Origin of the sequence: Mesorhizobium sp. M0664 (assembly GCF_040320565.1) — a bacterium.
Taxonomy (GTDB): Bacteria; Pseudomonadota; Alphaproteobacteria; order Rhizobiales; family Rhizobiaceae; genus Mesorhizobium.
On record NZ_JAMYPW010000043.1, the window covers coordinates 1 to 57,286 of the forward strand.

Annotated in this window: 34 protein-coding genes, 13 pseudogenes and 1 riboswitch; of the genes and pseudogenes, 30 read left to right on the forward strand and 17 right to left on the reverse strand. The window is 59.7% G+C overall.

All coding sequences use genetic code 11. The features are described from left to right. Positions 1-68: 68 nt before the first annotated feature. Positions 69-197, reverse strand: a pseudogene (locus tag NKI39_RS27025) (IS5/IS1182 family transposase); the annotation flags it as partial. Positions 198-706: 509 nt separating this feature from the next. Between NKI39_RS27025 and tyrS the strand changes: the two are divergent. From tyrS to NKI39_RS27040, 3 genes and pseudogenes are all read left to right on the forward strand, one after another. Next, complete coding sequence (gene tyrS / locus NKI39_RS27030; protein WP_352746511.1) at positions 707-1,966, forward strand: tyrosine--tRNA ligase; 1,260 nt, start codon at positions 707-709, stop codon at positions 1,964-1,966. 230 nt (positions 1,967-2,196) lie between these two features. Further along, a pseudogene (locus tag NKI39_RS27035) lies at positions 2,197-3,511 on the forward strand (MFS transporter); the annotation flags it as partial. A gap of 211 nt (positions 3,512-3,722) precedes the next feature. Then, on the forward strand, positions 3,723-4,556 hold the full coding sequence (locus NKI39_RS27040; protein ID WP_352515945.1) for a helix-turn-helix transcriptional regulator: 834 nt from the start codon (positions 3,723-3,725) through the stop codon (positions 4,554-4,556). A 316-nt stretch (positions 4,557-4,872) separates the two neighbouring features. Here the strand turns inward: NKI39_RS27040 and NKI39_RS27045 are convergent, their stop codons facing one another. Continuing rightward, a complete protein-coding gene (locus NKI39_RS27045; RefSeq protein ID WP_352835671.1) occupies positions 4,873-5,256 on the reverse strand; it encodes a hypothetical protein in 384 nt (127 codons plus the stop codon). 417 nt (positions 5,257-5,673) lie between these two features. Beyond that, a riboswitch (cobalamin riboswitch) is annotated at positions 5,674-5,874 on the forward strand. 94 nt (positions 5,875-5,968) lie between these two features. On the opposite strand from NKI39_RS27045, the gene metE reads away from it, so the two are divergent. Continuing rightward, on the forward strand, positions 5,969-8,311 hold the full coding sequence (metE, locus tag NKI39_RS27050; protein ID WP_352835742.1) for a 5-methyltetrahydropteroyltriglutamate--homocysteine S-methyltransferase: 2,343 nt from the start codon (positions 5,969-5,971) through the stop codon (positions 8,309-8,311). A 98-nt stretch (positions 8,312-8,409) separates the two neighbouring features. Here the strand turns inward: metE and NKI39_RS27055 are convergent, their stop codons facing one another. Genes NKI39_RS27055 through NKI39_RS27065 form a run of 3 tightly spaced genes read right to left on the reverse strand, consistent with a single transcriptional unit; the run spans position 8,410 to position 10,826 of the window. After that, positions 8,410-8,604: an FMN-binding negative transcriptional regulator gene (locus tag NKI39_RS27055; protein WP_352835674.1), complete on the reverse strand. Its 195-nt coding sequence runs from the start codon at positions 8,602-8,604 to the stop codon at positions 8,410-8,412. Between the two features lie 34 nt (positions 8,605-8,638). Then, entirely contained in the window at positions 8,639-9,541 is a 903-nt protein-coding gene (locus tag NKI39_RS27060) for a dihydrodipicolinate synthase family protein (protein WP_352835677.1), read from the reverse strand. Between the two features lie 52 nt (positions 9,542-9,593). Next, positions 9,594-10,826 (reverse strand): trans-sulfuration enzyme family protein, encoded by a 1,233-nt coding sequence (locus NKI39_RS27065; protein WP_352615368.1) that lies wholly within the window; start codon positions 10,824-10,826, stop codon positions 9,594-9,596. A gap of 83 nt (positions 10,827-10,909) precedes the next feature. Here NKI39_RS27065 and pdxR point away from each other — a divergent pair, with 83 nt between their 5' ends. Together pdxR and NKI39_RS27075 are read left to right on the forward strand one after the other, a co-directional pair. Further along, positions 10,910-12,406: a MocR-like pyridoxine biosynthesis transcription factor PdxR gene (gene pdxR / locus NKI39_RS27070; RefSeq protein ID WP_352835680.1), complete on the forward strand. Its 1,497-nt coding sequence runs from the start codon at positions 10,910-10,912 to the stop codon at positions 12,404-12,406. A gap of 459 nt (positions 12,407-12,865) precedes the next feature. Next, positions 12,866-13,573: a B3/B4 domain-containing protein gene (locus tag NKI39_RS27075; RefSeq protein ID WP_352615370.1), complete on the forward strand. Its 708-nt coding sequence runs from the start codon at positions 12,866-12,868 to the stop codon at positions 13,571-13,573. Positions 13,574-14,617: 1,044 nt separating this feature from the next. Here NKI39_RS27075 and NKI39_RS27080 read toward each other — a convergent pair. Both NKI39_RS27080 and NKI39_RS27085 read right to left on the reverse strand, forming a co-directional pair. Next, positions 14,618-15,673, reverse strand: coding sequence for a cytochrome-c peroxidase (locus NKI39_RS27080; protein ID WP_352835682.1), 1,056 nt, complete (start codon positions 15,671-15,673; stop codon positions 14,618-14,620). 792 nt (positions 15,674-16,465) lie between these two features. After that, complete coding sequence (locus NKI39_RS27085; RefSeq protein WP_352835685.1) at positions 16,466-16,714, reverse strand: DUF982 domain-containing protein; 249 nt, start codon at positions 16,712-16,714, stop codon at positions 16,466-16,468. Positions 16,715-17,326: 612 nt separating this feature from the next. Between NKI39_RS27085 and NKI39_RS27090 the strand changes: the two genes are divergently transcribed. Beyond that, complete coding sequence (locus tag NKI39_RS27090) at positions 17,327-17,797, forward strand: Ros/MucR family transcriptional regulator (RefSeq protein ID WP_352835687.1); 471 nt, start codon at positions 17,327-17,329, stop codon at positions 17,795-17,797. Positions 17,798-18,024: 227 nt separating this feature from the next. Here the strand turns inward: NKI39_RS27090 and NKI39_RS27095 are convergent, their stop codons facing one another. Further along, a complete protein-coding gene (locus NKI39_RS27095; RefSeq protein ID WP_023679670.1) occupies positions 18,025-18,237 on the reverse strand; it encodes a cold-shock protein in 213 nt (70 codons plus the stop codon). Positions 18,238-18,585: 348 nt separating this feature from the next. Between NKI39_RS27095 and NKI39_RS27100 the strand changes: the two genes are divergently transcribed. The 3 genes from NKI39_RS27100 (at position 18,586) to NKI39_RS27110 (ending at position 23,181) form a co-directional block, all read left to right on the forward strand. Next, positions 18,586-18,840, forward strand: coding sequence for a hypothetical protein (locus NKI39_RS27100; RefSeq protein WP_352835688.1), 255 nt, complete (start codon positions 18,586-18,588; stop codon positions 18,838-18,840). A gap of 954 nt (positions 18,841-19,794) precedes the next feature. Beyond that, entirely contained in the window at positions 19,795-21,216 is a 1,422-nt protein-coding gene (locus NKI39_RS27105; RefSeq protein ID WP_352835690.1) for a M16 family metallopeptidase, read from the forward strand. Between the two features lie 507 nt (positions 21,217-21,723). After that, positions 21,724-23,181 (forward strand): NAD-dependent succinate-semialdehyde dehydrogenase, encoded by a 1,458-nt coding sequence (locus tag NKI39_RS27110; RefSeq protein WP_502898618.1) that lies wholly within the window; start codon positions 21,724-21,726, stop codon positions 23,179-23,181. A gap of 831 nt (positions 23,182-24,012) precedes the next feature. On the opposite strand, the gene NKI39_RS27115 is transcribed toward NKI39_RS27110, so the two are convergent. From NKI39_RS27115 to NKI39_RS27130, 4 genes are all read right to left on the reverse strand, one after another. Continuing rightward, positions 24,013-26,016, reverse strand: a complete 2,004-nt coding sequence (locus tag NKI39_RS27115) for a class I tRNA ligase family protein (protein WP_352835696.1) — start codon at positions 26,014-26,016, stop codon at positions 24,013-24,015. A 332-nt stretch (positions 26,017-26,348) separates the two neighbouring features. Next, entirely contained in the window at positions 26,349-27,128 is a 780-nt protein-coding gene (locus NKI39_RS27120) for a phytanoyl-CoA dioxygenase family protein (RefSeq protein WP_352835698.1), read from the reverse strand. 506 nt (positions 27,129-27,634) lie between these two features. Further along, positions 27,635-28,897, reverse strand: coding sequence for a lysine N(6)-hydroxylase/L-ornithine N(5)-oxygenase family protein (locus tag NKI39_RS27125; RefSeq protein ID WP_352835701.1), 1,263 nt, complete (start codon positions 28,895-28,897; stop codon positions 27,635-27,637). Between the two features lie 67 nt (positions 28,898-28,964). Beyond that, a complete protein-coding gene (locus NKI39_RS27130) occupies positions 28,965-29,333 on the reverse strand; it encodes an iron-sulfur cluster assembly accessory protein (protein WP_352835704.1) in 369 nt (122 codons plus the stop codon). Positions 29,334-30,482: 1,149 nt separating this feature from the next. On the opposite strand from NKI39_RS27130, the pseudogene NKI39_RS27135 reads away from it, so the two are divergent. After that, positions 30,483-31,328, forward strand: a pseudogene (locus tag NKI39_RS27135) (prolyl oligopeptidase family protein); the annotation flags it as partial. Positions 31,329-31,749: 421 nt separating this feature from the next. Then, complete coding sequence (locus NKI39_RS27140; protein WP_352835745.1) at positions 31,750-32,445, forward strand: OmpW/AlkL family protein; 696 nt, start codon at positions 31,750-31,752, stop codon at positions 32,443-32,445. Positions 32,446-33,114: 669 nt separating this feature from the next. Here NKI39_RS27140 and NKI39_RS27145 read toward each other — a convergent pair. From NKI39_RS27145 to NKI39_RS27155, 3 genes and pseudogenes are all read right to left on the reverse strand, one after another. Continuing rightward, a pseudogene (locus NKI39_RS27145) lies at positions 33,115-33,279 on the reverse strand (integrase); the annotation flags it as partial. A gap of 241 nt (positions 33,280-33,520) precedes the next feature. After that, positions 33,521-33,772 (reverse strand): annotated as a pseudogene (locus NKI39_RS27150) (transposase); the annotation flags it as partial. A gap of 634 nt (positions 33,773-34,406) precedes the next feature. Then, a complete protein-coding gene (locus NKI39_RS27155) occupies positions 34,407-35,819 on the reverse strand; it encodes a helix-turn-helix domain-containing protein (RefSeq protein ID WP_352835709.1) in 1,413 nt (470 codons plus the stop codon). A 12-nt stretch (positions 35,820-35,831) separates the two neighbouring features. Between NKI39_RS27155 and NKI39_RS27160 the strand changes: the two genes are divergently transcribed. The 8 genes and pseudogenes from NKI39_RS27160 to NKI39_RS27195 form a co-directional block, all read left to right on the forward strand. Then, a complete protein-coding gene (locus NKI39_RS27160) occupies positions 35,832-36,035 on the forward strand; it encodes a hypothetical protein (RefSeq protein ID WP_352835712.1) in 204 nt (67 codons plus the stop codon). Beyond that, positions 36,035-37,567 carry an acyl-CoA carboxylase subunit beta gene (locus NKI39_RS27165; RefSeq protein WP_352835715.1) on the forward strand — a complete coding sequence of 511 codons (1,533 nt, stop codon included), beginning with the start codon at positions 36,035-36,037 and terminating at the stop codon, positions 37,565-37,567. The genes NKI39_RS27160 and NKI39_RS27165 overlap by 1 nt, the downstream gene beginning before the upstream one ends. Positions 37,568-37,578: 11 nt before the next feature. Then, positions 37,579-39,582 carry an acetyl-CoA carboxylase biotin carboxylase subunit gene (locus tag NKI39_RS27170; RefSeq protein ID WP_352835718.1) on the forward strand — a complete coding sequence of 668 codons (2,004 nt, stop codon included), beginning with the start codon at positions 37,579-37,581 and terminating at the stop codon, positions 39,580-39,582. Beyond that, a complete protein-coding gene (scpA, locus tag NKI39_RS27175; protein ID WP_352835721.1) occupies positions 39,582-41,717 on the forward strand; it encodes a methylmalonyl-CoA mutase in 2,136 nt (711 codons plus the stop codon). Before NKI39_RS27170 ends, scpA begins: the two co-directional genes overlap by 1 nt. A gap of 161 nt (positions 41,718-41,878) precedes the next feature. Continuing rightward, positions 41,879-42,363 (forward strand): annotated as a pseudogene (locus NKI39_RS27180) (radical SAM protein); the annotation flags it as partial. 89 nt (positions 42,364-42,452) lie between these two features. Further along, a pseudogene (locus NKI39_RS27185) lies at positions 42,453-43,162 on the forward strand (aminotransferase class I/II-fold pyridoxal phosphate-dependent enzyme); the annotation flags it as partial. A gap of 11 nt (positions 43,163-43,173) precedes the next feature. Next, positions 43,174-43,809 carry a dethiobiotin synthase gene (gene bioD, locus NKI39_RS27190; RefSeq protein ID WP_031194973.1) on the forward strand — a complete coding sequence of 212 codons (636 nt, stop codon included), beginning with the start codon at positions 43,174-43,176 and terminating at the stop codon, positions 43,807-43,809. Then, positions 43,809-44,487: pseudogene (locus NKI39_RS27195) on the forward strand (aminotransferase class III-fold pyridoxal phosphate-dependent enzyme); the annotation flags it as partial. The gene bioD and the pseudogene NKI39_RS27195, both read left to right, overlap by 1 nt. Positions 44,488-44,527: 40 nt before the next feature. Here the strand turns inward: NKI39_RS27195 and NKI39_RS27200 are convergent. Continuing rightward, positions 44,528-45,902 (reverse strand): annotated as a pseudogene (locus NKI39_RS27200) (IS30 family transposase). A gap of 78 nt (positions 45,903-45,980) precedes the next feature. Between NKI39_RS27200 and NKI39_RS27205 the strand changes: the two are divergent. Next, positions 45,981-46,225: pseudogene (locus NKI39_RS27205) on the forward strand (integrase core domain-containing protein); the annotation flags it as partial. A gap of 903 nt (positions 46,226-47,128) precedes the next feature. Further along, positions 47,129-48,235: a mandelate racemase/muconate lactonizing enzyme family protein gene (locus NKI39_RS27210; RefSeq protein ID WP_352835724.1), complete on the forward strand. Its 1,107-nt coding sequence runs from the start codon at positions 47,129-47,131 to the stop codon at positions 48,233-48,235. 480 nt (positions 48,236-48,715) lie between these two features. On the opposite strand, the gene NKI39_RS27215 is transcribed toward NKI39_RS27210, so the two are convergent. Beyond that, complete coding sequence (locus NKI39_RS27215; protein WP_352835727.1) at positions 48,716-49,078, reverse strand: transposase; 363 nt, start codon at positions 49,076-49,078, stop codon at positions 48,716-48,718. Between the two features lie 335 nt (positions 49,079-49,413). On the opposite strand from NKI39_RS27215, the gene NKI39_RS27220 reads away from it, so the two are divergent. The 8 genes and pseudogenes from NKI39_RS27220 to NKI39_RS27255 all read left to right on the forward strand — a co-directional run. Beyond that, a complete protein-coding gene (locus NKI39_RS27220; RefSeq protein WP_352835730.1) occupies positions 49,414-50,733 on the forward strand; it encodes an NAD(P)-dependent oxidoreductase in 1,320 nt (439 codons plus the stop codon). Then, positions 50,730-51,437 carry a class I SAM-dependent DNA methyltransferase gene (locus NKI39_RS27225; protein ID WP_352835733.1) on the forward strand — a complete coding sequence of 236 codons (708 nt, stop codon included), beginning with the start codon at positions 50,730-50,732 and terminating at the stop codon, positions 51,435-51,437. The genes NKI39_RS27220 and NKI39_RS27225 overlap by 4 nt, the downstream gene beginning before the upstream one ends. After that, complete coding sequence (locus NKI39_RS27230; protein ID WP_352835736.1) at positions 51,434-52,363, forward strand: isopenicillin N synthase family dioxygenase; 930 nt, start codon at positions 51,434-51,436, stop codon at positions 52,361-52,363. Before NKI39_RS27225 ends, NKI39_RS27230 begins: the two co-directional genes overlap by 4 nt. 615 nt (positions 52,364-52,978) lie before the next feature. Further along, positions 52,979-54,082 carry an alcohol dehydrogenase family protein gene (locus NKI39_RS27235; protein WP_502898617.1) on the forward strand — a complete coding sequence of 368 codons (1,104 nt, stop codon included), beginning with the start codon at positions 52,979-52,981 and terminating at the stop codon, positions 54,080-54,082. Next, positions 54,083-54,458, forward strand: a pseudogene (locus tag NKI39_RS27240) (5-methyltetrahydropteroyltriglutamate--homocysteine S-methyltransferase); the annotation flags it as partial. A 40-nt stretch (positions 54,459-54,498) separates the two neighbouring features. After that, positions 54,499-55,266 carry a class I SAM-dependent methyltransferase gene (locus NKI39_RS27245; protein WP_352835739.1) on the forward strand — a complete coding sequence of 256 codons (768 nt, stop codon included), beginning with the start codon at positions 54,499-54,501 and terminating at the stop codon, positions 55,264-55,266. A gap of 147 nt (positions 55,267-55,413) precedes the next feature. Further along, positions 55,414-56,473, forward strand: a pseudogene (locus tag NKI39_RS27250) (IS110 family RNA-guided transposase); the annotation flags it as partial. Positions 56,474-56,759: 286 nt separating this feature from the next. Further along, positions 56,760-57,196 (forward strand): annotated as a pseudogene (locus tag NKI39_RS27255) (IS66 family transposase); the annotation flags it as partial. Between the last annotated feature and the right edge of the window lie 90 nt (positions 57,197-57,286).

A 57,286-nucleotide genomic window follows, 5' to 3' on the forward strand; every position in this document is an offset into this window, starting at 1 on the left:
ACCACGTTTTATCATCAGCTCGAAGCGCAGCACCTTGATGGCATCTCCGCCAAAAGATGAGGCTCAAGCCGAATACCCCATCTGTCGATGACACCGGCGCTCGGGCTCGCCTCGCGACCAAGCGCCAGGCGTGCCGCAGCCACCAAGTGGAAGTTGATGGTCTTCCACAGCCCGTTGTCCCGCCAGGCATAGAAATAGCCGATGCAGGCCTTCTTCCCTGTCTTGAACCAGCAACTGATCGCGTGCAGTCATCCGGATAAGCCGCACCGCCGGAGGCCAAGCTGACTTGGTGACACACGAACGCATTATTGTCTTCCGGTCTGGCGGCAACAGTATCAGCAGGACGGCAAAGCTGACCGGCTGCAGCGAAGCGCAGGTGAAGCGCGCTGGGCTCGACATCAGAAGGAAAGCGGGAAGCAGGAAATGCTGTCGCAAAAGTTGAGTTCTGCGAGGTGCAAAAGTCAGTTGCAAATCGTCGCGACAGAGGCTCGGCAGCTCCCCGAAGTAGCCATTTCAGATTGCTTGCAGGTGCGGATAAAGTCCTTTATGCATCGGCACATGATCAAGTCGGCGCTCATCGCTGCAATCTATTATGCGACGCTTCCATAAGGAGCGGCGCGTTTCGATCATGCCTTGAAACAAGCCGCCGTCAGGCGGCTTTGTTCATTGAGAGGACCCCCTGGCGGCAATACCAGGAGGATTCCCTATGGCACTTCCCGATTTATCAACCGGTCATTCCAAACCATATTCGGCGGCTTTGAAGACGCTCATTGAGCGCGGCTATGTAAATCAAGGGACCGACCTGCCGGGTGTCGATGCCGCCTTTGAAGCAGGCATCGTACCCGCTTACGCTGGTTTCGATGCGACGGCTGACAGTCTTCATGTCGGCCATCTTCTTCTGATCATGGCGCTTCGTCATCTTCAGCAGACTGGCCATAAACCCATCGTTCTCATTGGGGGTGGGACCACCCGCATCGGCGATCCCAGCTTCCGTTCGGACGCGCGGCCGATGCTGACGGACGAGCGGATCGCCGCCAACATTGAAGGGATCAGAAAGGTCTTTGGCCGTCTCCTTGTCTTCGGAGACGGCCCGACGGATGCCGTGATGGTGAACAATGCCGACTGGCTGGACAGCATTCGTTGGATCGACATGCTGAGAGACGTCGGCAGGCATTTCTCCGTCAATCGGATGCTCTCTTTCGACAGTGTGAAGTCGCGGCTGGAAAAGCAGGAGAATCTGAGCTTCTTAGAATTCAACTACATGATCCTCCAAGCGTTCGACTTCCTTGAGCTAACCCGCCGGACCGGTTGCCGTTTGCAGATGGGTGGAGCCGACCAGTGGGGGAACATCATCAATGGCATCGACTTGATACGGCGGACGGATGGAAAGGAAGTCTTCGGAGTGACTACGCCGCTTCTGAAGACTCCTTCAGGTGTCAAGATGGGTAAGACGGCTGCCGGAGCTGTGTGGCTCAACGAAGATCGCCTTTCGCCATACGATTACTGGCAATTCTGGCGTAACACGGAAGACGCTGATGTCGTTCGGTTTCTGAAGCTTTTCACCGATCTGCCGATGAACGAGATCGAGCGATTTGGACAGGCTGAAGGAACCGAGCTAAACGCCGTCAAAGAACGTCTCGCCAACGAAGCTACGGCCCTGGCACATGGAACTAACGCCGCCAAACAGGCGGAGGCCACGGCTAGCCAAGCATTTGGGCAGGGCGAAGCCGCAGAGGGGCTACCGACGCTTCATCTAAATGACGCCGAGGGGTTGGCCGGAGTAGCCCTTGTGGATTTGCTGGTACGCGCCGGATTGACCTCCTCCAAAGGGGAAGCGCGAAGGGCGATCTCGGGACGAGGTGTGCGGATCAACGGCAACGTTGTCGAGGTTGATACAATGATATCTTCCCAAGACCTCCCGATCCGGCTTTCGCTCGGCCGGAAGCGCCACACTGTTGTAAAGTAGGGTTTCAGCAAATGCTGTCGCAGAAATTCTGCCCGCTTAGCGGATATTGCAGACATTCGCGTCGAGTTCCCTGAGGAATGTCGAGAGACACTCCTCAGGGGGTAGTTAAGGCCGCCAAGTTTTCTGAGTTAGCAGGCGCGCCATTGTGGCAGCTTGGCTTGTATGGCGAGGCCATGGTTGAGTGAGGCGAACCAAATCCAGCCCGGCGGTCGATCCCGAAGCTTCCCACAATGGCGAAGAGAACATCTTCACTGGTTCCTTTTCAGCACAAGACCTTCCGTTCGCTATGGTCGGCTGCACTCATTTCGAGCCTTGGCACCCTAGTGGAAGGTGCGGCGGCAGCTTGGCTGATGACGAGCATCGCCACCTCCCATGGAATGGTGGCGCTCGTCCAGTCATCGACCACCCTCCCCTACATGATCTTCTCGCTCGCGGCGGGAGCGCTCGCGGACAAGTTTGACCGTCGCCGGATCATGTTGACTGCGCAACTGCTGATGGTCTGCGTATCCGCCTTCCTGGCGTTCCTGACCTATGCGGGGAATGACACCCTGGACCCTTCTGGGTCTCACCTTCCTAATCGGCTGTGGTTGGGCATTGCACGATCCCTCTTGGCAAGCCTCCATGGGAGATATCCTGCCTCGCGAACACCTGCCAAGCGGGGTTGCGCTCAACGGCATGAGCTACAATCTCATGCGCAGCATCGGGCCGGCGATTGGCGGCATAATCGTGGCCACAGCCGGTGCGGGCTTCGCGTTCCTCTTCAACGTCCTTTGCTACTTCGCTCTGATCGCTGCGCTGTTGCGATGGAAAGCCGAACGGGCACGACAAGCGCTGCCGCGGGAGGCTTTCGGCAGTGCGATGGCGGCGGGCTTCCGTTACGTGCTCTTGTCGCCGAACCTTCTCAAGGTGATGTGCCGGAGTTCATTTTCGGCCTCACCGCCGTTGTCATTTTGGCTCTCCTGCCGTTGGTCGCTCGCGAACAGATCAAAGGGACCGCAGTCACCTACGGCGTGATGCTCGGCTTCTTCGGCCTGGGAGCGATTTGCGGCGCGCTCCTCATCGGGCGGGTCCGAGAAGTTCTCTCCAACGAATGGGTCATTCGCGGTGCGTTCTTTGTATTGGCGATCAGCTGCTTCTTTCGGGCATGGAGCGAGCACGTTGGGCTGAGCTGTCTCAACCTCATGCCAGCCGGTGCGGCTTGGATTCAATCATTCTCGCTGTTTAACGTCCGTGCAGCTTTCGGCGCCGCGGTGGGTGGTTGGACGCGCCCTCTCTCTATCAGACGGCCACATACGGCGGCATGGCGGCGGGAAGCTGGCTTTGGGGCGAACTGGCGGATGTCCAAGGTGTTTCGGGAGCCTTGCTCGTCCGCCAGCTGGTTCTTGTCATTGGGGGACTGATGGGCATCCTTCTGCGTCAGCCGGATTTTGAAACGCTCAATCTGGATCCTACCAACAAGTTCAGCGAACCGACGCTGCAACTTGACCTGCGGCCACGAGCGGTCCGATCATGGTGATGGTCGACTATCGTGTCGATCAGAGAGATCCAGACTCGCCCACAATAATTATCTGAATTCAGCAGTAATTTTTGATCGCCCGTTCGTGCTGTGTACCAGCCCTGTGTCTTGCGCAAGTGGTCACGAACGGCTGCGGGAGCCTCGAAGACGCCCTAAAAACACATGCTGCGATTTTTGAACACGCTTGACGTGTTAGATTAATTCATCCACAATGCGTGTGTTGAACACGCGAGGTGAGTTATGAACATGAAAGAGCTTAGGGTTCGACTGGGCATGACTCAAAAAGATTTGGCAGAGCAGATGGCAACGACGCAACAGACTGTGGCCCGTTGGGAAACAGGCAAAACGCAGTTGAACGTCGAGCAGATCAAGGACCTTTGTCTCACGTTGAAATGCACGGTCGAGGAGCTGCTGGGCTGGAAGATTGATGTCGAGGAGTGGCGCACGAGCCCGTTTGCAATTGCCGATGCCGAAACGCGATACGGCACGCTCAGAATCAAGACGACTGTTGGCAGCCGCCAATATCCTATCGATGAAAAGGCGCGTGAATCGATTTTACGTCAATTGAAGGAACTTCATAATCTTCGTAGAAATAACACAAGCAGGCCATGGCTGTATTGTTGGAGCCTTGACAACAAAATACTCTTGATAAATCCGCAATATGTCCGCACCATTGAGCTTATCGGTGACGATGTAGAGGAGATGCCAGAGTATTATCATCCAGAAATCTATCGGGCTTTGGATGACTGGGATAAGGGTGAGGTTTCAGGAAAGCTGAAGAAAGAATGCGATGCCATCATCGCAGAGATGGGTGATCAGGAAGCCGTGCGCATGGCCTCCTATGTTCGCGTCACATATGACGACGGAGAAGATGAGTGGAACTTCTTGGATGAAGAAACCGCTACGACTTTCTTCGGATTGGAAGCTGCGACCTTTGACGTTCCCCAGTGTAGTTTCGCCGAAGTGGAGGAAGAAGGTTACTACCGAGCGCGATACGCCAACCTTGATCGCGTCGCGGTGATGGAGGTTCCAAGCGACCGTTATCACAGATTGACCGCGCCCGAGGAAGCTTAGAACCATCCACGAAGGGCGCATGTTACATCTCGACCTTGCGTGGTGCGTTTTCAGTACGAGATGACGTTAAGCGTAGGTAGTGGCAGGTAAGAGTGCTCGACCAGAAGCTCAACTGCCTCCTCAATATCGCTGCCGATGTGCCGCAGGACACGTCCACGGGAGCGTGGATAGGCGTGAAGTTCCTGCACTCCACGGTCCGCTCTCCCATCGCCGGTATATGCCCGACGCCATCTTGTGGACGAGCTTGGCCGCCTGCACCCGGTTGTATTCCGGCTTGCGGTCCGCCTGGGGGTCCGCCGCGATGGCTATCTCCATGTCAATCGGCGCCGAACTTTGACTGCCCGCTGCTTTTGATGATTTGGCGAGGTCCCGCGCAATCACTCTTGGTCTTCTCCTTGAGGCCCTGTGTCGCGAACTTGTGGTCCAGCAGGGCAAACAGGTCCAAGTCCCCCTCCGCCCGTGGCGCTGGCTTGCCCTCACCGCCCTCGGCTTCCAATTGGGGAACCGCTTCTGCGCGCTGCACCGTGGCGATTGTCCGCCCAAGACGCATCACAAGATCGAACGCCAAACCGTGCCCGTGCACGACGATTTGCCGCTCAGGCCCATTTGGACAGGACTTGAGCTGGCCCGGTGGTTTGAGCCGGGTTACCTTGAGCCGGTGGGCTGCGAACACGCAGTTCGAGACATTGGCCTCGATCACTTCGTAACAGGCCGCTGCGCCGGGCCTCGGGTGCTCCCCCCGAAATCGTTGTGTCGTATCACCGAGGGCATCACGGCCAACAGTTTCCACATGGGCAACAGCCTCGCCATTGAGCCGGATGTGGTCGCGAGCAGATCACCAACGAAGCGGTCGGAAGCTCGGAGCCGAAGTTCGACGCCGAGGTGGCGTTCGCATGATGCGGGAAGCAGCACCACGGCGCTTGCCGGTAGTTTGCCGCCGGCAGCCGACGAACTCCTATCCTCCTGGACCGCTGTGCGTTATTGCTTTGATTTACCGGCCGCTCAAGGCTTCCATAGTTTCGCTTTCAAGGCGACCTTTGGCAACATGCCAACGGAAATTTAACATAACGACATAAACATTTCTTTATGCGACGTTGACAAAGAAGCGAACTGCGGTAATTGTCTCCCGTGTCGTGGTTCTCCGTACGGCGCTGCCGCAGCGGAGCTAAGAGGGAAGCCGGTGCGATGCCGGCGCTGCCCCCGCAACTGTTAGCGGCGAGCCAACCCCACTCATGTCACTGAGGCGAATAGCCTTGGGAAGACGGGTAGAGGCTATGACCCCGCGAGCCAGGAGACCTGCCACGGCGAATTACGTCCACGGGCGGGGTGTCTCGATGGCCGCTGCAGCCTGGCGTTCGTGCCGGCCTGCTAGCGCCTTCCTTGTCACCGACGCCCCAACCATCGGGGTATGCATGACTGTCTCTCAGCAAATTCCTGTAGCAACGCTCGGCGTGCCCCGCTTCGGTCGTCGGCGAGAACTGAAATTCGCGCTTGAAAGCTACTGGTCCGGAAAATCGTCCGCTGCCGACCTTCTCACGACGGCGAAGGCGCTCCGTGCCGCTAGCTGGGAGGAGCAACGCGATCGCGGCGTGTCGAAAATCCCGTCGAACGACTTCTCGCTTTACGACCATGTGCTCGACACCGCAGCCATGGTCGGCGCCCTTCCGTCCCGTTACGGCTGGAATGGCGGCGAGGTCCCACTCGACATCTACTTCGCTATGGCGCGCGGCAACCAAGGTCAGACGGAGGATTGTGGGCACGGTGGTCACCAGCATGCGGCTCATCGGCCTGGCGTAACCGCGATGGAAATGACCAAGTGGTTTGACACCAACTATCACTACATTGTGCCGGAACTAGACGATGATCAGACGTTCGCTCTTTCGTCGACGAAGCCGGTTGATTACTTCCTCGAGGCTAAAGCCCTCGGCATTCACACACGCCCAGTCATCCTTGGACCGGTCACCTTCCTCAAGCTGGCTAAATCGCCTGCCGGCTTCGATCCCATCGCGCTCCTACCACGGCTTCTGCCCGTCTACGAGCAACTCCTGCGGAGCTTGAAGCTGTCGGGTGCCGATTGGGTGCAGATCGATGAGCCAGCGCTTGTCCTCGATCTGAACCCGAACGAACGAGCTGCGTTCGAATTCGCCTATGGCCAGCTGTCAAAAGCCGCGCCCGAGTTGAAGATCATGCTGGCTGCCTATTTCGGGCCGCTGGGAGACAATCTCGAAACCGCGGTTTCTCTGCCCCTGGCCGGGCTGCATATTGATCTCGTGCGCGCTCCCGAGCAGCTGGAAACGGTGGGTCGGCTCGCACCGAAGGATCTGGTGCTCTCGCTTGGCTTGATCGATGGCCGCAACGTCTGGCGTGCGAACCTGCCCGCCATTCTCGACCGCATCAAACCGATCGTCGCCGGCTGGCCCTTGGACCGCGTCGAGATCGCGCCTTCTTGCTCGATGCTGCATGTGCCGATCGACCTCCGCATGGAGACGGAACTCGACGCGGACATCAGGTCGTGGCTCGCCTTCGCGGCCCAGAAGACCGACGAGTTGGTGTTGCTTGCCCGGGCCCTGTCCCAAGGCAGGGATGCGGTGGCAGGCGCGTTGAAAGCGTCTGCCGAGGCTGCCGCCACTCGCGTGACATCCACGAAGATCCATGACCCGCTGGTTGAGGGGCGGATCGCCAGCATTGACGACAGCATGAAGCGACGAGAGAGCGCTTTTGCCGAGCGCTCCAGAGTCCAGGCCGGCACGCTCGGGCTGCCGCCGTTCCCGACGACGACCATCGGGTCCTTCCCGCAGACGCCGCAGGTACGCAGGGCGCGGGCCGCTCATGCGAAGGGCCAGCTGAGCTATGTCGACTACGAGACCTTCCTGAAGAAGGAGATCGAGGCTGCAATTCGCTGGCAGGAAGAGATCGGGCTGGACGTGCTGGTGCACGGTGAGTTCGAACGAAACGACATGGTACAGCATTTCGGCGAGCAGCTGTCCGGCTTCGCCTTCACCCAGCATGCCTGGGTGCAGAGCTATGGGTCGCGTTACGTGCGCCCCCCCATCATCTTCGGCGACGTATCGAGACCCAATCCGATGACGCTGCGCTGGTGGCAGTTCGCCCAGTCGCTTACGGAAAACCCTGTGAAGGGAATGCTCACCGGCCCAGTGACCATTCTCAACTGGTCATTTGTTCGCGACGACGTACCCCGCTCCGAAGCATGCCGCCAGATCGCGCTCGCCATCCGCGACGAAGTGACGGATCTCGAATGGTCCGGCGCAAGGATGATCCAGATCGATGAGGCCGCGTTTCGCGAAGGATTGCCACTGCGCCAGTCTGATTGGAACGACTATCTCGACTGGGCTGTCGAATGCTTCCGGATCGCTTCAACGGGTGTAAAGGACGCGACTCAAATCCATACCCACATGTGCTATTCGGAGTTCAACGAGATCATCGACGCGATCGCTGAAATGGATGCGGATGTCATTTCGATTGAGACGTCGCGCTCGAAAATGGAACTGCTGGACGCCTTCACGAGCTCCAAATATCCGAATGAAATCGGGCCCGGAGTCTACGACATTCACTCACCACGGGTCCCGGAAGTCGGCGAGATTTCGGATCTCGTCATGCTTGCCCGCGAGCGACTGTCCGATGCCCAACTGTGGGTAAACCCGGACTGTGGCCTCAAAACCCGCAAGTGGGAGGAGGTCCGCCCTGCCCTCATGAACATGGTTGCTGCAGCACGCGCGCTCCGGGAGAAAGTGTAGGCCGGAAGGTTTCCTGGTTGCTCACCATGTGGTGAGTTAGCGGCTGCCGCATGTGGGCCGTGAATGTGCCAAAACGCGATCACATCCTTTGAAATAAGTCACTCGAGCGAGAAAGTGCACTTTCCTTCGGCACGTGTACTAATCGCGCAGGAATAAAGGGAACCGTTTTCTCCCTGTGTGATTGGCGTCGAGACCGCTCCAGCCATGGTTATCAGCACGCCGAGTGCGTTGTTCTCGATCAGTTCGTAAAGGACTTCTCGGCTCGGTTCATCGAAATGAGCGGGTAAATACATGACAGTTCCTTTCACTGGCCGCCGGGTTCGCTGTTCACCGGCTGGCATCCGATGGCAAGCGTTCCAACGCGGCGGCGATCTGGCGCTTCGCTGCTGAGGGCAGAGGCAGGATGGGACGCGGGGGGGCGGCACGGCAAATGTCGAGCAATTCGGCGAGTGCATAGACGACGCGAAGGCTCGAGAACTCCTTGAAGAGTCTCCAGAGCGGCGCAAGCGTGGCATCGATCCGTCGCGCTTCGGCCGCATCGCCCTGTTGCGCCGCCGTGACGATCTTCACGCAGACCTCGGGCAGGATGCCGGCGAGGACGCTGTACCATGTGTCGGCGCCGGCGATCATGGCCTCTGCGGCGTTCCAGTCGCCGCTGTAGCCGATCGAGAACCCTTCCGGCACAGTGCGCCTCTGGTCGGCCAGATGGCTCTTGATCGCTTCGCCCTTGTCTGTCGGATTTTTGATAGCGACAATCCCACCCACCTTTGCCAGGCGGCTGACGAGTGCTGGGGTGAAATGGAAATGCGTCGTTCCTGGATTGTCGTAGATGACGATCGGCAGGCCGCTCTCGCACGCCACCGTGGAGAAATGTTCGAACACCTCGTCCTCAGTGAGCGGGGTGTAAGAGGCGGCGGCAAGCAACCCCGCGGCAGCCCCAAGGGCCTTAGCGTCCTGCGCGAACCTCACTGCTTCGTCGGTGCGCAGCGCGCCCACACCCACCACGACTGGCATTTGTCCCCCGGTTTCGTCCAAGGTCTCGGCGAGCGCCCGTCGCCGTTCCTCGCGCGTCAGATACATGTATGTGCCGGTGCTGCCGAGAAGACCGATGGAATCGACCTGAGCGGCGCAAAGCCTGGCAATCAGCTTGCGCAGAGCAACGGTATCGACACGGCCGTCACGATCGGTCGGCGTGATGGGAAACGCGGAAAGGCCGCTCAGGAATGCCATGGCAAGGCTCCAGGTTTGTGCGTGAGCGCAGGACTGGCCGGACGACAAGTCATCACAAGGCGTCCAGAGCCCGCCGCAGGTCGGCGATTAGGTCATCGGCGTCTTCAAGACCCACCGAGAGACGCATGAGGTCCTCGCCGACTCCATCGGCCAGATGCGCATCCTTGCGGATCGGCTGACGAGCACGGGTCAGGCTTGCCGGATGATAGATGAGACTGTCGGCATCGCCGAGGCTGACAGCCCGGGTGATCAGGTTGAGCCGGTCCATCATCCGCCGCGCGCCCTCGAACCCAGCGTGGAGGCCAAAGGCCAACATGCCCGACCCTTGGGACATCTGCTTTCGCGCCGTCACCTGATCAGGGTGCGAGTCGAGGAAGGGATAACTCACCCATGCCACCGCCGGGTGCGCCTGGAGCGCCTGAGCCACCGCAAGGGCAGTGGCGCTGTGCCGTTCCATGCGCAGCGTGAGCGTCTTCAGACCGCGCAGGATCAGGAAGGCTGACATGGGCGAGAGCGCTGCGCCGGTGATGTAGCGCAAGCCCGTTTCGTGCAGCGTGCGGAGCGTTGGCGCGTCGCCCAGAAGCGCGCCCCCAAGGGCATCGCCATGACCGTTGATGTACTTGGTCAGCGAGTGGAGCACGATGTCGGCCCCATGTTCGAGTGGGCGCTGGAGCGCGGGCGAGGCGAAGGTGCTGTCCACGGCAACCTTCACACCGCGCGCGTGGGCGCGCTCGGCAATGGCAGAGATGTCGAGGATGCGGCTCAGCGGATTGACCGGGGTCTCGAAGAAAACAAGCCGGGTCCGCTCGGTGATCGCGGCATCGAGATTTTGGGGATCGGACAGGTCGACCGCGACGACCTTGATGCCGAAGCGGGGGACCGCCTGTTCGACCATGGCTAGCGTGTTCGCATAAAGCGTCCTGTGGACGATGAGTTCATCGCCTTGGGACAGGAGCGACAGGATCAGCGTCCCGAAAGCCGCCATCCCCGAGGCAACGACCAGACCTGCCTCGGCTCCTTCCAGATTGGCGAGCCGTTGTTCGAGGATCTCCGTCGTCGGATTGTATTCGCGCGCATAGAGCCTTCCGCCAAGCGCGGCGGCGGCCTCGTTCGCTGCCACGCTTTCGAATCCATAGGTCGAGGTCAAGAAGACTGGCGGCTGAACGGCATTGGAAAAGCCGGCGGGATCGTAGCCATGATGGATCGCCCGAGTGGCGAATCCGGGACCGGTGTCGTTGAGCGACCGCGTGAGAGCATCGGTTTCCGATTGATAGGAGCGGGTCATTCGGCCTCTAAGATCTTGCTTGGGTTTCCGAAAGATTGACGGCAAACTGGCCAATGTGAAATATCCAGTTGGCGATGAATGAAATGGTCCAGTCTTCAAGTACCGGTTCTGCAGGTCGCACGCACGCGATGGGTGCACGCCAGATCTACGAGGCTCTTCGCGAGCAGATCCTCGGAAGTGTCTACGAAACCGGCAGTCAGCTGCCTTCCTCCCGAGGCCTCGCAAATGACCTTGGGGTTTCGCGAACGACGGTGACGGTCGCCTATGAGCAACTGGCCGCGGAAGGTTTCATCGACGTCCGTCAAGGCGCACGACCCCGCGTTGCATCTTCGTTGATCGGTCCTGAGACGAGCCGCACTGTCGCGAAACGAGTCGGCCCGGTTCATCTGTCCGCCTATGGCGAACGACTGCGCGTTACGCCGCCCTGGCCGGATTATCTGCCGACTGGACTGAAGGTCGATTTCCGCTATGGCGACCTGGCGCCGTCAGACTTCCCCGCATTGGTCTGGAAACGTGCGATGAACGAGGCGATGGGGCAGCGCCCGTTGCGTCTTGCCTATGACGATCCTCGCGGCTCGCGCCGGCTGCGTCAGGCGCTCCAGGGCTATCTCTGGCGCGCCCGAACCCTGAGCTGCGACCTCGAGCAGATCATCATCGTCAACGGTTCGCAGCAGGGCCTCGACCTGTGCGCGCGCCTGCTTCTCGATCCCGCCGACCGCTTCGTCATCGAGGACCCGTGCTACAGGATGGCGCGTCAGGTCTTTGCCAGCACAGGCGCCTCGCCCATCCCGGTCACCGTCGACGAGGACGGGATGAAGACGGAGTTGCTGGCGAGGATTGGTGCACGACTGGCCTATGTCACGCCATCGCATCAGTTTCCGCTGGGCGGCGTCATGCCGATCACACGCCGCCACCAGCTTCTGGAATGGGCGCGGAACAACAGCGCCTATGTGATTGAGGACGACTACGACAGCGAATATCGCTACGACATCAATCCGGTCCCTCCGCTGCACAGCCTTCAGGACCACGGGGCTGTCATCTATCTCGGCACGATCTCCAAGACGCTCTCGCCAATGCTGCGCATAGGCTACCTCGTCGTCCCGCCGGAATTGCAGGAGGTCTTCGCAACCGCCAAACAATTCTCGGACCGGCATTCGCCGGTGGCTGAACAGGAGGCTCTGGCCTGTTTGATCGAAAGTGGCGGCTACGAAAGCCATGTGCGGCGCGTGCGCAGGCTGAACGGCGAGCGTCGGGGGACGTTGCTGGGCGCCTTGCGGCGCAGCTTCGGAGATCGCATCGCTGTCCAGGGAGCAGAGGCCGGTCTGCACGTCGTCGTTTGGTTCGACGAACTGCCGCGATCGCGGGAAACGACCCTTGTCGAAGCCGCCCGAGGCGCGGGCCTGGGGCTACACCTGATCTCGCCCCTTTACGAGCGGCAGTCGGACGAAGGCCACATCGATCGCATGGGGCTTGTCATGGGCTATGCCGCCTTGAGCATTCGGCAGATCGAGAAGGGCGTTGAGATCCTGCGAGCGGTTGTCAAGCAGGTGCAAGATGCGTTGCCGGAACACGGTGGCTAAAACGGCGGGGACGTGGCGTGCTGGCGAGGAAACCGACCCTTGGGCTGAACCGCATTTCGTTTGCAAGCCAACTGGACTGGGAAAACGCCATGCAACTGGTGCTGTTGATCAGGCCAGTTTGGCGGCAGATTTTCGTGCGAGATGAATTTCCGAGAGCGATGCATGACCCGGCAAGGAAAGCTGCTTCACATCCATATCGCGCCCGCTGCCTCCTAATGAAAAGGAGGATCTGGCGGAGACGTAGCTTGTTGCCGGCCGAGGCGGGCTCGAGCACCCGCAAGAGATAATCGACGATCTCTACCAGGCCTTGTCCACGGCCGAATGGTGGAATTATCCAGCGCATGGTGCGGCATGCACCATGCCGATGCCAGAAGATCTGGACGCTCGACAAGCACCTTTCTTCAAACATTTTCCGAACGACCCCCAGCGCAAAGCCTCCCCATGAGAAAAGAGCATCCCATGTCTTTCACGCCATTGGTTGCCCCCGAGATCAAGGCCCGCTACCCGGATTTTCATCTGATCAGCATTGTGGTGCGGAACGCTGAAATCGACGTGCCGGATGCACAGGCGTTGAACGACACGATTGCGGCGGCGGAACAGGCCGCGCTTCGCGATGACGCCCAAAGGGACGCGCATCTTGCGGCGTGGGCCGTTGCCTACGAGGCTTTCGGCACAAAGGCCAATCGAACGCCGTGCTCGGCCGCCGCGCTTCTCAAGCGGGTGCGGAAAGATGGCTCTCTCCCGCGGATATCCCCACTGGTTGATGCCTACAATGCCGTCAGCGTGTTGTATGGCGTCCCGATTGGCGGGGAGGATCTCGATCTTTACCAGGGGGTCCCGAGACTTTTAATTGCGAAGGGAGCGGAGCCATTCGACACGATCCAGCAAGGTGAAATGGTAACCGAGCATCCCGAACCGGGCGAAGTCATCTGGTGCGATGATGCCGGTGTCACGTGCCGCCGCTGGAACTGGCGGCAGGGGCGGCGCACCATGGTCACGGTCCATACCCGCGCCATGTGGCTCGTGCTGGAAGCCCTCGGCCCAATGTCAGCTAAACAGACGACGGCCACCGGAGAGCATCTGATGGGACTTATCCAAGCGTTGTGCCCGGGTGCGCGAATCGAAACCGCGCGAATCGACGAGTCCACTAGATCTCGTGTTCCTTAGGGTATGGCCCCACCTTTCGGAGAAACACCCCACTCAGCCCTGTCCGGATCTGGCGCTCCTTGCTCGCTCCGCTGGCCTACACAGTTGATTGCGAACGACCCAGAACGGCTCTCGAAAACGAGCGTCGAACGAAATCAGATCACTGCTTGTTCTCCCTTAGCGTTGTTTGGCGTACTTTTATCGCGATGCCTCCAGTGGGGATGGTCCAAATTGCGCAAGCTCGGTCGAGTGATCGCGGAGAAGCTTAATGTCGACTAAATCGAAATTCATGGAGCGGTACGGACAACGGGTGCGAACCCGGGACGTCGTCCCGGTGTCGTCAGGCTCTCCCGTCCGACTGAGCCTCAGTTTTCTTCACGGCGCGAATACTCCTGAGGCCGCCCGGATTCTCGTTAAGAGACAGCTGCCGCTCAGGACGGCCCACGCGATACTCACGGAGATGGTCGATCACGGCAAGGCGTTCGTGACGGTTCCTTGCGTCGACGACCTATTGCACTGAAGAATGAACTGTCGTCCGCAGGCGTGATCGCGAAGGTTCATGCGCCGCGGCCGATAAGTGTTCGCGAAGTCCGGGATCGCACGAAGCTCTCTCAGGAGGCATTCTCCGTGAGGTATGGCCTCGATCTGGCAACGCTTCGAAACTGGGAGCAAGGTCGCTCGAAACGGATGCAGCGGCGAACACTCTCCTTTGGACCATCGCCCGGAATCCGGAAGCAGTCGAAGAATCGCTGGACATGGAGGACGGAGTGGCTGCCCCTTCGCCCTAAGGGTGCCGATCACTTTGGCGCGCGGCAATTCGGCCGCCAGCGCGATGACCGGCCGCCGCGCGGTATCGACAGCGCGCGAGCCTCATGCGTCAGACGCCTTCCTTGGCATGTCGCACGCCAGATCCCAAACATGATTCCATCGCAACGAGATGGTGACGGAAGCAGTGCCTGCACTTTGGAAACGAGCCATTTGCGTTCTCATGGACGTCGCGACTCGTCTCGTCCAGTAAAAGTCGCACTCATTGTCAATTGCGATGTTCCGCAGTCAGCTGGCCGTTTATTTTCCTAAGATCTGCATTATAGGCCGGGGTGTTGTCGCCGTTTCGGCGGGTAAGATGGGATAGGCGACCTCGGGTGCCTTTCCGGTCAGCGAGTTGAGGAAGTCAACAAGCAGGTCGACTTCTTCGTCCGCCAGTACCACGCCAAGCTGGGTGGTTCCCATGATGGCAACGGCCTGTTTCAGATCCCAAACCTTGCCCGAATGAAAGTATGGCGCGGTGAGTGCAACGTTGCGCAGCGGCGCCACGCGGAAAACATAGGAATCGTCGGCTGCATTGGTGACCGCAAATCGGCCTTTGTCTTTTTCCGGCAGGACCTCGGCGCTGGGCTGTTCCACGAGGCCGAATGGGTAATAGGCTTCCCCACCAACGTTGATGCCGGCATGGCAGGACGAGCAGCCTTTGTCCATGAAAAGCGCCAGGCCCTGTTTCTGTTCGGAAGTCATGGCAAGCTCATCACCATTCAGGAAGCTGTCGAAGGGGGCCGGCGTGACCAGTGTCGCCTCGAAGGCTTCGATTGCCTTGGCGAAGTTGTCGAAGGTGACCCGATCGGCTTCAGCCGGAAAAGCTGCATCGAACCACTCGACATATTGCGGCATGGACTTGAGCGTGGCGATGACTTGGCCCGGTGTATTGGCCATTTCGATGCCGGCTTGGACCGGTCCCTTCCCCTGAGCCTTCAGGTCTGCGGCACGACCATCCCAGAACTGGGCGATGTTGAAGACAGCGTTCAGTACAGTCGGCGCGTTGCGCTGTCCCTTCTGCCAACCATGGCCGATCGAGGTTTCGTGATTGTCGTCGCCGCCGGTGGCCAGGTTGTGGCACGAGTTGCACGACAAGACGCCTGACGCAGAAACGCGTGGATCGAAGAACAGTGCCTTGCCGAGAGCGATCTTTTCCGGGGTGATCGGGTTGTTGGCGACTGCCGGCGTGGTGGATGGCAAAGCCCTGAAGGTGGCCAGTGCCGTTTCTCTGAGGTCTGCGGGGATCGAATCCGCAGCAAAAGCGGTGGCTGCCAGCAAGGGGACAGCCATCGTACTAAATAGGATTTTCATAAATGATCTCGCTGCATCGTGCACGCAGCCACTCTGGGATATGCGGCTCATGAACGCCCTGCGCTAGATCAGCTGCGGGAGAGGACCGGGGTCTGACACCTGTTTTCGCGGCAGAGATGGGACCGTCTCGGAAGTGAACGCTCTTCTCGATTGGATTTCAGGGAGCCGGAGGATCGCTGCTCGGCAAGCGGCGGCGCCGGAGCCGTGCTCCGGTTCTCTCTGCGCCTTCTACCATGAAGAAATCGGGTCCGCCGCTGTCTCAGATTTCGGTTCGGGTTATCTGTTCCGCTGCAGGTCCGGCTCGATTTCCGGCGTGCCTTCGCCAGATCGACGTTGGCCCAAATCGATCCGGGATCGCGTCTTGTAGCACGCTTTGCGGGACAATCTTACTTTCGACGTGGAGGGCCGTTTGGGCTGAGCGAAATTAACGAATTTCAAAGGGCGCCCAAGTAGCTGTTTTGATTGGCTTGTGAGGCCTATAGCCTCGATCGAGCGAATATTGGCAGACGACGGAGCACAATTTTGGCCTCGTTTATCAGCTTCATGGGACAACTGCTTTGCGATAATTACAGGGCAATTTACCGTCATGAATTTGAGAGAACCAAGTCCCACGCAGTGATTTTCACACCGGAAGCGTTGCAGTCCTGTCGCGAGAAGCTGATTTACAATAACAACAAGATGATTAACATCGTCATAGCGCGCAAGGCTATAGTACGCTCGAGATGCCGGCGAAATCTCCATACAATAACCCCATCGGCGTACCCGCTCCAGCCTCACACCGACTGACGACGCCTATACTTGCGCTTTTCCACTGTCCGACATGCAGGCAGCGAGCCATTGCATCGCGGAGGTTGCATCTTCCAATATGACGACCTGTTTCGCAAAGCGGAAAAAAGTCTTGCGCGCTGCGCTCGCAGGTTTTCGTCCGTTGTATGCATCAAAGCACGCCCTGAGGGCGGCTTGGTAGATCCGGTCTCTGCGATCTTCTGGCCATTCGTTGAGAAAATCGATAGCATCCGCAGGACTGGCAATCTCTTGCACGATGTGCGCTGCACGCCTTACGAAAAGTGGGCTGCTGAAAGTCCCCTGAGCTCATGCGTTCCTCCCGACCTGCTGAACCGCTAGTTTGCGTAAGGCGCCTCCTCTACACCCGCCCACCATTGCGGAATGTGTTGTCACAGCGATAGCGGTTCAATAGCAAAGCAGCGGCGTGAGGTCCTCGGTTTACCAGCGGTCCAATCCCTAACATCCTGCTGCGAGAGCGGCTCACCGGATGAATCTACATCGTTTCGACCATTGCGAATCCACGCTTGATAGTTCCTCCACGCGCCACCAGGAAGCGGCCACTGCTCTGCCACCGATTTCACAGCCAAAGAGAGGATGGCGAACAGAAACAGCCTGCTTCGTTTCGAGATTACTGGTCGTTTTGGCACAAAGCTTACGGCCGAGACGCGCCTGAAAATGCGCAAGCACCGCGGCAGGTCGCCAACAACGGAACGCATCAACGGTCATGACGGCGCGATACCGCGCTATAGATCTCGCTGCTGGACGAGCATCGCAATAATCCTGTCGAGACCTTGGTTGCTTTCAGCGGCGACCGCCACTATGAAGCGACGCTTCGCCGACTGTGTTTCACGCCGCCTGGAGAGTTTCATGACAGAAGAAGCCGAAAAAAACATCGACACCCTCATCGAGCTCACGGCCGATGTCGTCTCAGCCTATGTCTCCAACAATCCGATCCCGGTGGGGGATCTCCCTGCCCTCATCGGCCAAGTGCACGCGGCTCTGAAAGGGACGGCCGGAGGTGTCTCTGCAGAAAAGCCGGTTGCCCTTACGCCTGCAGTCCCGATCAGGAAGTCGGTCACACCGGACTACATCATCTCCCTTGAGGACGGGAAGAAATTCAAATCGCTAAAGCGCCATCTGTCGACCCACTATGGGCTGACGCCGGATGGATATCGGGCCAAATGGGGCCTGCCGGCGGATTATCCCATGGTCGCGCCGAACTACGCCGCCGCACGCTCGTCATTGGCCAAGACGATGGGGCTCGGCCGCAAACCGAAAGCGCCGGAAGCGCCGGAGCCGGCGTCGACGAAGCGAACCCGCAAGAAGGTCGCGGCTTGATTTCGGCAATCGAGATTCGTTCTGGAGCGTTGCAGCCATCGGCTTAATCTGCGCGTCATATAAAAAGGCGGGGCCAACCCCGCCTTCCTTTCAAACAACTTTGTTTCATGAGGAATTCGCGACGCCTGCAGCAATCTGCTGCCCTCAGTTTTTGCTCGCTCCTATCGAGCGGCCGTGAGGACCTCCGGACCTACGCGCCCACTCTTGCCAAGACGCAGGAGAAAATTTCAACCAGCTTTGCTGAGGCTGCCAGCGGAGGACTTGCCGGTGCGGCGATCCTGCTCGATCTCATAGTTGATCTTCTGGCCGTCAGCGAGGGTCGAGAGGCCCGCGCGTTCGACAGCGGAAATGTGGACGAAAACATCCGGACCGCCATTGTCGGGCTGGATAAATCCAAACCCCTTGGTGCTGTTGAACCACTTTACCGTTCCAGTAGGCATATACGTATTTCCTCCTTAACAATTGCAACCTGGGCAGGCCATTAGGCCTGCCCCGACTCATAGCCGAGACTTGGGCACAGCAAAAAGCGAAAAATTGTTAAGTCCCGATCAGCTGGCGCACTCCATTTTGGCCGTAGTCGCCAGCAAGCAGTGTCCTACACTACCGCTCGAGCATGGCCGGAAGCGCCCGATCCTTCCAACGCTCCTCAGCGCCACGTCTATGGCTGGTGCTTGGAGGCACGGGACGTAAGGCCGACCGCTGCTCGTGCCGCCAGGTCAAAGGGCCGGGTAGTTCACGGAGCTACCTTCGTGCATAACGGCTTGGCAAGCGCTTGAAGGAGTTTCGAATTGGGTTGTTTCAAGAGGGTCGAGGGGTTAATCGATGCCACCAGCGTGGAAGCGATCGATAACGCGCGCGTTTTGCTGGACCAGTTCAAGGGCAAGTCAGAAACAATCGCCCAAGCGATCGACGACTTCCTACTTGATTTCATGACCTTGCTGTTTGTGCTAGAAGCTACCCGCGAGCGGTTCCACAATCCGGCGAGGCGGTTGGCGCGCATCAGATTGAGCAGGATCAGGCTGTTACTCACCCGATGCTCTTGACCTTAGGGACCACGCCGCCAGGGATGCGTTTGCAGCCGCAAAGAAGGCAAAATCTGTTCGCCGGCAAACCGAGCACAGCCAGGTGGCATTTACGCAGATGAATTCGATCGCGACCGCAAATTCTCCTGTTTGGTACCCAGCGACGACGGCAAGCGCGGACAGCTTCCGTGCTGCTGTCCTCCAGCGACAAACGTGCCTGCATGCCCCATCCAGGGCGAGCTCGACGGTTGTTTTCTTACGTTTGACCAAGGTCCCGCGCAAACACTCCCCTTTCCCGCAGCAACTCATCAGGCTCAACGGCCTCGCGGCAGGCGCATTACGCCAGAAGCGCGCAACCGCATTGTTTTTTCCCGCCCGAGTCCTACGATCTTCGTTTTCCAGCGCCTCGCGGATATCGCCCAACTCGCCGATTTTGGATCAGATCCGTCCTAGCGCGCGAGCAGGCTCCGCGCTCGAGTTCGCTACGCTCCTCGCGCCTCTGCCGTTCATCGACCCGGTCTGGCTGTCGAGGACAGGGTTCCGCTGGGGCGACCAACATCTCCATTCTCACCGCCAGTGCAGCGGCCATTCGAAGCGCATCCTATACCCCTCCCCGGCAGCGCGCCCAATCGTCTTCCGAACGAAGAAGATATTCTCAGCCGCGCGCGTCGCGTTCGGCCCTGTCCGATGTCCGACAATGTCGGATGCGCAACATGGCAGAGCCCGATTTGTCCACTGCCTCGAACGGTTTTCTGATCTGGCACGGTGCATGCTTGGTCATCCGCAAGGCGTCGCGGACCAAGGAGAATCCGTCCCATGATCACCTCACCAAGAAATACCGCCGCAGGTCTCCTGGGTCCATCCAAAGATGAGGCTCGAGCAAGGCCTGGCCCCATGAAGAGCTTATTCATCTGGCTCGGCGCTGCCCGCCGATCCTCCCACGCGGGGAGACGGGGACGCAGCGCCTTCATCAAAATGAGGAACAAATCACTTTGCCTCGAACCTTGCCTTTCGACCAGCCACCACAACCGGAGCCATCGATCGTCCCCCTGGCTGCGCAAGGCGTTCATTGCCACCGCGCTGGCCCTGGTGACGACCACTCCGGCTCTGGCCGCCACCGACGGCGGCAAGGTGACGGATTTCCTGCTCGACAACGGCATGGAAGTGGTCGTAATCCCCGATCACGGCGCGCCGATCGTCACTCATATGGTCTGGTACAAGATCGGCAGCGCCGACGAGCCACCCGGCAAATCCGGCCTTGCCCATTTCCTCAAGCATCTGATGTTCAGGGCGACGACCAACCACGCCGCCGGCGAGTTCGACCGAGCCGTCTCAGCCATCGGCGGCTACAATAACGCCTTCACCGCCTATGACTACACCACCTTCCTCGAGACGGTGGCGCCCTCGGCGTTGGGTGAGATGATGGGCTTCGAGGCCGATCGCATGTTCAACCTCATCCTCAACGACGATGATATCAAGACCGAGCGCGACGTGATCCTGGAGGAGCGCCGTTGGCACAGAGAGACGAACCCGCATGCTCTGCTGGACGAGGAGGTCAACGCGACGTTGCGGCAGAACCAGCCCTACCGCATTCCGGTCATCGGCTGGATGCAGGAGATGGAGAAGCTGAACGGCACCGACGCATTCACCATCTACAACAAATACTACCGACCGAACAACGCCGTGCTGGTGGTGGCCGGCGACGTAGAACCTGAGACGGTGAAGGCGCTGGCCGAGAAGACCTATGGCAAGGTTGTGCGCGGGCCGGACCTGCCCCCGCGCAACCGTCCGGTCGAGCCGGAGCAGAACACCAGGCGCACAGTGACGCTGACCGATGCGCGCGTTTCGGTGCCGAGCTTTTCCACTCAATGGGTGGTGCCGTCCTATCATACGGCAGAGCCCGGCGAGGCCGAGGCGCTCGACCTGCTGGCCGAGATCCTCGGTGGCGGTAACCGCAGCCGGCTATATCAGGAGCTTGTCGTCAAGCAAGGCATAGCCTCGGCGGCCGGCGCCTCCTTCCAGGGCACCATGCTAGACGACACGAATTTCACTATCTCCGGCTCGCCGCGCGGCGATGCAAAGCTCGTCGATCTCGAAGCGGCGGCCGTTGCCGAAGTCGCCCGAATCGCCAAGGATGGCGTCACCAGCGACGAGCTGGACAAGGCCAAAGACCGCTATATCCGCTCGGTGATTTTTGCACACGACGAGCTGGACCACATCGCCAACATTTATGGCAAGACGCTCACCACCGGTGGCAATGTGAAGGACGTGCTCGAGAGGCCGGACCGCGTCCGCAAGGTCACCATCGACGAGGTCAAGGCGGTCGCCGCGCGTTATCTGGTGCTCGACCATTCGACCACAGGCTATCTTTTGCCGCAGCAACAGGCGGGGAATTGATCATGTGCTCCATCCCCATGCAAAAGCGCCGGCCGGTCTTCCCTTGGCGCGCCTTCGCCACCCTGTTCCTCTCCATCCTCTTTCTCATCTTGCGGGCGCTCGCCCGGTAAACGGGATCTGTTTAAAGCCGAGGATCGGTTTTCGCGGGCGTTGCCAGGCATTTGCCGGTTCAGGCGTCATTATTGGGGTGCGCTCCTCCTCAGGCCAGCCTCTCTTCAAGTCGATAGAGTCGCCGATTCGTGTTCCGCAGATTGTAGGCGCAGGCCACCAGCATCCACTCCGCGCGGCTGGCGAAGCCGATGTCCGTTGTTCAATCGTTCGACTAGTAGAACCGCGAGGCATCTTCTAGCGTATTCAGGTATTCTCCCTTTCCAGTTGGGTACCGTGGTCTACCAGCTGTCTGGCCGAGGCCCTATAAGGAACCCGGACCTCGCGCAGTACACACCGCACCTGCTATATATACCTGCTGCGTTGAGGAGGAATCCGGTATTGCCCCTGTGCCTGCCGATGATCCGTCACCTGAGATCCCCTGACCTGTTTGGACCCATTGATCGCCTGCCGGCACTTGGCACGCGGACTAGCGAGCGGACATTCGAGGTCCTCAACCCGTCGACTGGCGAAGTGCTGGCAGAACTACCCGACATGGGTGTCGAGGAGACATGCGCTGCGATCGACAAGGCCTATGTCGCTCAGCCTGGATGGGCAGGGTTGACCGCACGTGAGCGCAGCGACGTTCTATGGCGATGGCATCAGTTGATCATCGACCACGCCGACGATCTCGCCGAGATTCTCACCGCGGAGATGGGCAAGCCGCTTGCCGAAGCCAAGTCGGAGATATCGCATGCTGCGGCGTATCTGCAATGGTACGCCGAGGAGGCCAATCGCGTCTATGGCGAGACGATCTCCGCACCATCGATGGACCGCCGAATGCTGGTAATCAAGCAGCCCATCGGAGTTGTTGGCACGATAACGCCATGGAATTTCCCGGCCTCGATGGTGGCGCGCAAAATCTCGCCAGCCTTGGCGGCGGGCTGCACGATCGTCCTCAAGCCCGCTGAACAGACGCCGCTCGTGGCGGGAGCAATGTTCGCCCTCGCCCATCAGGCTGGCTTTCCCGAAGGCGTCGTCAACCTGATCTATGCGTCCGAAGGTGACGCGGTCGGCCGCGAACTTTGTACCAATCCCAAGGTCCGCAAGATCAGCTTCACCGGGTCGACTGAGATCGGGCGCCTTCTCATGCGCCAGTGCTCGGACCAGATCAAAAAAGTCAGCCTTGAGCTCGGCGGCAATGCACCTTTCATCGTCTTCGATGATGCCGATATCGATGCCGCGGTTGACGGTGCGATCCAGGCGAAGTTCCGCAATGCCGGCCAGACCTGCGTTTCGGCGAACCGCCTTTACGTCCAGTCGGGCGTTCACGACGAGTTCGTCGAGAAATTCGTGCAACGGGCTCGCCAACTTCAAGTTGGTGACGGTTTCGCTCCCGGAGTGGACATCGGACCGCTCATCGACAAGCGCGCTTTGGCCAAGATCGAATCCCATATTGCCGATGCCGTCGCCAAAGGCGGCGCAATTCGATGCGGGGGCAAACGCATCGGCACGAATGGCACGTTTTTCCAACCGACAGTCCTGACCGGTGTCTCCAGCGAGATGACCGTCGCGCAAGAAGAGACATTCGGGCCGCTGGCCCCGATTATTCGCTTCAAAGATGCGGATCAGGTCGTGCGTGAGGCCAACGACACGATCTACGGCCTCGCGGCCTACTTTTATGCCTCCAACCTGAAGCGTGTCTGGCGTGTGGCCGAGGCCTTGGAATATGGAATGGTCGGGGTAAATACCGGCCGGCTGTCTTCAGAAGCGGCGCCGTTCGGTGGGATAAAACAGTCCGGCATCGGGCGGGAGGGATCCCGCCATGGCCTCGAGGACTACCTCGAAATGAAATATCTCTGCATGGGCGGCATCTGAATTTTCGGCTTGCAGGGTTCACAGACCGGGTAACCTAGCGAGCGATCTCCACATATGTGAACTGTAGGATCGCTCCTCGATTGGGAACTGAGGGGCGGCTCCGTACCCGAGCAAACACGCAATCCTGAAGGAGGACCCTGGCTGGACTTATCTCTCGACGAGACAAGCGTCTGCATTGTCGGCGAAGACGGCGTGCATGTGACGGAGGATACGCTTGCGAGGGATTTGGCGGCCCTCGCCGAGTATCTTCAGGCGACGGGCTGTCGTTGCGCGGGTATGGTTGGAAGCTTGTGCACCATCGCGATCGTGAACGCTGGTTGTGCGCAATATCCGGTTTCTGGGGCAGAATTTTGAACCTGCTACCTTCCGATTGTCAGTAGCTCAGTTGTTCTTCGGCCGACTGCCGCGCCAGTACAGGCTCGGACAGAATCGAAGATACCATCAGGCAGGCATTCGCATTCGACATTTCCGGTGATCGGCGCACGATCCAGGGCGCGCCAGGTTGACCAAGCGCCTCGAACCGCATGACAGTCTTGACCGGCTGGAGGACGGAAATCCCGCGATGCCGAAGAGGTTGGTCAGCGCAGTCGAGCCCACACGGCATTTGCGGCACGAAACAGCAAGGGCTGGGAAGCGATCGGCCGAGCGGTCCTCGAAGGCGCGGGCCAGGGTGTCGACGATGCGTTGGTTCAGGTCCGCCAATCTGGTCTCTACCGTCTGATAGCGGCTTCGGTCGCCAGTGACAGCGAGTAAAGATATTTGGCATCATCGGCTTTGATTGCCGCGCAGATCTGGTCGAGATTGGGATAGCTCACTGGTGCACCTTTCGGCTCATAGTGCTTCCTCCTCATCGAGATGAGGATTGCCGGATTTGGCGTAGAACACCAACACGGGTCCGAGATCAAAGCGCGTCCCGGGCGCAAGGCGCTGGACGGACCGGGGCCATGTTTCGTCTGAGACGCCATCGATGCCTCGCGCCAGCGTTCTGGCGAATCGGGGCATCAGCGGAGCGAGTGTCGGTGCCAGGATCGCAGCGGCCGTCGTCTGAAGGGCTAGCGAAGTCCGATTGCGGGCGGGATAGAAACGTCGCGCCGCCGCATAGTCTTGCGCCCGACGGTAGATCACGCAATCGCGCACGAAATCGCAGACCTGAGCGGCCGCGCGCCGGAGCGAGAAGCCTTCGTCCGAATAGGCGCGTTCCATCGCCGCGCGATAGATCTCTATCCGAGCAAAGAAGGCGCGGTCGGCCGGGCTCCAGTCGCCTGCATCGGGTACATGGCCGCCAAAATCCTGCTGGATTTCCTGGTTCAACGCATCAAGCCAGTTCAGCCAAATCCCTTGGAACACCTCGTTCTCGGTGCGGCGCAGCGCGGCCAGCGTGAAATCCGTCCGCTCACTTTCGGGGCGTGTCAGGCCCAAATGGAGGCGCACGACGTCGACTGTCTTTGGGCTCAGAACCTCCTTGCCCCAGACCGCATGGCGGCAGCTGGTTGAGAACTTCTTCCCGTCGAGCAGGTAGAACTCGTTGACGTGATAGCGGATGCGTGGCGTCCAGTGGGAGAAGACCTCGGCGTAAAGAGCGGGGTAGAGTAGCGCGTGGTAGAACGAATTGTCGAAGCCGAAGAAATGGACAATCTGCCAGTCGTTGCCGGGCATCTCCGCCTTCCAGTCGCGACCCAGCAAGCGGCCGAGCGCCTGGATGTTGTAAAGAAAACCGAAGGCCATTTCCGGCCAGACCCAGATCACTTGCCCCGGGAACCCTTCGGCCGGCAGGCCCCAGTCCGAGGGGTGGGTAATGGGCACTGAAAAGTTGCCGCGTCGGCGTAGGCGCGCGAAGAGATCCAAGATCCGTAGCGGGACGCCCGACGCCCTTAGATGCCGGTCGATATTGTCGTAGCATCGGTCCAAGGCAAGTTCCGGGCGGCGGACGGAGCCGACCAGCGGCGCCTCGGCAGACTGCCGTGACCGGGCTGCACCCAAGTCGTGGCAAAGGTTTGGGGCGCCGCATTCCTCGCAGATGTTGCCACCAGCGGAGCCGCCGCAATCGGGGCAGAGGCCGCTAACATCCGGCTCGTAAAGATAGTGGCCTGTCACAGCATCGAAAAGCGCAGGGCTCTGGCGCAGATCTACCGCCGTACTGCTCAGAAGACTGCGGAAACACGCGGCTTGAAACTCGCCGTAACCGTCATCGCCCATTGTGGGTTGGAAGCTGTGGACGTCACAATCGAGAAGTGCAAGCGTGGCGCGAATCTCGTCGGCGTAGTAGCGCGCCACGTTTGCAGGCGTCGATTGATCGGCATCGGCGCGTATCGTGACGTAGCTCTGGTAATCGTCGCTTCCTGTCAGGTGGTAGGCCTCGACCCCTTTCATGCGCAGGAAACGAGTATAGACGTCGGCGCCGAAATAGGGGCCAGAAAGATGCCCCAGATGCAGATCGCCATTTGGCGTTGGCGGCGTGGAGAAGACGAAGATCGGCCCGCGTGGAGCCGTGATCTTTGCAGCGGCATCAAGGGCGGCCTCGCCGTCTCGCCAGTAGACATCGACGAAATCTAGGTCTTCGTTTCCGTCGTTGCGCAGCACATGCGCTTCAAAAGGGTGGAACAGAACGACATCGCCCGCCTCGACCGAGATTTCCCCACGGTCGGTCGTGACCTTGCCCGCGCCAGACAGGACCACGAAGGCCTCGATTTCGTCGTGCCGATGGGGCTCGGATGTAACGCCCGGTCCAACCTTTCCGAATGAAAACCCCGTGCGAGCGCTGCCCGTTCCAAGCGTGGCCGTGTCGATACCGAACGCCCGCGACAGCTCCGTTCGAGAAAACGTGTATTTGCGCATGACGAACCTAAGCTGTTGAAGCAGTGGGATCTTCGGCTGCCAACGCAACAGCCTCTTGTGCAAGTTGCGCAGAGAAGCGGCAGCTCAACCCGTTGGCGGCCCCGGCCAGAATAATGCGGCTCTGGGCCGCCAGGCGGGGGACGAGGGCGGCGCCAGTCGGGCTGTAGGCGTCATAGAAGACCGGCCTGCGACCACCTCCACAATCCACGTGCCGAAGCGTCGTAACGGGCTGCGGTCGCTCCGCGAGCCCGCAAATCAGAACGCCATACTCTCCGCGCATTTTTGAGCGGCCGATCAGTTTCGTGTGCATGCCTCCGCCTTGCTGCGTGAGCTCAATCGCGATAGAAAATGCCATTTGGGGGCTTGAGATTGTCGAGATCGGCCACTTTGCCCTCGGGTGGGTTAAGGGCGCGCTTAAGCACGTTATATTCAGCGCGGGTCGGTCCACCGGTTGAAGCACGCTGGAACACCAAGTAGAGTGTCCGCCGCGAACGATTGCTTTTGTTCGGTCGTGAGTAGTGCGGTGCGTAATCGTCGAAGATGAAGATGTCGCCAGCCTTCCATACTACGGGTTCCCAGGAGAACATTTCGGCGACTTGAGGATCGATCACCCCGCCGGCATCCATGGGAAACACCCCCTTCTTGTGGTTGCCGGGGCTGAAGAAAAGCCCGCCGTTTTCCGGGTCGGAGTCGTCGATGCCTATGGCAACCACCGCATGGACCATCCGGTCGGGGAGTTTGTGTGGAATGTGATAAATGTCCTGATGCGGGAGATAGCCGCCGCTGTCGGGGTAGTGGAAAATCAGCAACTCCTTGAGCCTGCGCGAATCTTCGCCAAGCAAATCCTCGACCGCTGACTTTATGCGCTGATCTTCTAAGAGCAAACGACGCAATGGATCATGGAAGTCGAGAAAATTCTCGATCTTGGAGATGATCTTTCGATTGTCCGTCGTCTTCTCGAACCACATGAGCCATTTATCATCGCTGACATCCCAGCGTGACATATCTTCGACAAAAGTAGAGATATCTTCCTGAGCCGCTGGAGCGAAGAACCTTTCGAGCTTGACGTATCCGTCTTTCTGCCAGTTTTCTCTTTGTGCATCAGTCAACATGCGAAAAGCCTCCTGTTGGAAAGACTGGTTGGTCGGACATCCCAATTAGGGCAGTCGGGCGCTGGTCAAGTTGCGGGTCCACGGAGACGGACTCACGTCATGTGGGACGGCGATGCTAAGTGCGTTCCGCTCCGGCGGATATTCTCCGCAGAAGCTCGGCGCGAGACTGCCTATGTCAGGCTCAGCCGGGTCCAGGGGTTCCGTAAACTGGGCCGGATCAATCGCTTCACCCGGTCCAGCCACGACACGCATCGCTAAAGGCCGGCACCATCCGCTGACCGCCGACCCAGCCATGGCCGCCAAGACCACGGCGCTCTTTCGAGTGAGCGACCTGGTACGGTCTTGACAACCGTAGGGGAAATGCACGCCCCCAGAATAATGCGATGCGCCGCTTGGTCCAAGGGCTTGTTCGGTCACGATGATTTCGGAGAAGACTCCGGCCTTCGCCGCAGCGGAGGCGGACATCATTCCTAGGATGCCACCGCCAATGATCAAAAGTCTACGAGTCATATCCCGCTGCCCATTTCTTCGGCTGCGGGGGCGGGCCAGCTCGCGATCGAGGTATGGCTGATGAAGCCAGGATGCTCGGGGTTCGCGCATGGCGCGCGCCCAAGAAGGCTATCGAGGATGCGGCGCGCGCGCCAGGCCAGCAGGCTTAGGTTCGGATCGGCCAAGCCGCGCTGCCCGAGGCTCGCGTTTTGTACGAAGATGCGTCTGTCACGCGGTCCGTCCCAGCTCACCGAAAAATCCTCGCGAATAGCTAATTCATTGTCGATCTGCTCCAGCCGGTGCGCGATGGGCTTCAAGAAGTCTGGCACCGCGTTCTGGTAACCGGTGGCCAGGATGACGATGTCAGCCGTGACTTCTTCGACCTCGTCCATGCCGTGCTGCAGGGTCAGCCTGTGACCCGCGCCGGCGTTGATGCAGTGCGAGACGGTGCAGCCCGGCCGCAGTGTGATGTCGCATCGCTTTGGTTCGAAAAATGCGTGGCGGTACAGCGCCTGATAGATTGCGCGCAACGTGCCTTCCGAAATGCCGTCGGAGGCAAGCACGAAACGCCGCAGGAGCAGCTTACGCTGCGACTCGCTCATCGCCGCGAAACGATCCGAAAAGCAGGGCATGAACAACTCGTTTGTGAACGGGCTGTTGTCCAGAGGCAGATAGTTTTCGCGCTGCGAGACCCAAGTGATCGAGGCAGGCCGCCGTTCTTTCGGCAGGCCGACAAGATGCAACATCACCTCGGCTCCCGACTGGCCTCCGCCGACCACGCAGACATGCTTTCTCCGCACCTCAGGGTGGATGTGCAGTAAAACAGATGAGTGGAACAGGTTGCGTCCAATCCAGCCCTGAAACTGAGGTGGGATTTGCGCCTGCTTGCCAATGCCAACCACGACGTTTCTGGCGCCGAGAACCGCGTTATCGGTCCTCACCCGAAACGCGCCGTCAAAGCGGATTTCGTGCACGGTCTCGCCGCCATGGACAAGTGGGTTCCTGTGGAAGGCCCAGTTCAGGTACTGCTCAAACTCAGCTCTGAACACAGCCTCGAACTGTGCGTTCAGGAAGTGGTACAGACGCCCGTTCTCGTACAGGTAGTTTACGAAAGTGTAGGCTGATCGCGGATTCACCAGTGTGACCAGGTCCTTGAAGTGGCTGACCTGGAGCTCCGAGGAATCGAATGCGATGCCTGGATGCCAGCGGAAGTCGACCTGCCGATCCAGGAACAGTGCCCCTTGCCCAACTTGCTCGTGTATCTGACACGCAAGGCTCAAATTAGACGGCCCAGCACCGACCCCAACGCAAGATAACTCCACTGCTTCCTCCTATAGAGTCTTCCCACTAGGCGGCTTGTTCGCGGCAAATATCGGCCATAGCCATTGGGCCCCCTCGCGGACGTTTCGAGCCCCGGTCCCGACCGCGTTTGCGAGAATTTGTCCAGCGCGTTCGGGTCGTCGAATGTAGACCCGAGCATTCCAGCGCGGTGACAATCGACGGGTCATGCCGGCGAGTGGGGCAACGACGTATGTCCTTTCCGCCCGTCTGGATGCCCGCGTCGCCGTCACGCGAGGAGCTTTCCAGGCCATTGAGGTGTTTGAAGCCGGCGCAATCGCCCGCCTCGACCATGACGCGCCGGCCTTTCGGCGGCTTGATGGCAGGCGAGAGCGCGGTTTTCACTGCGGCGACGGCATTTTCGGTGCGCATGATCATGGACGGCGTCTCGCTGATGCGTTCGCAGAGTCCCATGCATGGGCCGTGCCAGAGAAGGAAATTTTATTAAACAATGGGTTGGCGGATTTGCGATCCTGTCGGAAATCCGACATTGAGGGGGACGCCTCACGGCGGCGCCTGATTTGCACGTCGATGTCGCCTTCCGAATAGCTAATCGGGCACTTTTCTGCAGAGACCAGCACGACGTCCTCATGAACGGACAGTGCAGAACCTTGTGTCTCTGCCGGACAGATCGCGATGTGCCTTGTTCATCGAGGTCGGCAGTTGCAAGAGTTGCCAGATCCTTCGCCAGTCGTGCCGTTGCACTGGCTCGATCCCGACATCCTCGGAGGCCGCGATCATGAAGAGTGACGCAATCTCATGTCCGCCGCGAGGCCTCTCTCATGGGTAAGCAATTCTCCATGTTGGTATCGGATCGATGCTCTTGATGAGATGGTCGCGGATGGGCACATGCCCAGTCCTAAGCGCATCAAAGATTTGCGCGATATGGGACCTTCACCAACTGGATTGTCGAATCTCTGTAAAGATAGCCGGAAGACAATCGCGTTATGACCACTCTGCCGGTTCCAAAAGCACGTGCGCCATTCGGTCCCTGCGACTCAATCCAGGCGGAGGGATAAGGCCGCAAAGCAGTCTTTTGCGCGCCGACCGGTGGGCCAGGATGGAGCCATCGTAAACGCAGTTATTCGATGATCGCCGCCGCGGAGTCCTCAGGCTGTGCCGCGCCCGACATCGGCGACGTAGTGGTCGTCGATCGCCCCGTCGCCAATGTCGAGCCAGCTCGGCCAGTTTCGCAGTGAGCTTCACTGCTTATTCCGCAGTGCCCACCGAGCTCGCACAGGAGGTTCTATCAGGCCGTCACGGCTGCATTCGTTGTCGGATCTTCGACGATGTCGGACATGAGACACAGCGCCATCAGGGTGATCGCGTTGTTCTGAAATGATTTTCTCATTTGGCACGACACATGCGGGGCTATCCGCAAACGCGCTGCGGCACGGAAAAAGGAGAAATCATCCCATGATCATGCGCGCCGAACATGCGGTCGCCGCTGCGATAACAAAGCTCTCCCGAGCCTAAGGAGAACCTTGAAATTGTTTTCCACGACATCATTCTTCACGTTATCCTGACATGACCGCATTCGATTTCCGCCCAACGCTGAATGCTCCCGACGATGATCCCTATCTTTGGCTCGAAGATGTAGAAGGCGAACGGGCACTTGCCTGGGCCGCCAGCCAGTCGGCCAGAACCCTGGGGCACTTCGGTGTAACGCAGTTCGATCGCGACCGTGACGCCCTGACAGCGATCTTCGACCGTCCTGACAAGATTTCCTTGATCACCCGCCGTGGCCAGTACCTCTACGATTTCTGGCAAGATGCCGGAAATCCGCGCGGACTGTGGCGCCGGACCACCCTTGCCGCCTACATGAAAATGGATCCCCAGTGGGAGCTACTGCTCGATCTGGACGCCCTCGCCGCTAGCGACGGAGAGGACTGGATCTGGCGCGGCGCGTCGCTCGAGCCAGAGAGACGGGAAAGAGCCGTTCTGCGCCTGTCGCGCGGCGGCAGCGACGCGGTCGTGCATCGCGAATTCGATCTGGGGTCTCTTAGCTTCGTCGCCGACGGTTTCAACCTCGCGGAGGCCAAGGGCGGGGTTAATTGGCTCGACCCTGACACGCTTCTGCTTTCCAGTGCGCTTGGTGATGGCATGGCCACCCGCTCCGGCTACGCGCGCACCGTGCGGCTGTGGAAGCGTGGCGCGGATCCGCTCACCGCGCCGGTAATATTCGAAACCGGTTCCGACTCCATGGGCGTGTCCGGCCATCTGGACCGCACCGCCGAGAGCGAGCGCCTTTGGTTCATCGAGACGCCGGCCTTCTTTGAAATGATAGGTCATATCGGCGACAGGAGCGGTCCGAAGATGCAGATCCACCTTCCGCGGGACGCCCGATGGAATGGATTCGGCGACTGGCTGGCGGCGTCGGGACAGCCCTATCCGCCTATCCTGCTCGCCACCACGAAGCGGGACGACCGCGTCCATCCGGGCCACGCGCATAAGATGGCCGCGAAGCTGCAGGCTCTTGGCTATCCGGCCTACTTTACTTTTACGAGCCCAGCGCGGGCGGCACGGCTACGGCAAGGACAACCGGGAGCGGCCCGCGTTCATGCCTGGGCAAAAATTTCCTTCGCAGTTCGATCGGCTGGCAAACCGATGTCGGTCGATAGGTGACCGGGGCCAACACGAGCAACTTTTCAATAGTGAGTACAGATTGCTGATCGCGAGCACGGCGCAAATAATGTGTGCACAGTTTCACGCAGATGCTCCGTTCATCTCAGCAATTCCAACAGGTTTTTTCATAGTGCAGTCCATCATTTCTGAAGAGCAAGGAGAGAATATCATGGCGAGAAAGCAAACGGGCGTGGCGCGGGGAGCAACAGCGGCCGTCGTCCTCATTGTGGTGGGACAGCAGGCCGTCGCGGCGGACCTTGAGCAAGCCGCGAGCGTCCCGCAGGCGGGAGCCGCGGTCACGGAATGGCCAAACCCTTGGCAGATACGCCTGCGCGCGTTGGGGGTCATCACTGAAAATTCGGGCTACGTCAATGCAGTGCCAGGCTCCGGTCTTTCCTATTCGGATACCGTAACGCCGGAACTCGATATCTCCTATTTCTTCACGGACAACATCGCCGCCGAACTCATACTCGGCACGACTTACGCCAACATCGACGGCCAAGGGACGATCGGTGGGCTGGGCAAGGTGGGCAAGGTTTGGCTGCTGCCGCCCACACTCACATTGCAGTATCATTTTACCAGTCTCGGCACCTTCAGGCCCTATGTCGGTGCCGGCGTGAACTACACGGTCTTCTATAACCAGGATGCCGGCAGCGCGGATGCTCTCAAGGTCGAGAACACGTTCGGCACCGCGCTACAGGTCGGATTCGACTACATGGTGGATCAGCACTGGGGCGTCAACTTCGACGTGAAGAAGCTTTTCCTGAAGCCAGATTTCGACGTCACGGTAGACGGCGCGAAGCTAACGGGCAAGGCCGAGCTCGATCCCTGGTTGATAGGCGCAGGGGTCAGCTATCGTTTCTGATAGCGAAAGGCGAAGAAGGCTCTTGTTGAAGCCCCGACACTAAGTTAGCGGCCGTTCGGGCAGCCGATCTGAAATAAAGGGCGCCTCGTGCGCCCTTATACCTCAGAGCCTTGACGCTCCGAAAAGGTGAAATTGAGAGACGTGTCTTCACTTCTAGCGCAGCAACATTCAACGGCAACACCAACAAGCTTGGCTTGAGACGCTAATAGAGGATGTCGTCCGATTTTTCGCACGCGGGCAGCAGGTGATCATCGATCATGTCGGCAAACCTCGCCGGGAACTATTCAAGGAGATCGAGCGAGCAGCCTTGAGGCAGTTGCCGGCGGCACCGTTCGAACGATGTCGAATGGAAGGTGCCAGATGCCCGACATCGCATCCCGCCGACCCGCGAGCTCGACAACGGGATTGGTCGAGAGACCCGCCCGAGCCCAATAAGGCGCGCGGGCTGCAGGGACCGGGCAGCTGCGCATATCTAGCGACATTCGCTCCGAAGCCCAGAAAGAGCGCGTGGGTATGGCCGGGAAAATACCGCGAGGGGCGGCGATCTCCAGGTCCACGCGCCATTCAGCGGCAGCCCGAGTTCGCGGATGATTAGTTCGGGCACCCGGATTGCAAGCATTGCTCCTATTTTTTGCGGTCTTATCAAAGATCCTATGACGGGTGGTGGATAGCGACCAGCACCTGATAGGTCCGAATGTCCTCTCGCCCGAGCAAGTCCGTCGACTTACAGAAGTAGCGGGCGAACAGCGACACCTGTTGCAGATACGAAAGCTGGGTGGACGCGAGGTTGCGCACCTCCATGTCCTCGGTCGTGCGCTGGCGAAGTTGGGTCATGACAAACTCCTCCTGCCGGCGGCACACACCCTCCTTGTTGCTCCGCAATCGCGGAGCGGGTTAGTACTACAGTTGCGGATGTCTATGCCGTTTGTAATGACAGATGGTGGCCGCGGCCTGATGTCGTCGTCGCCATAGCGACCAGGCGATGATGAAGGGCTTTTGTGTCGGTGGGAAGATGAGGATCCGGGCGAGGAGATAGCGGATCTCGGGGACGCTCGGACGAGCGCAGCCATCCGGATCAGGCGGCGATTGGCTCCTTTGGACTCGTTTCGTTCGGTTTGCTCCATGCGCTGCGGCGAAGATCAGCCGACAGCTTCGAGAGGAATGCCAGGGCGGCCATGCACAGGCTCATGTGGCGATGCCATCCATGCCAGGACCGAGCCTCGCAATGATCAAGTCCGAGATCATCCTTGGCGCGCTCAAAGTACTCCTCGATCGCCCAGCGCAGGCCGGCCACTGCCGCCAATTCGGCCAAGGAGGAACCCGGTGGGACGAAGACCAGGTAGCAGGCTTTTTCTCCGGATGTCGATCGCTTGCGGCGGACGCTTCAGCGCTGTGAGCTCCTGCTCCCAAGCCAACAACGACCCTGACCACGAAGCGACAGACATGGTTCCCTCCATACCTGTCGAAGTGAATCAGAGAATCAAATTATCCGCAACTGTAGTATTAGTCCAATTGCGGGAGTCAACGGGCTTCGTCGCCACCATGACCTTGACCGCACCCGTCGACTCGTCACGACGTCGCCTTCAGGGCGCGGATCACTGCGGCCACCGTCTTGGTATCGGCGCCCCGGCCGGCGCGCATCGCGATGCCGTAGATCTCAAGCTCGATCATGCCGGCGTCTAGGTGGCTTGCCGTTTCCGCTGCTTCGCTGGGCGCTTGGCTACAGGTTCCGCCGCCGTCACAACCGCCGGCACAAAGGCAGGAGAATCTTGCTGCACCGAAGCAGCCTGTTTGCGCGCTTCGCGGCACTAGGCGAAGACCTGCTGCGGCCTAAGGCCATAACGACGGGCGACATCGGAAATGATGGCAAGGCTCCAGCGTCTCCGCAATGATCCGCGCCTTGTTATCCACCGACCAATGGCGCCGACCGCCGGCAAGGTATCCCGGCCGCCTCCTTGAAATCAGCAAATCGTGTACGGCAGTTCGCTGCGTCGGTCGTGGTCGATCGTAATGGTGCTGTTGAGCGGCGGGATGGCACGTTGAATGCAATCCCTGCGCTCGCAAATACGGCAAGAAACCCCGATGGGCTCGAAGGCTGAGCTGTTGGCAAAATCGAGCCAGTCGGCATAGACGAAATCGCCCGCGTCGGAAATCTCGCATCCGAGTGCGATCGCATAGCGTCGATGAGGAGAGCCAAATCCACCGTCCGCCTTGGTGATTTCCGTGGCGATACTGAGATAGCGCACACCGTCTGGCGTCTCGGCCAGCTGGCAAATCATGCGACCTGGGGTTTCGAACGCCTGATGAGCGTTCCACAACGGGCAAGCTGCACCGTAGCGAGCGAACTGCAACTTCGCAGCGCTGTGGCGCTTGGTGATGTTGCCAGCCCGGTCGATGCGCGCGAAAAAGACCGGAACGCCCTTCAACCGAGGCCTTTGCAACGTTGAGAGACGATGCGCCACCTGCTCAAGGCTGGCGCCGAAGCGCATAGCGAGCAGCTGGAGGTCGTGCCGAAGTTCTTTTGCAGCGGTAAGGAAGTGACCGTATGGCAACATGAGGGCGCCGGCAAAATAATTCTGGAGGCCGATCCTGCATATCTCTGCCGCTTCGGAGGTCCGGAAGCGCGCTCGCTCGATGATCGCGTCGATTTCCGCGCGGTGCTCCAAGGCGCCGATCTGGAGTGCCATCTGAAAACTCCGCGTCGGCGCAGGTGAGTATGAGTTCAAGTACAGCACGCGCGCGGAAGGGTCGAAGCGCCTGATTGCCCGCTCGCCATTGCTGGCGCGCGCAATGCGAATGTGATGATGCTGTTCCAGATGATCCGCCAAAGCCGTACCGACATCTCGGTCCGGCAAGCCCAAGGCCTTCCCCAGGTGCTCGGCCGCGCGGTCGAGCTCGTCGATATAGTTGTCAACAAAATGAAAGAAGTCCCGCACTTCCTCGTAGGGTGTCGGCTCGGCAAAAGCATTGGTTCGGATCAGCTGGTCGTCGAAGCCGGCAAGCTGCTCGCTATTCCTGCGATATGCCTGATGACAGGTGATCAGTGCATGGGCAAGAGACGGTGCGTTTTGGGCAACGAGCTTTATTTCCTGGAATCCGGCTGAAACACCGCCGAATACGGGGTCAGCAAGTGCCTCGCTCAGCGCCGAGAGCAGCCGGTCGGCCTCGCTGCCGCCGATCGAAGCGATGTCCACATGGAATTTTTCGGCGAGCGCAAGAAGCACCGCAGCTGACACGGGCCGTTGGTTGTTTTCTATCTGGTTCAGATAGCTGGTTGAAATCCCCAGACGCTCGGCGAATGCCGCCTGGGTAGCTTTGTTGGCCTCCCGCAGTTCGCGGACGCGGCGTCCAATGAAGAGCTTACCGTTTGCCATTTGCAAAATCGCATGTTGCTGTTTGCAATTTCATACATTTCGCAATCGCGCCCGGTCAAGCCTTTCACGTTCATTGCCGGCGAACTAATGCGGAGCGTAATTCCAGTGGAGGCGCTCATGCGATTGTCCAGCGAAGCAAACCCCAGTTCGAGACAAAACCAGCTGGCCGCGATGCAGTCGGTTTTCAACCTGTTCGAAGCAAAGGCTGGCCGCTGATGCGAGCTGTTCTTGAACAACTCGAGATCCGTCGTGCGCAGGCTCGCACGGGCGGAGGGCAGAAGCGTGTCGATGCTCAACACGCAAAAGGTAAGCTGACCGCCCGAGAGCGCCTCGTGGTGCTTCTGGATGAAGGCTCCTTCGAAGAATACGACATGTATGTCACGCATCGCGCCACGGACTTCGGCATGGCTGAACAGAAGGTCGCTGGGGATGGCGTGGTCACAGGCTGGGGTGCGATCAACGGCAGGCTTGTTTACGTCTTCTCACAGGACTTCACCGTGCTCGGCGGATCGCTGTCGGAGACACACGCGCAGAAGATCTGCAAGATCATGGACATGGCGGTGCGCAATGGGGCGCCGGTCATTGGCCTCAACGATTCCGGTGGTGCGCGCATCCAGGAGGGTGTCGCCTCGCTTGCCGGCTACGCCGACGTCTTCAAGCGCAATGTCGATGCTTCCGGCGTCATTCCGCAGATTTCGGTGATCATGGGCCCGTGCGCCGGCGGCGCGGTCTATTCCCCGGCCATGACCGACTTCATCTTCATGGTGCGGGATTCTTCCTACATGTTCGTGACCGGCCCCGACGTGGTCAAGACGGTCACCAACGAAATCGTCACCGCGGAGGAACTGGGCGGCGCGGCAACACACACGCAAAAGTCCTCTGTTGCGGACGGGGCTTTCGAAAACGACATCGAGGCTTTGGAAGAGGTTCGGCGCCTCTTTGATTTCCTGCCACTCAACAACAGGGAAAAGCCGCCCGTGCGGCCCTTTTACGACGATCCGGAACGGCTCGAGTTGCGCCTCGACACGCTGGCGCCAGAGAGCGCCAACAAGCCCTACGACATGAAGGATCTGATCCTTGCTGTTGCCGATGAAGGCGACTTCTTCGAGCTTCAGGCTGCCTTCGCCCGCAACATCATCACCGGATTTGTGCGCATTGAGGGCAGGACGGCAGGCGTCGTCGCCAATCAGCCGATGGTGCTGGCCGGATGCCTCGACATAGATTCCTCCCGCAAGGCGGCGCGTTTCGTTCGCTTCTGCAACGCCTTCGACATCCCGATCCTGACGCTCGTCGACGTGCCGGGTTTCCTGCCGGGCACCGCCCAGGAATATGGCGGCGTCATCAAGCACGGCGCCAAGCTGCTGTTTGCCTATTCCCAGGCGACCGTACCGATGGTCACGTTGATCACGCGCAAGGCTTATGGCGGCGCCTACGACGTGATGGCTTCAAAACATATTGGAGCCGACATCAACTATGCCTGGCCGACCGCCGAAATAGCGGTGATGGGCGCAAAGGGCGCTGCCGAGATCCTCTATCGATCCGAACTCGGCGATCCCGAGAGGCTGGCTGCTCGTACCAAGGAATACGAGCAGCGCTTCGCCAACCCCTTCATTGCCGCCGAGCGCGGTTTCATCGACGAGGTGATCATGCCACATTCCTCACGCAAGCGGATCGCGCGTGCCTTTGCCGCGCTGCGGGGAAAAAGTGTCGAGACGCGCTGGAAGAAGCATGACACCATCCCGCTTTGAGTATGCAAAAAATGTTCAAGAAGATCCTGATTGCCAATCGTGGCGAGATCGCGTGCCGGGTGATCAAAACGGCGCAGAGGCTTGGCATAGCCACGGTCGCCGTCTATTCCGACGCTGACCGAGACGCCTTGCACGTTCGGCAAGCCGATGAGGCGGTCCATATCGGTCCCGCCGCCTCGGCTCAGTCCTACCTTCGCATTGCAAACATCCTCGATGCCGTCGCTGCCACTGGCGCTGATGCGGTTCATCCAGGCTACGGCTTCCTGTCCGAGAATTCGAATTTCGCCGATGCGCTCAAAGCCAAGGGCGTGGCCTTCATCGGCCCCTCGCCTATCGCCATCGAAGCGATGGGCGACAAGATCACCTCCAAGAAGATCGCGGCATGCGCCGGTGTCTCCACGGTGCCCGGCCATATGGCCCTGATCGAGGACGCAGAGGAAGCGGTGCGTATCGCCAGCGAGATTGGCTTTCCTGTCATGATCAAGGCATCCGCTGGCGGCGGCGGCAAGGGCATGCGCGTCGCCTGGAACGACGTCGAGGCGCGAGAGGGTTTTCAGTCCTCGCGAAACGAGGCGAAGAACGCCTTTGGCGACGACCGGATCTTCATCGAGAAATTCGTCACCGCGCCACGTCACATCGAAATCCAGGTGCTCGGCGATCAATATGGCAACATTGTCTACCTCGGCGAGCGGGAATGCTCGATCCAGCGCCGCAACCAGAAGATCATCGAGGAGGCCCCCTCCCCGTTCATCGACGAAGCGACACGGCAGGCGATGGGTAAGCAGGCCGTCGCTCTAGCCAAGGCGGTTGGCTACCACTCGGCAGGTACCGTTGAATTCATCGTCGATCGCGACCGCAACTTCTACTTCCTCGAGATGAACACCCGGCTTCAGGTCGAGCATCCGGTCACAGAACTTGTGACCGGCATCGATCTGGTCGAGGAAATGATCCGCGTCGCCGCCGGCCAGAAGCTGCGCTTCGCCCAAGAGGATATAAAGCTGAACGGCTGGGCGATCGAAAGCCGGCTCTATGCCGAAGACCCGTATCGCAATTTCCTGCCCTCGATCGGTCGTCTGACACGCTACCGGCCGCCCGCTGAGGGTGCAGGTGCGGATGGCTCGCTCATCCGCAATGATACCGGGGTGGTCGAGGGCTCGGACATCTCGATGCATTATGATCCCATGATCTCCAAGCTTTGCACCTGGGCCCCCGATCGGCTAGGCGCAATCAATGCCATGGGCGCGGCCCTGGATGATTTCGAAGTGGATGGCATCGGCAATAACCTGCCGTTTCTCGCCGCTGTCATGGATCATCCCCGCTTTCGGCAGGGGCGGCTGAGTACAGCCTTTATCGCCGAGGAGTTTCCGGACGGCTTCGCCGGTGTGATCCCAACCGATGAGGATGAGCGCAAGCTCGCGGCGGTCGCGACACACATCAACTGGAAACTCCAGCACCGTAATGTCCTGATCTCCGGGGCCATGGACAATCATCGTCGCAAAGTCTCCAGCGATTGGATCGTCACGCTTGGCGACCACGGCTTTGCCGTCGCCGTGTGCAATCAGGAAGACGCAACCGCGGTGTCATTCGACGACGGTTCGGTTCTGAGTGTTGCAAGCGACTGGCTGCCGGGACGGCATATAGCACAATTTCAAATTGGCGCTGAAACCGCCTCGCTCAAAACATCGCGGTCAGGAACCGGCTACCGACTGCGCTGGCGCGGAATGGATATTGTCGTCCACGTACGCAGCCCACCTATCGCCGAACTGGCGCGGTTGATGTCGAAGAAGCAGCCGCCGGACACCTCCAAGCTGCTGCTTTGCCCGATGCCCGGTGTGGTCACCGCAATTGACGTATCCGAAGGCGAGTCGGTCGAGGCCGGACAGGTGCTCGCCACCGTCGAGGCGATGAAGATGGAGAATGTCCTGCGCGCCGAACGGCGGGCCGTCGTCAAACGGATCGCGGCTAAGGCGGGGGCAAGCATGGCCGTCGACGAGCCCATTCTGGAGTTCGAATAATGGCCGATCCCAAACGCACTGACTGGCGCACTCTTGCCGAGCGGGAGCTAAAGGTACCGCCCGACACCCTCGTCTCGCGCACGCCCGAGGGCATCGACATCAAACCGCTCTACACGGCCGAGGATCTCGAGCAGGTCGGCCATCTCGGTTCACTGCCCGGGCTGAAACCGTTCGTCCGCGGACCGCGTGCCACGATGTATGCCGGCAGGCCGTGGACGATCCGGCAGTATGCCGGGTTTTCGACGGCGGAGGAGTCGAACGCCTTCTACCGCAAGGCGCTCGCCGCCGGCCAGCAGGGCGTGTCGGTTGCCTTCGATCTCGCCACGCATCGCGGCTATGACAGCGACCATCCGCGTGTTGTCGGCGATGTCGGCAAGGCTGGCGTAGCAATCGATACCGTCGAGGACATGAAGATCCTGTTCGAGGGCATACCGCTCAAGGACATTTCCGTATCCCTGACCATGAACGGTGCGGTCATTCCGATCCTTGCCTGCTTCATCGTCGCCGGCGAGGAACAAGGCTGCCCGCGCGGCGAGCTCTCCGGGACCATCCAGAATGACATCCTGAAGGAGTTCATGGTCCGCAACACCTACATCTATCCGCCCGAACCCTCGATGCGCATCGTCGCCGATATCATCGAGTACACCGCAAAGGAGATGCCGAAGTTCAACTCGATCTCCATCTCCGGCTATCACATGCAGGAGGCCGGCGCGACGCTGGTGCAGGAACTCGCCTTCACGCTGGCCGATGGGCGCGAATATGTCCGCGCGGCGTTGAAGAAAGGCCTCGACGTCGACGATTTTGCCGGACGGCTCTCGTTCTTCCTTGCGGTGGGCATGAATTTCTTCATGGAGGCCGCCAAGCTGCGGGCAGCGAGACTTCTGTGGTCGCGTATCATGGACGAGTTCCAACCGAAGAAGCCTTCATCGCTAATGCTGCGCACCCACTGCCAGACATCGGGCGTTTCGCTGCAGGAGCAGGACCCCTACAACAACATCGTGCGCACCGCTTATGAGGCGTTGGCCGCGGTGCTCGGTGGCACGCAGTCACTTCACACCAATTCCTTCGATGAGGCGATCGCACTGCCGACTGAGTTTTCGGCGCGCATTGCGCGAAACACGCAACTTATCCTTCAGCACGAGACCGGCGTGACCAAGGTCGTCGACCCGCTGGCCGGCTCCTATTACGTCGAAAGCCTGACCGCCGAACTTGCTGATAAGGCGTGGGCGCTTATCGAGGAAATCGAGGCCATCGGGGGCATGACCAAGGCCGTCATTGAGGGCCTGCCAAAACGCCTGATCGAGACGGCGGCGACCCGGCGCCAGGCGGCGATCGATCTCGGCGAGGAGGTGATCGTCGGCGTCAACAAGTATCGGCTGGAAAGCGAGGCCCTGATCGACGTTCTCGAAATAGATGCGGCGGTGCGCGAGGCGCAGATCCGTCGTCTCGAACAAACAAAGCGTCAGCGCGACCCCAAGCACGTCGACGCAGCCCTTGCCGCGCTTGGTCAGACCGCGGCCAGCAGCAAGGGCAATATACTCCAAGCAGCCGTCGAAGCGGTGCGCGCTCGCGCGACGGTGGGGGAGATTTCCGACACTCTGCGTAGCGCCTTCGGCGATCACGTGGCCGTTCCTGAGGTGACCTCGGAGGTTTACGGCGCCGCCTTCCAGAATGAGCCGGAATACCAAACCCTAACGTCCCGCATCAGGGACGTTTCCGTCTCGCTTGGCGGCCGGCCGAAGCTGATGGTGGCCAAGCTCGGCCAGGATGGCCATGACCGGGGCGCCAAAGTGATTGCATCGGCGTTTGGCGATCTCGGCTTCGATGTGGTCGCCGGCCCGCTTTTCCAAACACCGGAGGAAGCAGCAAGCATGGCGGTGGCTTCTCGTGTTCATGTCGTCGGCGCGTCGTCGCTGGCGGCCGGACACAAGACATTACTGCCGCAGCTCGTGGAGGCCCTGAAGGCGAGAGGCGGCGAAAACATCATCGTTGTGTGCGGTGGGGTGGTGCCGCGGCAGGATTATCAGTTCCTGACGGACCATGGGGTCGCCGCCGTATTCGGCCCTGGAACACACATTTTGGATGCCGCGCGTGCGGTCGTCGATCTCCTGGAAGGAAGGCGTCGCAATCAATGAACAGTCTTGTCTTTACACCCTTAGATGACGCGGCGAATTCCCGAGACTTGGAAATACATGGTGCACCGGTCATCAATGATCGACGAACGGAACCGCGACCGAAAGACCGGACTGCGCTATAGGTAGGAAATGATAGTGAGTGGATTGAAACTTAACTCCAAAGCCGGCTTCTGAGCATAAAGACGGGCGGGTGCCCGGAGGATTGTGGCTATTGCAGCCAGTCGGCGCATCACGAAACCGGCCTGAAGGCGTCCAAGCTGATGGAGGTCAGGCGCGTCATCGCGGAGGCGACCAAGGCGCGTGATGCCGGCGCCACCCGATATTGCATGGGCGCGGCCTTGCGAAACCCCAAGGCGCGCGACATGGATGCAGTGGTGGCGATGGTCGAAGGCGTCAAAGCGCTCGGCATGGAAACCTGTATGACTCTCGGCATGCTCGATCTTGAGCAGGCGGCTCATCTGAAACAGGCGGGTCTCGACTATTACAACCACAGTATCGATACGTCGGAACGGTACTACAGCGAGATCATCAGCACGCGGAGCTTTGCCGAGCGGCTCGAGACGCTCGAGCACGTTCGCCAACCCGGCATCAAGGTCTGCTGCGGCGGGCACTCGACCGGATCGATATGCTGGTGACGCTGGCCAATCCGGCTTGGCTTCGGCAAGCGGGGTGCCGGCGATCGGGATAAGCATATTGATCGGAACGCTTTCGGGATGGTGGCATGGGCGAAGAGGCGACGTCAACGCTGTGGAGGGCACGATCACCCGCTGGCGCGCCGAAGGCGGCATGGGATGCGTCTGGATCGCGGTTGAAAGCCTCTCCAGCATGGATGGCGACCGTGCGCCGATGGATAGCCTCGTCGCGCTCGCCGATCGGCATGAGGCATTCATCGTCATCGACGAGGCGCATGCCACCGGCGTCTGGGGACCGGACGGCCGGGGTCTGGCCGCCGCGTACCAAGGCCGCGACAACATCGTCGCACTCCACACCTGCGGCAAGGCGCTCGGCGCATCCGGCGCGCTTGTCACCGGACCGAGGACACTGTGCGACTATCTCATCAACCGGTGCCGGCCCTTCATCTACGCCACCGCGCCATCGCCGCTGATGGCGGTCGCGGCGCGTGAGGCGCTGGCTATTCTGTCCGACGAGCCCATGCGCAGTATCCAGCTGCAGGAACGCGTCGCCAGCGCCGGCCGCCGATTGTCGATCGCTGCGGCGTGATACCAAGTGGCTCTCAGATCCAGCCCTTGGTGATCGGCGATGTCAGGCGCACCATGGCAGTGGCGGCGCGCCTGCAGGCCCGCGGCTTCGACATACGCGGCATTCGTCCGCCGACCGTACCCGAGGGCACGTCGCGGCTGCGCATCTCACTGACGCTCAATATCGGCGAAGCCGACATTTCCGCCATGCTCGAGGCGCTCGTCGAGGTGTTGGCCCAGACATGACCGGAGGCGACATGACCAAGCGCATCGTCATCACCGGAACAGACACCGGAATTGGCAAGACGGTGTTTTCGGCCGGGCTTGCCGGCCTGCTTGACGGTTTCTACTGGAAGCCGGTGCAATCGGGCCTCGACGGCGAGACCGACAGCGAGGCGGTTGCGCGACTTGCCGGGCTGCCGTCGGGGCGCGTGCTGCCGGAAGCCTACCGCTTGAAGAGCCCGCTTTCGCCGCATCGTTCGGCCGAAATCGACGACGTTTCGATCGAGGCTGCCGATCTTTCGTTTCCGGTCCTGCCGACACCGCTCGTCATCGAAGGCGCCGGCGGGCTGATGGTGCCGCTGAACCGCCGGACAAGGTTCATCGACATATTCGAGCAATGGCAGTTGCCGGTCATTCTGTGCGCCCGCACCGCGCTCGGAACAATCAATCACACCCTGCTGTCGATCGAAGCCCTGCGGGCGCGCGCTATCCCGCTGGCTGGCATCGCCTTCATCGGCGATGAGATGACCGATACGCAACGGACGATCGTGGAATTCGGCGACGTGCCGCAACTCGGCAGGCTGCCGCACCTCGATCCGCTGACGGACAAAACGCTGAGACAAGCGATGATTGCCGGCTTCGACCTCGCTTTGATTGCCGGAGGCGGATAATGCCGCAATCCCGTGTGTGGCATCCCTTCACCCAGCACGCGCTCGAGCCGGCGATTCCTGAAATCGTCCTGGCTGAAGGCGCCTATCTCCACAAAGCCAATGGCGCGCGCATCCTGGACGCCATTTCCTCCTGGTGGGTCGTCACACATGGCCACCGCCATCCCCGCATTATGAAGGCAATCGAGACGACCGCCTCGAGCCTCGACCAGATCATCTTCGCGGGCTTCACGCACGAGCCTGCCGAATGCTTGGCCAAGGCGCTTGTCGGACTCGCTCCCGCCGGACTCGACTGGGTGTTCTATTCCGACAGCGGCTCGACCAGCGTCGAAGTCGCGCTGAAGATGGCCCTCGGCTATTTCCGCAACACCGGCGCTCCGCGCTCGCGCATCGCCGTTATGGAGCACAGCTATCATGGCGACACCATCGGCACGATGAGCGTCGGCGCCCGCGGCGTGTTCAACGCCGCCTACGAACCCTTGCTGTTCGAGGTCGACACCATTCCCTTCCCGGCCGCCGGCCGCGAGCAGAATACGCTGGATCGCTTCGAGGCCGTCAGCCGCGACCGGCGCGCCGCCGCTGATTGTCGAGCCGCTGGTGCTCGGCGCCGGCGGCATGCTGATATATCCGGCCTGGGTTCTGGCCGAATTGAAGAAGACCGCCGAGACCTCCGGCACGCTGGGCGGATTCAAGCAGTCGCCGCAACACCGATTTTGTTCACTCAACCCAGCAACTCGTCAAGGGCCTCTGCCGAGGTTTTCCAGCCCAGGGTTTTTCTTGGTCGGGCATTGAGAGCCGCGGCCGCGGCGGCGATCTCGTCGGCGCTGTGGACGCTCGGGTCGGTGCCTTTCGGGAAGTACTGACGCAGCAGCCCATGGTGTGCTCGTTGGTGCCCCGCTGCCAGGGGCTTTGCGGATCGCAGAAGTAGACTTGGATACCCGCATCGATCTTGAGCCGATGGTGGGGCTGAGCCATTTCGGCTCCCTGGTCCCAAGTCAGCGAACGACCCAGCTCTTCGGGCAAGGTGATGATGGTGCGCGTAATCGCATCGCGCACCGCTTCAGCTCCGTGTCCCGCGAGAGCAGGCCCATTCTTCATCCGCGCGGCTTCGCCATGCCCACAAGCCGGGGAAGATGCTAACATCGTGAAGCGTCATCCGCTCGACCAGCGTGCCGATCGCCGAGCTGCCAAGACCAAGGATGAGGTCTCCCTCGCAGTGACCCGGCACCGCTCAATCGTCCGCTTCGGCGGGACGCTGACTGATCATGATCTCCGGCGAGACAAAGCCCTTGCCTCGCCTACGTAGCGCGCCCTGGGGACCTCAGTCCCTCTTCGTTCAGGGCCGCGGAGTGCTGCGCCGCGAGTTGATGGCTTGCGAACAGGACGTGTATGTAGATGGCTTCGTGGCTGATACGCATCGTCTTGTCGTCCGGGAAGTCGATCGGCAGGCGTCGGGCAATCTGCTCCGGACTCCAGGCCCTGGCCCATCGCCGATCCTTTCGCGGGCCATGCCGGCGGCTTCCACAGAACGGTGGGACCAGGAACGGCGGCACCACTCGTGGTCATGACGACGCCGGCCAGTCTTGCTCCACATAAGTGCGCAACGTCGTGTTGAGCGCAAGCTTGGTCAGTTTGGGCCGATGGGCCGAACGGTCAGCGTGCCATTGGGCAGTCGATGCACGATAGTCCATGCCGCCGCTGCGCGTCGCAGCATTGCGTCGTAGCTCACGGGAGATGGTCGAGGCGGATCGGCCAAGTCGGCGTCCGATCTCGCGTCTCGAAGACCCTGATGCGAAGAAGTGCGATCTCCTCACGTTCCGCAAACGAGAGGTACCGCCCGGACGGCGGCTTGGTCGAAGATCTGAACATCGCTGGTGCCATGCCGCCCACCTGTCGGAACAATCTGGTTCCAACAGGCTGCGACATACCAGCCGCGAGCGCAGCATCCTCGCTGGTCATCCCCTGCGCTATCCCCAGTCAGAATCGTTGAGTTCAGATCGCCCCGCAACTGGCGGCCGTCCCAGTGACGGCAACGGCGCTCGCCCAGAACGGTGTGATCGTCGCTTTCGATGCCCATCGCAACCTCCTTCGTTCAGGTGTTGCGACGACTGCTTGAATCCGCCCAATACGCTTGCGGGCCTCTCCGAACTTCTGCTTGTTCACAGTATCCGGCGAGCATGAGCCGTGTCGGCAATCCTTACGACACAATGCGAAGGCGGAGAGTTTCATGAAAACCTGAAAACAGGAAGAGGTGCAAGGTCTCGCCTATAGGGATGCAGATGATGCCCGCAAGCAAATCGGCGCTTTCATAGAGACCGTTTACAACACGGGGCGCCTGCATTCGGCGCTCGACTATCTCAGTCCGGAGGAATACGAACAGACGCATTCACGCTGGCGACAGATGGAAAAGGCTGCTTAGCTTAACACGGGAGGTGTCCGTGATTTTCCTTGTCTCAATCTGGGGGTGCACTCCATACCTGTCCGGCTTCAGATTAGAATAGCCGTCCGGCATCACCGGAATACGCATTCGGTCGTGACCCGAATGAGGTGTTTCCCAGGGCGGTCTGCTCGCCACCGCTTCTAATCCGAACCCTGCCTGGCGAAGCAGTTCGCCAATCGAGCCACCTGATTATCTCCTCGCTAATTCGCGTGGAGCGCTGCAACAACTCCTTCAAAGAAAATCATAGACTCTTAGCAAATCCAAACAGCCGTGAATGGTATGCTCACCCCATGTGAGGCCAGTAGAGTAGATCAAAGTCGTAATGCGTAAAGGCAATGGCAAGAGCGCTTATGTGGGTTATTCCGACACAGTCACGGTCAGCCAGAACAAGCACATTCTTACTCTCACGACAGCCGCCAATGTCTGGTCGCTCGGATACCAACACCGAAATTCCCTTCGAAAGCTGTAGCATCTGCGGAGAACGCCCAATGAAAAAGTCGGTAGGACGGGTTTCCAGTCTTTCCATCTGGGCTGATGTTGACCCATGACCACACTGGTCAGTCGCCTACGGACGGCAGCGCATCTTGATCGCCTTCGAATCCTGGGCCTTTGCCGCGCATGCGGACCTAACTTTCTCCGAGCCAGCGGAGATTCTGGGTCTGCATCGTGAGTGGGTTGTGCCACACGTCCGGCTGCTCGCCAGAGCCGACCTTCTTTGCTGCAACGAACAATGTCCGTGGCGCGATGCCATCGGCTTTGCCGGTCGGCGTTGCGCCGTCGTCCTGGCCCGAGCGGCAACACATATGATGGGTATTTTCTGCCTGTCCGCAAGCTTTGGAGTGTTTTCGGGTTGCCAAGTAAGTTCTAGAGGAGCGCAAGTTTATGAAGATCACCGGTATTACGATTTGGCAACTCGACCTGCCACTGACAAAGCCCTATTGGCTGTCCGGTGGCCGCCTGAAGTTCGAAAAACTCGACAGCACCTTTGTGAGAGTTGATACCGATTCGGATGTCTCTGGTTGGGGGGAAGGCTGCCCTTGGGGCAACACCTATCTACCCGCCCATAGTCCAGGGATCAGGGCGGGTATCGCAACACTAGCGCCGTCATTGCTGGGGCAGGACCCGAGGTCGCTTGAAGCGATCAACCGAACAATGGATATGGCGCTCCCCGGTCATCTATATGTGAAGTCGGCCATCGATATGGCCTGCTGGGACATCATGGGGAAAGTCACCGGCATGCCGCTATGGCGATTGCTCGGTGGAACTGATGCAGATCCGGTCGCAGTTAACTCTTCGATTTCCACCGGCACTACCGACGAGATGATCGCACTCATAAGAGATGCGTATTCAGAGGGGTATCGTACACACTCTGCCAAGATAGGAGGTAGCGATCCCCTCGCGGATATTGCGCGTATTCAGGCGATTGAAGCTGCGCTGAAACCGGACGAGAAGGTTACCTACGACGTGAACCGCGCCTGGTTCCCGGCGGTTGCACTCCAGGTACTGAACAACGTGTCCCTACGCGGCTGGATAGAACAGCCTTGCGAGACGGTGCAGCAATGCGCTCAGGTTGCTCGACGAGTAAAACAGCCGATCATACTTGATGAGTGCCTTCATTCTTTTGAGGACCACCTGCAGGCTTGGCGCTTAGATTCCTTTCAGGGCGCCAAAGTGAAGCCCAACCGAGTGGGCGGTCTGACGAAGGCTAGGCGGGTTCGGGATTTCGGTGTCTCCGTGGGTTGGCAGATGCACATTGAGGAGGTTGGAGGTTCGGCGTTGGCAGATACTGCGGCAGTCCATCTCGCATCATCGACGCCTGTCGCCAACAGGTTGGCCAGCTGGCTATGCCATCATCACCTTGCGGTCGACCCCGTTCCCGACCAAGGAGCAAGGAATGTCAATGGTTTTGCTGCGCCGCCGACAGCGCCGGGACTTGGCGTGGAGCCGGACGTCGCCGCACTCGGGGCGCCGGCATCAGTTTTCAAGTAACAAAGGAAGACACTATGAGCTTGCCGACGAGCATGCGGGCCGTGGTGCTAACCGGGTACGGTGGATTCGGTACACTCAAGTTCCGGTCGTATGGCCGAGCCTGGAACCTATTTCATGAGTGGCGGGAAAGAACCTCAGTACCATGCTGTGCGCCTTTTGATGTCCTTGGGATCCAGGCCGCAAAGCTCCAAGCCGTCTAAGAGTGGATTGCAGAGTTTTCGCCAAGTCGACGAAGCCTTGGTCTGTTCTGACCGCTTGACGATCTCGACTTTCACTTTGTCGACGACCTTTTTCGGCCCCGGAGCTTGAGCAGGAAGGGCCAGAACCCGAACAAGATCCGGATCACCATCGGGCCGCCGTCGCGGTCCGAACGTTGGCGGCATGGAAGAGGGGCTACATCAGGCCCATGGGTGTCGACGACAATATGCTGCTCTTGCCTTGATCTTTTGTCCGCATCATCGCCATGCGGTTTTGACGCTCTCAATGATGGCGGCGACGGGAAACTACACGCTCCACCTGCTCCCGGCAGCGACGTAGAGTGCATAAAGGTTGAGGTCGAACTTGTGCTCTCAGGTCTATAGGTCGAATTGCCGTAAACCGACGAGAGTGGCGGAAGATCCTTCGGGATTGCGTGCCGCTGCAGCCGGTCGACAGAACATACATCAGTCCGTTGACCACCTCCTGTATGTTCAGCCGCCGCTTGCCGCCGTCCCGTCTGCGCGGAGGGATCCGCGGCTCAATCAGGGTCCACTCCTCGGCCGTTAGGTCCTCAAACTGCGCGGATGATCGCGTCTGTCGCTGGCGCGGTTTGGACCACTCTTCCTTCTCGGATCGGTGCCACACAAGGCATCCCAATCGATTCTAATCCCGCAAGCCTAAATCCGCCAACCGAATCATCCTCACATAGGCCCTCTCCGGACTTCGGTTTTGAAAAACTGTGAATCTTACATTTTCTGGTTGTTAATTGACGATGAATGAAAGGTAATAATAACTCAATATAACGTTATTTGTATCGCCCAATTTTCGCCACGAATCCGCTCGATGTTCATTTACCGTGGTATTAAAAGATTTACTGATAGGTACCTATACATTTACTGATAGGTACCTATAGATGGGTACAGTCTGACTTACTTGTAAAAAGAAGGTCCGTATCCGCTCTAGAGGCTGGAGGAGGTGCCGTGCACACCGCTCTATTCCGCGACGTCGAACGCATCGGATTCATTGGCACTGGCAGCATGGGGCGACCGATGATCGCCAAGCTCCTCGACGCCGGCTATCCGGTAGACGTCTACGACATCAAGCCCACGGCCGCGAAAGACGTGGTCGAAAAGGGAGCCCGGTGGCATGACGTACCGCGCGACGCGGCCCGCGATTGCGGCATTGTCATCAGTTGCCTGCCGCTGCCACAGGACGTCTTTGACAACATGACGGGCGAGCAAGGCGCCTTGGCCGGAATGCCACCGGGTAGCGTGTGGATCGACATGTCCACCACCGACTACCACAACACGATCGAGATCGCCCGCCGGGCCGCAGCAATTGGCGTGTATTCGCTAGAAGCGCCCGTCAGCAACTTGTCCCATATGGGCGTCGATTTTGCCAATGTAAGCTTCTTTGTTGGCGGGCCAACGGAGGCTTATGTGCGTTGCGAGGCGGTGTTGCAAACCATGGGAGCCATATCCTTCCATGTCGGAGACATCGGTCAGGGCCAGTCGGTCAAATTACTGACGAACTTACTTTTCTACGCTGCAGCCGTTGCGAGCGGCCACGCGCTCTGCCGAAGCGTGCGCGAGGGCGTTCCAGCGCAGCAGGCGTGGCGCAAGTTTGTCGGCTCGTCCGCGAACTCCGTTGCAATCGAGCAGTTCGCTCCGTTTCTCCTGGATGGCAGCTACGATCCATCCTGCACCCTAGAGATCACAGTGAAGGATGTGGGCCTGACTGTCCAATTGGCCGACGAACTCGGCGTGGGACTGCCGATCGGGCGGGCGGTCGAAAAGCGGTACAGCGAGGCGGCACGGAAGTTCGACCGATACGACAGCCACCTGAGAGTCATCGAGCTGGCGGAGGTGGGCTTCGGCGTTCGACTGCAAGTGCCGGGCTATCGCGCGCCCTCCAAATACGGTGCCGACCCTGGGTATCCGCCTGACCAAGAATTCCTGACCGACCCCGTCGGACGGATCAAACCGAAGCGCGAGCATGTGTTTCCGCTCGAAGACGTTCCGCTTAGCGATGTCCAGATTGGGTTGCTCAAGTCTCTGGTGGGCGAGCTCACTCACGTCAATCGCCTGATCCTCAACGAGGCGTTTGATCTCGGTCGGGGCATGGGCCTGAGCGACGTCCTGATTTACGACGCGATCACCTGGAGCGTAGGCGCTTCCGCTTGGTCGGACAGCCATAATGGGCAGTACGACAACGAACAGCTTGTAGATCCAGCCGCAGCCTCTGCGCCGCCGACGACTATACCGCATCTCATCTGCCCCTGTACGGAGGAACTGTCATGAACACCCGCGAGCAGCAGACGATACTGGAGCAAGCTGCGCGAAAGCGCATCAAGGATTCCCATGCCCTCGATGGTGACATCGGTCGCTTGGCTCACTTCTATCGCGGATGGGCCAGTTCCTACGAGTTGGATGTCGGCCGCGACGGGTACTGCGGACCGATGATCGTGGCTGAACTGGCGGGTGCCGTGCAGACGGCCTACTTGGCCAGCGAGCGAACTGCCATTGCAATCCTGGACGCTGGCTGCGGAACGGGCCTCGTCGGCGTGGAACTGAAACGCCTCGGCTTCCGGTTGATCGACGGGATCGACCTCTCCCAGGAAATGGCGGAAAAAGCCCGGCAAACCCGCGTCTACCGCCATGTCCAAGGCGATGTCGACCTTAACGGGCCGCTCTCAGACCACGCCAGCGCGAGCTATGACATCACCATCTGCTGCGGCGTCTTCACGCTCGGGCACATCCGACCGGACGCACTGCGCGAACTCGCGCGCGTGACGCGCCCAAATGGATTCGTAATCGTAAGCACCCGCAAGAGCTATGCGGAGGCCACATCCTTTGAAAAGGAGGTAAGGCGTCTGCAGGATGCGGGCGTCCTTGTGACGGTACAGTGTCTAAACGACGCTAAATACATCGCGGAGGAGGGCGCACATTATTGGGTTTTCCAGGCGACCCCTAACGCCAACGCACCAACGGAGGAGCAGCTATGACCACGCTACCGCAAATCTCACTGGCGAAACTGTCATCCGATGCAACGCGACATGAAGAATGCGAGCGCTTGCGCCTGGCCTGCGAGCACTACGGGTTCTTCTACCTTGAGCACGGAATCCCGAAAGAACAGATCGCAGAAGCGATCCAGGCCTCCCGGCGGTTCTTCGCGTTGCCACAGTCGACAAAGGAACGTTTCGGTCACTCTGCCCAAGACGTGTACCCTGCTACTGCCCGTGGATACAGTCCCTTGTACGGAGAGGTGCTACATCCCGAGGCCGGCCCCGATCCGAAAGAAATGTTCGACCTCGGAATTGAGAACGAAGGCGACCGGCGTCCGTTTGCAGGTTGCACACGCCTTCCGGATGACGCGTTGGCTCCTGGTTTCGCTCAAAGCCTGCTTGCTTTGCAGGCTACCGTGGTCAATGACGTCGTGCCGCAGCTCGGGATCGCGCTGGCCCACCTGCTCGACATGGAAGAGGGCTGGTTCCAACGCCATTTCAACCCGCCGACGGTCCTGCAACGCGTGATCCGGTATCCGTCTACTGGCGGCACGGCCGGAAAGCATACCGACAACGGGTTCTTTACGCTGCTGCTGCAGGAGGAACTCCCCATGCGCTCCTTGCAGGTGTGGTTCGGGGGGAGCTGGGTGCCGGCGCCGAGCTTGCCCGACAGTCTCGTTGTCAATCTGGGCGACATGCTTCAAGCCTTGAGCGACGACCGATTCAAGAGCACGCCCCATCAGGTCGTGCACACTGGTCCGACCGAACGAATTTCCCTTCCCTTCTTTATCTATCCCGACATCGACGCTCGCCTGACTTCCCGTCAAGGAAAGCAAACCTTCAGCGTTGCGGAAGTGATGTTGCGCAATTTCGACTCGATCTGGGAAACTGGGAATGGCGCCGGACGTGCGCGCGAGTTGCAGTAAGTCGTTCGGATTCTCAAGCTCGCACAAACTGTGGCGACGACTCACCTCCTGAGCGTCCAGCGTCCGCTGGAAGAACACTCACAGAAGCTAATCGTCCCGCAGCCGCGCGCAATACCACGAAGGTTCTGACGTATGAATGAGACCCTGCGACGCTCAACAGGCCCCCGACCTTCCTATGGGACCCAAAGGAGGTCGAAGGCCATAGGCTTTGTGATGCTCGCCAGCTTTTTCAGGGTGGCCCAGGGCGCGCCCGTGGCTAATAAGCGGCGATTTGCCGCTTTGGTAGATGTTCACGGTGCGGTCGTGATCGCAATAGCTCTCCTGACGGGCTTTGCGGTGGCAGATCGCCCTCGCCAGGAAACCGGGCAACCCAACGTTCTTCCCGAAAACCCCGATATTCCGCCTGTACATGCAGTGCTAGGGTGCGATCCTTGCGCGCAATCGAACAATGGACATCATGCGACCAGGAAACCGCTGGCGAGTTGGCTTAGCCATCACCTCGCCTCGATCCGGTTCCTGGACGGCGCCAGACATATTGACCGCCCTGGAGGCGCCCGGGCAACGGAATTCTCGACGAGCCGGTATGCCGCTCTCGACAAGCTTTGAGGAGCACTTATGAATCTGAAGAGATCGATGCGTGCCGTCATCCTCACTGGTCACGGCGGTCTTGACAAGCTTGAATATCGTGAAGATTGGCCCGTTCCGACGCCGCGCGCCGGAGAAGTGCTCATCCAAGTCGGCGCATGCGGCTTGAACAACGCCGACATCAATACGCGCACGGCTTGGTATTCCAAGCGTGTCACTGGCGGCATTACGCCCATTACCGGAAGCGCCGGATTTGCCGAGGCCCAGTTCGACACAAGCAGTTGGGGAAGCTCTGCGATAAGCTTCCCGCTTATTCAAGGCTCCGACGTGGCGGGCAGGATCGCTGCGGTCGGTGATGGCGTGAGTTCTACTCGGATTGGTGAAAGGGTCATCGTGGATCCTTGGCTTCTCGGTTCGGGACACTGGATGAATCCTTCGAGCGCCATCTACTTCGGATCGGAATGCAACGGAGGCTTTTCTGAATTCACGACTATACGCGCCGAAAACGCGCTTCGCGTTGACTGTGATTTGTCCGACGCCCAACTCGCAACGTTCCCTTGCGCCTACGCCACGGCAGAGAATTTGGTGGCGCGCACGCGCCTGAGGCCGGCAGAAACCGTGGTAATCTCCGGCGCTTCCGGGGGCGTGGGAACTGCAGCGATCCAGTTATGCCGATTGCGCGGAGCTCGGATCATCGCTATCGCATCACGGTCCAAATCGAGCGTTTTGAGGAAGCTTGGCGCCGATGCCGTGGTCGATCGCGAGACGCCGGAAATGTCCGAGGCGATCCGAACGGCGGCCGGCGGCGCCGTCGACGTGGCGCTCGACGTGGTGGGAGGCCGTATCTTCGACCATCTCGTCCGCGCCTTGCGACACGGTGGACGCTATTCGAGTTCCGGCGCCATTTCGGGACCAATAGTCGATTTTGACCTCAGGCAACTCATCTACAAGGATCTTCAACTGACCGGTGCGACGATCGTGCCGCCGGGAACAGCAAGGCGATTGGTCGATCTGATTGAACGTGGCTTCCTGAGGCCTCTCCTCGCAGCGGAGTATACACTGCCGGATCTTGCAAAGGCCCAACAGGCTTTCATGGAAAAGCGCCACGTTGGGAACATCGTCGTTACTGTCTGATATGAAGCTTTCATTAAGCGCGAGATGGAAAATGCCGTCGGCTGGCAGGAGGAGATCCGCTCCGATGTTGCTTATGCATGGCGAATTTGAACGCAACGATATGGTACAGTGTTTCGGCGAACAACTTTCGGGCTTCGTCTTCACGGATCACGCTTGGATGCAGAGCTACGGCTCACGCACTGCCCGCCCGCTGATCATCTATCGCGACGTTTCGCTCCCCCAGCCGATGACCCTTTCATGGTGGCGATGTGGACAGGCGCCGACGGATAAGGTTGGGGGAATGCATACCGGACCAGTGACGATCCTCAACGGGTCCTTCGTCCGGGACGACATCCCGCGCAGCCAGAGCAGCCAGCAGATCGGGCTCGCCGGACGACAAAATCATCCCAATCCTTCCCGTCACTGGAGAGCCAACGATGCAGTATCCTGCGAATCTGACCGATGCCTTGGAATTCATCTGGGGCGAGGGCATCCTTTCGCCGGGCGGGCCGGAGGAGGTCGCGCAGATGCTGGAGGGCATCGACCTTTGCGGCCGCCGCGTTCTCGACATCGGTTCCGGCCTAGGCGGCATCGACGTGCTGCTTGCGGCCAAGCACGGCGCGGCTGCGGTCATCGGCATCGATGTCGAGCCGCAGCTGATCGACTTGGCCCGAGACCTAGCGGCGAAGAAGGGCCTCACCGGGCGCGTCACCTTCCAGCTGGTCACGACGGGGAAGCTCCCGTTTGCTGATGCCAGCTTCGACCTGGTCTTCTCCAAGGACGCGATGGTGCACATCGCCGACAAACTGGCGGTCTACTCAGAGGTTCTCCGCGTGCTGAAGCCTGGCAGCTGGTTCATTGCCGCGGATTGGCTCTGGTCTGAGGGGGCGGCCGAGGGCGCCGTCGTTCATGCCTGGCTCTCGAAAATGCAATTGACATTCGCCTTCACCCCGCCCGCAGACGCCCTCCAGGCGCTCATCGACGCGGGTTTCGCCGAACCAGGGATCGCCGATCGCCGCCACGAACTGCAGGAGGCCAACCGCAAGGAGGTAGCGCTGCTCGAAGGTCCGATACGCCAGAGGCTTGCGGCGATCGTCGGCACGGAGATGGCCGAGAGCCGTCTCGCCAGCGCCAAGGGCCGCCAGGCAGCGCTCGATTCCGGCTGCCTCATCCCCTGCCATCTCAGGGGCCGTCGCCCGACCTAAGGCGGCATCCCCCCGTTCGTCATCCGCTGTGCTATGGCCCATCGCGGTATGGTCATGTTCGCATTCGCCGTTCCGACACCACCATTCTTTGAAACGACCTCAGAACATGCACCCTCTACGTCTCGTGGGTACCCCCCCGGGTGAGGATCTCTTTCGCCGGGAGGGGGAGAGAAAATGCGAAGCACTCAGTTCTGGGAGGCGACGTTGCGGATCTCCTGAAAAGACTCGCAGAACTCCAACAGAAGGGGCGATCGCGCACCGGCAAAACGTACCCCGTGGTCGTCATCCAAGAAGCCGGTCTCGACGGATTCTGAATCCACCGCACACTTGAGAAGAATGGAATAGAAAGCTGGGTAGTTGATCCTGCTTCGGTTCTGACGTCCCGAAAACATCGGCGGGCGAAGACCGATAAAATTGATGGGGAAACCTTGGTGCGGACGCTTCTGGCCTACAAGCGAGGTGAACCAAGGGTGTGTGCGATGGTCAGGGTTCCACTCGTGATGAAGAGGATCGTCGTCGAATCTGCCGAGAGCGAAAGACGCTGATCGCAGAGAGAATCCTGCACGTAAACCGGATCAAAGGCTTGCTGTTCGCACAAGGAATTGGCGACTACGAACCGATCTACCGAAATCGCCGCGCTCGACTGGAGGAATTGCGAACGGGCGACGGACACCCGCTGCCACGTCAAGTTAAAGCACAGATTTTACGGGAACTTGATCGTCTCGAAATCCTCCTCGCACAGATCAAGGAGGTTGAAGCAGAACGGGACGCGTTGCTCAATGTCGCGAGCGACTCTATGCCAAACCCGGCGTCCATGATCGTGCAGCTTAAGGGTATTGGTGCTGAAGTCGCTGCGGTTCTCTGGTCGGAGGGGCTCTTCCGCAGCTTCGATAATCGCCGCCAAGACGCTGCCTATGCTGGCCTGGCGCCTACCCCTTGGCAGAGTGGCTCTGTAGATCATGAACAAGGTGTCGGGAAGGCTGGTAACCCGCGACTTCGGACAGTCATGATCCAGCTGGCATGGCTATGGCTACACGATCAGCCGAATTCGGCCCTCAGCACATGGTTCATGGAGCGCGTGCAACGAAACGGGGGGGGCGGGAAGAAAACCGCGATAGTCGCGCTGGCAAGAAAGCTTCTTGTAGCTCTCTGGAAATATGCCGTTCATGGAGTGGTCATTGAAGGCGCAAAGCTGAAGGCAACCTGATTGATGAAAATCGCCTCAATCTCCCGCAGTGGTGCGGGCAGATCCAGACAGGACAAACCGAAGGGTGAATATGGCGTCACGCGCCGACGAGAAGAAGGGTTTTGTCCTACCGAGCCTCCGCCTACGAAAGAGGGATTTTGGTGCGGCCGATAAAAAGCGGCGACCGTATGTGAGTTTGGACTGGTGGAAGTGCTCCAGTCAGATGTTGAGCTCGAGCCTGGATACTGGATCGATGGGAGTGCCGAACATGCGTTTTTGAACCCACTCTACATTGACGGGCCCATGTGAGTTTACCTGCCGCGACTGCGAGAAGATTACGCAGCCGCCGGCGCCCTTCCACGTGACCCCGCGCGGCTTTGCCGGACCAAACCTTTTGGCGATGATCCTGTTCGAGAAGTTCGCCCAGCACCAGCCGCTGAACCGACAAAGGAGCGCTATGCCCGCGAGGGCATCGCCCTCAGCCTGTCGACGCTAGCGGACCAGGTCGGAGCCTGTGCCGCGGCGCTGAAGCCGGTGCATGCGCTGGTCGAGACGCATGTGCTTACCGCCGAGCGGCTTCATGGAGACGACACCACAGTGCCGATTTTGGCGAAGTGCAAGACCGATACCGGCCGCATCTGGACCTATGTCAGGGATGACCGGCCATTCGGCGGGCAACCGCCGCCGGCGGTACTTTACTATGCCTCGCGCGATCGGCGGCAGGAACATCCCGAACGGCATCTGAAGACCGATAGTGTTGAAAAAGTCCGGGTTGCAGCAGTCCTGAAGCACTTCTCTATTCGGCATGTTGAGGTCAAGCGCTTTCGAGCTTGC

Coding starts and splice junctions, on each gene's coding strand:
- tyrS (WP_352746511.1), top strand. CDS start 707: ATGGCACTTCCCGATTTATCAACCGGTCATTCCAAACCATATTCGGCG.
- NKI39_RS27040 (WP_352515945.1), top strand. CDS start 3,723: ATGAACATGAAAGAGCTTAGGGTTCGACTGGGCATGACTCAAAAAGAT.
- metE (WP_352835742.1), top strand. CDS start 5,969: ATGACTGTCTCTCAGCAAATTCCTGTAGCAACGCTCGGCGTGCCCCGC.
- NKI39_RS27055 (WP_352835674.1), bottom strand. CDS start 8,604: ATGTATTTACCCGCTCATTTCGATGAACCGAGCCGAGAAGTCCTTTAC.
- NKI39_RS27060 (WP_352835677.1), bottom strand. CDS start 9,541: ATGGCATTCCTGAGCGGCCTTTCCGCGTTTCCCATCACGCCGACCGAT.
- NKI39_RS27065 (WP_352615368.1), bottom strand. CDS start 10,826: ATGACCCGCTCCTATCAATCGGAAACCGATGCTCTCACGCGGTCGCTC.
- pdxR (WP_352835680.1), top strand. CDS start 10,910: ATGGTCCAGTCTTCAAGTACCGGTTCTGCAGGTCGCACGCACGCGATG.
- NKI39_RS27075 (WP_352615370.1), top strand. CDS start 12,866: ATGTCTTTCACGCCATTGGTTGCCCCCGAGATCAAGGCCCGCTACCCG.
- NKI39_RS27080 (WP_352835682.1), bottom strand. CDS start 15,673: ATGAAAATCCTATTTAGTACGATGGCTGTCCCCTTGCTGGCAGCCACC.
- NKI39_RS27090 (WP_352835687.1), top strand. CDS start 17,327: ATGACAGAAGAAGCCGAAAAAAACATCGACACCCTCATCGAGCTCACG.
- NKI39_RS27095 (WP_023679670.1), bottom strand. CDS start 18,237: ATGCCTACTGGAACGGTAAAGTGGTTCAACAGCACCAAGGGGTTTGGA.
- NKI39_RS27105 (WP_352835690.1), top strand. CDS start 19,795: ATGAGGAACAAATCACTTTGCCTCGAACCTTGCCTTTCGACCAGCCAC.
- NKI39_RS27110 (WP_502898618.1), top strand. CDS start 21,724: ATGATCCGTCACCTGAGATCCCCTGACCTGTTTGGACCCATTGATCGC.
- NKI39_RS27115 (WP_352835696.1), bottom strand. CDS start 26,016: ATGCGCAAATACACGTTTTCTCGAACGGAGCTGTCGCGGGCGTTCGGT.
- NKI39_RS27120 (WP_352835698.1), bottom strand. CDS start 27,128: ATGTTGACTGATGCACAAAGAGAAAACTGGCAGAAAGACGGATACGTC.
- NKI39_RS27130 (WP_352835704.1), bottom strand. CDS start 29,333: ATGATCATGCGCACCGAAAATGCCGTCGCCGCAGTGAAAACCGCGCTC.
- NKI39_RS27140 (WP_352835745.1), top strand. CDS start 31,750: ATGGCGAGAAAGCAAACGGGCGTGGCGCGGGGAGCAACAGCGGCCGTC.
- NKI39_RS27155 (WP_352835709.1), bottom strand. CDS start 35,819: ATGGCAAACGGTAAGCTCTTCATTGGACGCCGCGTCCGCGAACTGCGG.
- NKI39_RS27160 (WP_352835712.1), top strand. CDS start 35,832: ATGTTGCTGTTTGCAATTTCATACATTTCGCAATCGCGCCCGGTCAAG.
- NKI39_RS27165 (WP_352835715.1), top strand. CDS start 36,035: ATGCGAGCTGTTCTTGAACAACTCGAGATCCGTCGTGCGCAGGCTCGC.
- NKI39_RS27170 (WP_352835718.1), top strand. CDS start 37,579: ATGTTCAAGAAGATCCTGATTGCCAATCGTGGCGAGATCGCGTGCCGG.
- scpA (WP_352835721.1), top strand. CDS start 39,582: ATGGCCGATCCCAAACGCACTGACTGGCGCACTCTTGCCGAGCGGGAG.
- bioD (WP_031194973.1), top strand. CDS start 43,174: ATGACCAAGCGCATCGTCATCACCGGAACAGACACCGGAATTGGCAAG.
- NKI39_RS27210 (WP_352835724.1), top strand. CDS start 47,129: ATGAAGATCACCGGTATTACGATTTGGCAACTCGACCTGCCACTGACA.
- NKI39_RS27225 (WP_352835733.1), top strand. CDS start 50,730: ATGAACACCCGCGAGCAGCAGACGATACTGGAGCAAGCTGCGCGAAAG.
- NKI39_RS27230 (WP_352835736.1), top strand. CDS start 51,434: ATGACCACGCTACCGCAAATCTCACTGGCGAAACTGTCATCCGATGCA.
- NKI39_RS27235 (WP_502898617.1), top strand. CDS start 52,979: ATGAATCTGAAGAGATCGATGCGTGCCGTCATCCTCACTGGTCACGGC.
- NKI39_RS27245 (WP_352835739.1), top strand. CDS start 54,499: ATGCAGTATCCTGCGAATCTGACCGATGCCTTGGAATTCATCTGGGGC.